General features: G+C 60.5%; 47 protein-coding genes (1 of these 47 running past the window's edge). 28 read left to right on the plus strand and 19 right to left on the minus strand.

What is annotated here, in order from left to right:
• The first annotated feature begins 170 nt into the window (after nucleotides 1-170).
• From AB5Z20_RS06085 to AB5Z20_RS06100, 4 genes are all read left to right on the plus strand, one after another.
• Entirely contained in the window at nucleotides 171-497 is a 327-nt protein-coding gene (locus AB5Z20_RS06085) for an HIRAN domain-containing protein (protein ID WP_368156671.1), read from the plus strand.
• A gap of 18 nt (nucleotides 498-515) precedes the next feature.
• On the plus strand, nucleotides 516-695 hold the full coding sequence (locus AB5Z20_RS06090; protein WP_368156672.1) for a hypothetical protein: 180 nt from the start codon (nucleotides 516-518) through the stop codon (nucleotides 693-695).
• A 66-nt stretch (nucleotides 696-761) separates the two neighbouring features.
• On the plus strand, nucleotides 762-1307 hold the full coding sequence (locus AB5Z20_RS06095; protein ID WP_368156673.1) for a metallophosphoesterase: 546 nt from the start codon (nucleotides 762-764) through the stop codon (nucleotides 1305-1307).
• Between the two features lie 150 nt (nucleotides 1308-1457).
• Nucleotides 1458-3215, plus strand: coding sequence for a DUF2130 domain-containing protein (locus tag AB5Z20_RS06100; protein WP_368156674.1), 1758 nt, complete (start codon nucleotides 1458-1460; stop codon nucleotides 3213-3215).
• A 79-nt stretch (nucleotides 3216-3294) separates the two neighbouring features.
• Here AB5Z20_RS06100 and AB5Z20_RS06105 read toward each other — a convergent pair whose 3' ends face one another.
• The 3 genes from AB5Z20_RS06105 to AB5Z20_RS06115 all read right to left on the minus strand — a co-directional run bounded on the left by AB5Z20_RS06105 (nucleotide 3295) and on the right by AB5Z20_RS06115 (nucleotide 8117).
• Nucleotides 3295-5976, minus strand: a complete 2682-nt coding sequence (locus AB5Z20_RS06105; protein ID WP_368156675.1) for a DEAD/DEAH box helicase — start codon at nucleotides 5974-5976, stop codon at nucleotides 3295-3297.
• 309 nt (nucleotides 5977-6285) lie between these two features.
• Nucleotides 6286-7125 carry a tRNA (guanosine(46)-N(7))-methyltransferase TrmB gene (locus tag AB5Z20_RS06110; protein WP_368156676.1) on the minus strand — a complete coding sequence of 280 codons (840 nt, stop codon included), beginning with the start codon at nucleotides 7123-7125 and terminating at the stop codon, nucleotides 6286-6288.
• 119 nt (nucleotides 7126-7244) lie between these two features.
• Nucleotides 7245-8117 (minus strand): hypothetical protein, encoded by an 873-nt coding sequence (locus AB5Z20_RS06115; protein ID WP_368156677.1) that lies wholly within the window; start codon nucleotides 8115-8117, stop codon nucleotides 7245-7247.
• Between the two features lie 267 nt (nucleotides 8118-8384).
• Between AB5Z20_RS06115 and AB5Z20_RS06120 the strand changes: the two genes are divergently transcribed.
• The 4 genes from AB5Z20_RS06120 (at nucleotide 8385) to AB5Z20_RS06135 (ending at nucleotide 12882) form a co-directional block, all read left to right on the plus strand.
• On the plus strand, nucleotides 8385-9101 hold the full coding sequence (locus tag AB5Z20_RS06120; protein ID WP_368156678.1) for a helix-turn-helix domain-containing protein: 717 nt from the start codon (nucleotides 8385-8387) through the stop codon (nucleotides 9099-9101).
• Nucleotides 9101-9997: a DUF4097 family beta strand repeat-containing protein gene (locus tag AB5Z20_RS06125; protein ID WP_368156679.1), complete on the plus strand. Its 897-nt coding sequence runs from the start codon at nucleotides 9101-9103 to the stop codon at nucleotides 9995-9997. The genes AB5Z20_RS06120 and AB5Z20_RS06125 overlap by 1 nt, the downstream gene beginning before the upstream one ends.
• Nucleotides 9998-10095: 98 nt before the next feature.
• The gene (locus AB5Z20_RS06130; protein ID WP_368156680.1) at nucleotides 10096-12003 is read left to right on the plus strand and encodes an elongator complex protein 3; all 1908 of its coding nucleotides are present in this window, start codon (nucleotides 10096-10098) and stop codon (nucleotides 12001-12003) included.
• Nucleotides 12004-12882 (plus strand): spermidine synthase, encoded by an 879-nt coding sequence (locus AB5Z20_RS06135; RefSeq protein ID WP_368156681.1) that lies wholly within the window; start codon nucleotides 12004-12006, stop codon nucleotides 12880-12882.
• 26 nt (nucleotides 12883-12908) lie between these two features.
• Here the strand turns inward: AB5Z20_RS06135 and AB5Z20_RS06140 are convergent, their stop codons facing one another.
• From AB5Z20_RS06140 to AB5Z20_RS06180, 9 genes are all read right to left on the minus strand, one after another.
• Nucleotides 12909-15353, minus strand: coding sequence for a DEAD/DEAH box helicase (locus AB5Z20_RS06140; protein WP_368156682.1), 2445 nt, complete (start codon nucleotides 15351-15353; stop codon nucleotides 12909-12911).
• Nucleotides 15354-15469: 116 nt separating this feature from the next.
• Nucleotides 15470-16774, minus strand: coding sequence for an ATP-binding protein (locus AB5Z20_RS06145; protein ID WP_368156683.1), 1305 nt, complete (start codon nucleotides 16772-16774; stop codon nucleotides 15470-15472).
• The gene (locus AB5Z20_RS06150; protein ID WP_368156684.1) at nucleotides 16767-18512 is read right to left on the minus strand and encodes a TerB N-terminal domain-containing protein; all 1746 of its coding nucleotides are present in this window, start codon (nucleotides 18510-18512) and stop codon (nucleotides 16767-16769) included. Before AB5Z20_RS06150 ends, AB5Z20_RS06145 begins: the two co-directional genes overlap by 8 nt.
• Nucleotides 18513-18600: 88 nt before the next feature.
• A complete protein-coding gene (locus tag AB5Z20_RS06155) occupies nucleotides 18601-19317 on the minus strand; it encodes a DUF554 domain-containing protein (RefSeq protein WP_368156685.1) in 717 nt (238 codons plus the stop codon).
• Between the two features lie 89 nt (nucleotides 19318-19406).
• Nucleotides 19407-20807 (minus strand): hypothetical protein, encoded by a 1401-nt coding sequence (locus AB5Z20_RS06160; protein WP_368156686.1) that lies wholly within the window; start codon nucleotides 20805-20807, stop codon nucleotides 19407-19409.
• A gap of 39 nt (nucleotides 20808-20846) precedes the next feature.
• Nucleotides 20847-21107, minus strand: coding sequence for a hypothetical protein (locus AB5Z20_RS06165; protein WP_368156687.1), 261 nt, complete (start codon nucleotides 21105-21107; stop codon nucleotides 20847-20849).
• Nucleotides 21088-21690 (minus strand): hypothetical protein, encoded by a 603-nt coding sequence (locus AB5Z20_RS06170; protein ID WP_368156688.1) that lies wholly within the window; start codon nucleotides 21688-21690, stop codon nucleotides 21088-21090. Before AB5Z20_RS06170 ends, AB5Z20_RS06165 begins: the two co-directional genes overlap by 20 nt.
• 87 nt (nucleotides 21691-21777) lie before the next feature.
• Nucleotides 21778-22287, minus strand: coding sequence for a hypothetical protein (locus tag AB5Z20_RS06175; protein WP_368156689.1), 510 nt, complete (start codon nucleotides 22285-22287; stop codon nucleotides 21778-21780).
• Complete coding sequence (locus AB5Z20_RS06180) at nucleotides 22284-22580, minus strand: hypothetical protein (protein ID WP_271748673.1); 297 nt, start codon at nucleotides 22578-22580, stop codon at nucleotides 22284-22286. Before AB5Z20_RS06180 ends, AB5Z20_RS06175 begins: the two co-directional genes overlap by 4 nt.
• Before the next feature lie 346 nt (nucleotides 22581-22926).
• On the opposite strand from AB5Z20_RS06180, the gene AB5Z20_RS06185 reads away from it, so the two are divergent.
• Genes AB5Z20_RS06185 through AB5Z20_RS06195 form a run of 3 tightly spaced genes read left to right on the plus strand, consistent with a single transcriptional unit; the run spans nucleotide 22927 to nucleotide 26552 of the window.
• Entirely contained in the window at nucleotides 22927-24528 is a 1602-nt protein-coding gene (locus AB5Z20_RS06185; RefSeq protein WP_343006575.1) for an FAD-binding oxidoreductase, read from the plus strand.
• A 2-nt stretch (nucleotides 24529-24530) separates the two neighbouring features.
• Nucleotides 24531-25346: an electron transfer flavoprotein subunit beta/FixA family protein gene (locus tag AB5Z20_RS06190; protein WP_343006574.1), complete on the plus strand. Its 816-nt coding sequence runs from the start codon at nucleotides 24531-24533 to the stop codon at nucleotides 25344-25346.
• Nucleotides 25347-26552 (plus strand): electron transfer flavoprotein subunit alpha, encoded by a 1206-nt coding sequence (locus tag AB5Z20_RS06195; protein WP_343006573.1) that lies wholly within the window; start codon nucleotides 25347-25349, stop codon nucleotides 26550-26552.
• On the opposite strand, the gene AB5Z20_RS06200 is transcribed toward AB5Z20_RS06195, so the two are convergent.
• Nucleotides 26549-27361, minus strand: a complete 813-nt coding sequence (locus tag AB5Z20_RS06200) for an HD domain-containing protein (RefSeq protein WP_343006572.1) — start codon at nucleotides 27359-27361, stop codon at nucleotides 26549-26551. The two genes, AB5Z20_RS06195 and AB5Z20_RS06200, sit on opposite strands and share 4 nt — an antisense overlap.
• 127 nt (nucleotides 27362-27488) lie before the next feature.
• Here AB5Z20_RS06200 and AB5Z20_RS06205 point away from each other — a divergent pair, with 127 nt between their 5' ends.
• The 4 genes from AB5Z20_RS06205 to AB5Z20_RS06220 all read left to right on the plus strand — a co-directional run bounded on the left by AB5Z20_RS06205 (nucleotide 27489) and on the right by AB5Z20_RS06220 (nucleotide 30993).
• On the plus strand, nucleotides 27489-28181 hold the full coding sequence (locus AB5Z20_RS06205; RefSeq protein WP_343006571.1) for an AzlC family ABC transporter permease: 693 nt from the start codon (nucleotides 27489-27491) through the stop codon (nucleotides 28179-28181).
• Nucleotides 28171-28494 carry an AzlD domain-containing protein gene (locus tag AB5Z20_RS06210; RefSeq protein WP_117821266.1) on the plus strand — a complete coding sequence of 108 codons (324 nt, stop codon included), beginning with the start codon at nucleotides 28171-28173 and terminating at the stop codon, nucleotides 28492-28494. Before AB5Z20_RS06205 ends, AB5Z20_RS06210 begins: the two co-directional genes overlap by 11 nt.
• Nucleotides 28495-28637: 143 nt before the next feature.
• Complete coding sequence (locus tag AB5Z20_RS06215; RefSeq protein ID WP_343006570.1) at nucleotides 28638-29660, plus strand: 2-keto-3-deoxygluconate permease; 1023 nt, start codon at nucleotides 28638-28640, stop codon at nucleotides 29658-29660.
• Between the two features lie 229 nt (nucleotides 29661-29889).
• Nucleotides 29890-30993 carry a GGDEF domain-containing protein gene (locus tag AB5Z20_RS06220; protein ID WP_368156690.1) on the plus strand — a complete coding sequence of 368 codons (1104 nt, stop codon included), beginning with the start codon at nucleotides 29890-29892 and terminating at the stop codon, nucleotides 30991-30993.
• 189 nt (nucleotides 30994-31182) lie between these two features.
• Here the strand turns inward: AB5Z20_RS06220 and AB5Z20_RS06225 are convergent, their stop codons facing one another.
• The 3 genes from AB5Z20_RS06225 to AB5Z20_RS06235 all read right to left on the minus strand — a co-directional run bounded on the left by AB5Z20_RS06225 (nucleotide 31183) and on the right by AB5Z20_RS06235 (nucleotide 35963).
• Complete coding sequence (locus tag AB5Z20_RS06225) at nucleotides 31183-31599, minus strand: EamA family transporter (RefSeq protein WP_368156704.1); 417 nt, start codon at nucleotides 31597-31599, stop codon at nucleotides 31183-31185.
• Entirely contained in the window at nucleotides 31557-32117 is a 561-nt protein-coding gene (locus AB5Z20_RS06230) for a DMT family transporter (RefSeq protein ID WP_368156691.1), read from the minus strand. The genes AB5Z20_RS06225 and AB5Z20_RS06230 overlap by 43 nt, the downstream gene beginning before the upstream one ends.
• Before the next feature lie 99 nt (nucleotides 32118-32216).
• Nucleotides 32217-35963 carry a phosphoribosylformylglycinamidine synthase gene (locus AB5Z20_RS06235; protein WP_368156692.1) on the minus strand — a complete coding sequence of 1249 codons (3747 nt, stop codon included), beginning with the start codon at nucleotides 35961-35963 and terminating at the stop codon, nucleotides 32217-32219.
• A gap of 184 nt (nucleotides 35964-36147) precedes the next feature.
• Between AB5Z20_RS06235 and AB5Z20_RS06240 the strand changes: the two genes are divergently transcribed.
• Entirely contained in the window at nucleotides 36148-37710 is a 1563-nt protein-coding gene (locus tag AB5Z20_RS06240) for a cation:proton antiporter domain-containing protein (protein WP_343006566.1), read from the plus strand.
• A gap of 271 nt (nucleotides 37711-37981) precedes the next feature.
• On the opposite strand, the gene AB5Z20_RS06245 is transcribed toward AB5Z20_RS06240, so the two are convergent.
• Complete coding sequence (locus AB5Z20_RS06245) at nucleotides 37982-39325, minus strand: homoserine dehydrogenase (RefSeq protein WP_368156693.1); 1344 nt, start codon at nucleotides 39323-39325, stop codon at nucleotides 37982-37984.
• Between the two features lie 252 nt (nucleotides 39326-39577).
• Between AB5Z20_RS06245 and AB5Z20_RS06250 the strand changes: the two genes are divergently transcribed.
• From AB5Z20_RS06250 to AB5Z20_RS06275, 6 genes are all read left to right on the plus strand, one after another.
• Nucleotides 39578-40744: an ABC transporter substrate-binding protein gene (locus tag AB5Z20_RS06250; RefSeq protein WP_368156694.1), complete on the plus strand. Its 1167-nt coding sequence runs from the start codon at nucleotides 39578-39580 to the stop codon at nucleotides 40742-40744.
• Nucleotides 40745-41013: 269 nt separating this feature from the next.
• Complete coding sequence (locus AB5Z20_RS06255) at nucleotides 41014-42201, plus strand: ABC transporter substrate-binding protein (protein WP_368156695.1); 1188 nt, start codon at nucleotides 41014-41016, stop codon at nucleotides 42199-42201.
• Nucleotides 42202-42340: 139 nt separating this feature from the next.
• Nucleotides 42341-43222: a branched-chain amino acid ABC transporter permease gene (locus tag AB5Z20_RS06260; RefSeq protein WP_022095035.1), complete on the plus strand. Its 882-nt coding sequence runs from the start codon at nucleotides 42341-42343 to the stop codon at nucleotides 43220-43222.
• A gap of 9 nt (nucleotides 43223-43231) precedes the next feature.
• Complete coding sequence (locus tag AB5Z20_RS06265; RefSeq protein WP_117758808.1) at nucleotides 43232-44311, plus strand: branched-chain amino acid ABC transporter permease; 1080 nt, start codon at nucleotides 43232-43234, stop codon at nucleotides 44309-44311.
• Nucleotides 44301-45161, plus strand: a complete 861-nt coding sequence (locus AB5Z20_RS06270; protein ID WP_349090966.1) for an ABC transporter ATP-binding protein — start codon at nucleotides 44301-44303, stop codon at nucleotides 45159-45161. Before AB5Z20_RS06265 ends, AB5Z20_RS06270 begins: the two co-directional genes overlap by 11 nt.
• Nucleotides 45162-45875 (plus strand): ABC transporter ATP-binding protein, encoded by a 714-nt coding sequence (locus AB5Z20_RS06275; RefSeq protein ID WP_006234438.1) that lies wholly within the window; start codon nucleotides 45162-45164, stop codon nucleotides 45873-45875.
• A gap of 235 nt (nucleotides 45876-46110) precedes the next feature.
• On the opposite strand, the gene AB5Z20_RS06280 is transcribed toward AB5Z20_RS06275, so the two are convergent.
• Nucleotides 46111-47697, minus strand: coding sequence for a zinc ribbon domain-containing protein (locus AB5Z20_RS06280; RefSeq protein WP_368156696.1), 1587 nt, complete (start codon nucleotides 47695-47697; stop codon nucleotides 46111-46113).
• Nucleotides 47698-47953: 256 nt separating this feature from the next.
• Between AB5Z20_RS06280 and AB5Z20_RS06285 the strand changes: the two genes are divergently transcribed.
• Entirely contained in the window at nucleotides 47954-48631 is a 678-nt protein-coding gene (locus tag AB5Z20_RS06285) for a copper homeostasis protein CutC (protein ID WP_368156697.1), read from the plus strand.
• Between the two features lie 3 nt (nucleotides 48632-48634).
• A complete protein-coding gene (locus AB5Z20_RS06290; RefSeq protein ID WP_368156698.1) occupies nucleotides 48635-49432 on the plus strand; it encodes a DUF4931 domain-containing protein in 798 nt (265 codons plus the stop codon).
• A gap of 30 nt (nucleotides 49433-49462) precedes the next feature.
• Here the strand turns inward: AB5Z20_RS06290 and AB5Z20_RS06295 are convergent, their stop codons facing one another.
• Nucleotides 49463-50461: a bile acid:sodium symporter family protein gene (locus tag AB5Z20_RS06295; RefSeq protein WP_368156699.1), complete on the minus strand. Its 999-nt coding sequence runs from the start codon at nucleotides 50459-50461 to the stop codon at nucleotides 49463-49465.
• A 276-nt stretch (nucleotides 50462-50737) separates the two neighbouring features.
• On the opposite strand from AB5Z20_RS06295, the gene recJ reads away from it, so the two are divergent.
• The 4 genes from recJ to fba form a co-directional block, all read left to right on the plus strand.
• Entirely contained in the window at nucleotides 50738-54025 is a 3288-nt protein-coding gene (recJ, locus tag AB5Z20_RS06300) for a single-stranded-DNA-specific exonuclease RecJ (protein WP_368156700.1), read from the plus strand.
• Between the two features lie 15 nt (nucleotides 54026-54040).
• Complete coding sequence (locus AB5Z20_RS06305; protein WP_368156701.1) at nucleotides 54041-56401, plus strand: bifunctional (p)ppGpp synthetase/guanosine-3',5'-bis(diphosphate) 3'-pyrophosphohydrolase; 2361 nt, start codon at nucleotides 54041-54043, stop codon at nucleotides 56399-56401.
• Nucleotides 56402-56485: 84 nt separating this feature from the next.
• Entirely contained in the window at nucleotides 56486-57169 is a 684-nt protein-coding gene (locus tag AB5Z20_RS06310) for an MBL fold metallo-hydrolase (RefSeq protein WP_368156702.1), read from the plus strand.
• A 194-nt stretch (nucleotides 57170-57363) separates the two neighbouring features.
• On the plus strand, nucleotides 57364-57671 hold the 5' end (the start) of the coding sequence (gene fba, locus AB5Z20_RS06315) for a class II fructose-1,6-bisphosphate aldolase (RefSeq protein WP_368156703.1). Its footprint extends 559 nt past the window's final position; 308 of the gene's 867 nt are visible here — the first part of the coding sequence; its start codon is at nucleotides 57364-57366; the stop codon falls past the right edge of the window.

Genomic DNA, 57671 nt, shown 5'->3' on the forward strand with positions numbered 1-57671 from the left:
GGGCCGCGGGGGCGTTCGGCTAACTGCGGGAACGGCCTATTCGCTCAATATGTTCGGTTGAGATCGGAAATCAACCAAAGACGCAGGCAGGATGAATTTGCGTCCGCACGAGTTCGTAGACTTCTCTGTAAGGTTAAACGCCGGGTATTCCGGCCGTTAGGGGAGTTGCCATGTACGAGCCTTCGCGTGTTCTTCTGTCGTTTCATATCGCGGGATTTCAGTATGCCGACGGTGCCTTGGTCCTGGGCGATCTTAAGGCGGGCGATAGGCTGACGCTGTGCGCCGAGCGCGATAATCCCCATGACCCTGAGGCGGTTGCGATCTACTACGGCAACACCAAGCTTGGCTATGTCCCGGGAAACGAGGTCGGCCCGCTGTCCTTGATGATGTATTACGGCCACGAGGACGTATTTGAGGCCCGCGTGCGGCAGGTCGCTCCCGAGCGCAGCCCGTGGCATCAGGTGCGCGTTGGCCTCTACGTGGTGGATGCCCGCTAGTCGGCAATGGAGGCGGCCATGTTTGATGACGACGACCAGTTCGATTTGACAGACGATCCGTTTGAGTGGGATCTGCTACTCGACGACGATGAGTTGGAGCAGGATCGTAAGAAGCGGCAGGACAAGAAAGCTCAGAGTGACGCTTCGAAAAAGAAAGACAAGCGCCGCCGCGGACTGTTCGGTGGGCTCTTTGGATGACCGCCGCATCGCTGCGTCTGTATACTTAGCACGAGTTGAACGCGTTGCGAAATGAGGGCATAGACGATGATGTGGTTTACCGCCGACCTGCACCTGGGCGATACGAATATCTTGCACGACATGGACCGGCCGTTTGGCTCGGTCGAGGAGATGAACCGCAAGGTCATCGATGTCATCAATGAGTGCGTGACTGCGGATGACCGTCTCTACATCCTGGGAGACTTTACCTATCGTTTGCCCCTAGCGGATGCCGTGCACCTGCGCGAGCGTATCGAATGCAAGAATGTGACGCTCATCCGCGGTAACCATGACGGCGACTGGGAAGATCCGGACGCGCCGCAGATTTGGGAAGACGTGCGCGATTACCTGGAGATTGCCCCTGGCTATGCCAAGGGCCATCGTCTGGTTATGAGCCACTACCCCATGCTCAGCTGGAACGGCAAGGCGCGTGGCGCCATCATGCTGCACGGGCATATCCACAGCAGGGGAGACCGCACCAACGCGCGCAACCGCGATCGCGAGCGCCCTATCTTTCGCTACGATGTCGGTCTCGATGCCAACGAGTACAAGCCCGTAAGCCGGGATCAAATCCTGGGCTTCTTTGGACTGTAATGCTCGAACCACCACACAAACCACCACAAAGGTGCCTGTCCCCTTTGTGGTGGTTCTGGCGCCGTTGCCATTATGGCGGCGGCGTCTTTTTTGTCCGTGCGGCGCGGTAGAGTGTAGGCGGTTGAAATTTGCGTCCATCGAGGAGCTGCTATGAACGAGATCAAGTGCCCGCATTGCGGCGAAGTCTTTAAGGTCGATGCGTCCGGCTATGCGGATATCGTCAAACAGGTGCGCGATGCCGAGTTCTCGCGCGACCTGGATGAGCGTGTGAAGGCAGTCCAGCGCGAGGGTGAGCAGGCGCTGGAGCTTGAGCGCTCGCGTTTGTCGGCTGCCTTGCAAAAGGTAGAGTCTCAGCGCAACGCTCAGCTTGCCGAGCAGAAGAACACTGCGGAGCAGAAGCTGGCACAAGAGGTTGCCAAGCGCGATGCCGAGCTTGCCGAGTTGCGTGTCAAGCTCGAGGGCGCTGCCGCGGAGCGCGAGAGTGCAAGCCAGCGTGCAGCTGTTGAGGCCCGTGCGGATGCGCAGAAGGAGAATGCCGAGCTTCAGCGCGAGATTGACAATTTGCGTGCGCAGCTGGGACGCAAGGATGACGAAGCCAAGCTTGCCGAGGCTTCGGCGCGCAATGCTGCTCAAAACGATTTAGCTGCACGTGATGCCCAGATTGCCGAGCTGCAGGCCAGGCTTGCCGCGGCGGACAAGACCCAGGAGATGGCGCTTGCCGCTGCTGCGGCCGAGTCACAGCGTGAGCTTGATGCCGCTCGCGGCGAGGCCGAGCGCGCGCTTGCTGACTACCGCGCGAAGGTACAAGAGAAGTTTTCCGCCGCAAAGGCTCAGTCTGAGCAGGAGGCCGAGGGCCTGCGCGCGCAGCTGCGCGAACAGGAGCTGACGGCCAAAATGAACCTATCGGAGGCGGTCGCTGCGGCGGAACGAGAGCGCGATGAGGCACGTGCCAAGCTCGCGAGCGAGCTGGCGGTGCGCGATTCTCGCGAGGAACAGGCCAAGGCGGCGCATGAGCTCGAGCTTGCGCAGGCCAAGCGCGCGAGCGATGACCTGATTCGCTATAAGGATGAAGAGATTGAGCGCCTTAAGGACATGAAGGTCCGCCTGTCCACCAAGATGGTGGGCGAGTCGCTCGAGCAGCACTGCGAGACCGAGTTTAACCGTCTGCGTATGACGGCGTTTCCTAACGCGTACTTCGAGAAAGATAACGATGCGTCCGAGGGCACCAAGGGCGACTTTATCTTCCGCGAGTGCGATGCGAGCGGCAACGAGGTCATTTCGATTATGTTCGAGATGAAAAACGAGAACGACGAGACCGCGACCAAGCATAAAAACGAAGACTTCTTTAAGAAACTCGATCATGATCGTCGCCAGAAAGGCTGTGAGTATGCGGTGCTCTGCACCCTGCTGGAGCCCGAGAGTGAGCTCTATAACGCGGGTATTGTCGACGTGAGTTACCGCTATGAAAAGATGTACGTGATCCGCCCGCAGTTCTTCATTCCCATGATTACGCTTCTTCGCAACGCCGCCATGGGTTCATTGCGCTATAAACAGGAGCTAGCGGAGTACAAGCAGCAGAACATCGATGTCACGAACTTCGAGGCCAAGATGGAGAAGTTCAAGAACGACTTTGGCCGCAACTACGAGATCGCGAGCCGCAAGTTCCAAACGGCGATCGATGAGATTGACAAGACGATTAGCCATCTGCAAAAAACCAAGGAGGCGTTGCTGTCCTCCGAGAACAATCTGCGCCTGGCCAACAAGAAAGCCGACGATCTTACCATTCGCAAGCTCACCTGGGGCAACAAGACCATGAAGGCGGCGTTTGACGAGGCGCGCGGGGCTGCGACGGAGACAAACGATGAGCCAGCCGAGGCGGATTCGTATGAAGTCGAGGATGCCGAGTGAGGCATAGCGTATAGTGCAAAAACGGGGCCGCTGGCTATATTGCCAACGGCCCCGTTCCGTTCCGTTTCAGCATGTTCGGCTAGTCCTCGAGCAGGTCCTCGATAAAGCCGACGCGGTAGTTTTTGAAGATGACCTCGCCGCCGTCTTGCGTGGCGTCCAGATCGACATCGCCCATGATGTCAAAGTCGTGGTCGCCATCCTCGTCGGCAAAGATCTGGTGCACGTGCCATACGTGCGCGGTCTTCTCGTCGGACTCGTCGATGGAAAACATCGCGGCGCTGCGGGCATTTCCGTCGGTGAGGATTTCCTCGTGCTGCTCATGGTAGGCATCGAGCGCCTTTTGCCAGCGGACCTCGCTCATGCCCCAGTCCTCGTCGAGCTCGCCCAGGTCGCGCACGTGTCCGCGGGCGGCAAGGGTTACGCGGCGGAAGAGCGCGTTGCGCACCAACAGTGTGCAGCCGCGACGGTCCGCAACGACCTCGTCGATGCCCTGCGGCGGTGCGGCGTCGAGTGCAGCGGGGTTGCCGGCGTTCTCCCACTCGTCCACCAGGCTCGAGTCGACCGAGCGCACCACAAAGCCGAGCCACGAAATGATGTCACGCAAGCGCTCATCGCGCTTCTCGATGGGTACGGTGCGGTCGAGCGAACGGTAGGCCTCGGCTAGGTAGCGCAGCAGAATGCCCTCGGAGCGGGCGATGCCGAGCTTTTGGATATAGCCCTTAAAGTCGCTCGCGCTCTCCAACATGTCGCGCAGGACGCTCTTGGGCGAGAGCTGATAGTCGTTGGCCCAGGGTACTTCCTGGCAGTACTTGTCAAAAGAGGCATCGAGCAAATCCTCGAGCGGCTTTTCGTAGGTGACATCCTGGATGCGCTCCAGGCGTTCCTCATATTCGACGCCGTCAGCCTTCATTTCGGCCATCGCGCGGTCGCGCGCGGCGCGCTCCTGTGCACGCAGCACCTGCTTGGGGTCCTCGAGCGTAGCCTCGACCATCGAGATCAGATCCATGGTATAGGTCTCACTCTCGGGGTCGAGCAGCTCCAGGGCGGCAAGCAAAAACGGCGAGAGCGGCTGATCGAGCGCAAAGTCCTCGGGCAGGTCGACCGTCAGCGCGTAGTCGATGTCCGGCGCGGCGTCAGCCGGAGCGTCAGGCGCGGGCGGCACCTCGGTGCGCACGACGACGCCGGAGTCGATGAGCGTGGCGAAGATCTCGTCGGCACGAACCTCGAGCTTTGCCTTTTCCTCGGGCGTTTGCAGGCTTGTCTCGATGAGGTCGTGTACGCGGGCTCGGGCATCGCCACCCTGCTCGACCACGCTAATCACCATGGAGTGCGTGATGCGAAGGCGCGGCTTGAGCGTTTCGGGCTGCGTCTCGATCAGACGCTCAAAGGTCTGCTTGTTCCAGGTGACAAAGCCCTCGGGGGCCTTTTTCTTTTTAATCTTACGGAGTTTTTTGGGGTCGTCGCCCGCTTTGGCCATAAGCTTGGCATTCTCGATCTCGTGCTCGGGTGCCTCGGCAATTACCATGCCCTCGGTATCAAAGCCAGAGCGACCGGCGCGACCGGCGATCTGATGGAACTCGCGGGCGCGCAGGCGACGCATCTTGTAGCCGTCGAACTTGGTGAGCGCGGTGAGCACCACAGTATGGATGGGTACGTTGATGCCGACGCCGAGTGTGTCGGTGCCGCAAATGACGGGCAACAGGCCCTGCTGCGCCAGGCGCTCGACCAGTAGGCGATAGCGCGGCAACATGCCAGCATGGTGCACGCCGACGCCGCAGCCGAGCAAGCGCTTGAGAATCTTGCCGAAGGCCGTCGAGAAGCTCGTGCCCTTGGCCGCCTCCTTGATGGCCTCGCGCTGCTCCTTGCTGGCAATGCCAAAGTTGGCGAGCGACTGTGCCGTCGCAAGGGCGGCATCCTGGCTAAAGTGCACGATATAGAGCGGGGCCTCTCCACGGCGCATGGCGAGCTCGACGGTGCCCTCGAGCGAGGTCGTCACGTAGTCGTAGCTCAGCGGCACGGGGCGCGGGGCATCGACGACTAAGTCGCAGGTAGCGCCGGTGTGTTCCTCGAGTGAGGCGGCGATGGCAGTGACATCGCCGAGCGTGGCGCTCATGAGCATGAATTGCGTGTGAGGCAGGGTGAGCAGCGGCACCTGCCAGGCCCAACCGCGATCGGGGTCGGCAAAGTAGTGGAACTCGTCCATGGCCACGCAGCCCACGTCGGCGCCCTCGCCCTCGCGCAGTGCATCGTTGGCAAGGATTTCGGCCGTGCAGCAGATGACGGGCGCCTTGGTATTGATATGCGTGTCGCCGGTGATCATGCCGACGTTATCGCGGCCGAGCACCTGTACCAGGTCGAAAAACTTCTCGCTGACCAGAGCCTTGATAGGTGCTGTGTAATAGCAACGCTTGCCCTGCGCCATGCCCATAAAGAGCATGCCCAGCGCGACGAGCGATTTACCCGATCCGGTCGGTGTGCCCAAAATGACGTGATCGCCGGCAGCCAGATCCATGAGGGCTTCTTCTTGGTGGTCCCACAGCTCAATGCCGCAATCGCTCGTCCATTCAAAGAAGCGCTCGAATGCCTGGTCGGGCGTGAGCCATGGTTCGGGCTCGCTGCCGTCCTCGGGCTCCCACCAGGTGGGGGAGAGCGCGCCGAGCGAGCCGAACTCGGCTTCGGTTCCCGTGCCTCCCGAGAATGAGCTGGCGGCGCCGGCGCCGGAGACGGTGCTGGCGGAAGTGTCTGTCGCGGTCTGTGCCATTTGGTTGCTTTCTCTCGCGTTTGTCCGCCATCCATTATGGCGTAGCGGCGGCGTGGGGCGCCAGCGCGAAAGAAAATGCAGGAAATGGGCGTTCTACTCAGCCGTTTGGTGCAGTTGCCAGCTAAGTGAGTAGACTTTTTGCAATATCGCGAGCACATGGCTTTTGCGCAAGGGTTCTACCTGAGGTTTTATGTTTCGCTATGCGGGCTGTGCTTGGCTATTGCAAAAAAGTCTACTCACTTAGGTTTGAGGGCCGTTCGCTGGCGCCTATTTGCGCTTGTTTGCCGACGCCGCGACCATCAGAAGCCCCTAGGACTCTTGTGGCAGGCGCTTCTTGCCTTTGCGGGCGCGGTTTTTAAAGTTCTCGACGGCCTCTTCCATGCCGAGAGGCACGTAGGTGAGCTCATCGAGGTTATCGGGCAGGTAGCAGGCAAGGCTTTGCTCCTGCGCGCGGCCCGCCGCGAGCTGTTCATCGCTAGGCTGCGCGCCGGGTGTGGCACAAATGCCATAGACGGCAGCGCCCATCTCGCGCGTGCGGCATTCATATTCGGTCTCGGGATGCTCGGGATGGTCTCGGCGGACGTTGTCGCTTACCCAAAGCGTGTCGTAGTCGGCCGCGGCAAACTGTCCCAGGGCGTAATCGCGCAATGGCTTGCTGTCGGTGCGCAGCGTGACGGTGGCGTTGGCTGCAAAGAGCGGGCGGTAGAGCATCAGATGGTCGACATGGACGAGTCGTTTTTTGGCGTACTTGGCCTTGGGCTGTGGCGTGGGAAAGTTAATGGTGATTGCATCGAGCTCGCCTGTGGCAAACAGCTGCGGCAGCGATGCGGCTCCTCGGGGCAGGACGAGCGCGTTGGACAGCTTCTGCTCGCAGATTTTCTGCGCGGCATAGGCGATGCAGATGGGCTCCTGGTCCATGCCGATAAAGAGCGTGTCGGGCTCGCGGTGGGCGCGCTCGACCAGATAGGTTCCTTTGCCACAGCCCAGATCCAGGTGAAGGTGCTCGAAGGGCTTGCCGCCTGCGGGCGCACAGGCCTCGCGCCAATCTCCGGCATAAGCCTCGGGGTTCGTCTCAATCGCATCGGCGTAGCGCTCCAGGCGCTCTTCGAGCACAAAGTTCTTAGGCGTGCGAACGTGGACGGCTCCCATGAGGCTCCTTGGTCATAAGTATGGAACGCATGGCTGCGCGTTCCGTCAATGGGTTGAAAAGAGGGTGGGCATAGTTTGCTCGAAAGATGCGGTGAGGCTCGGCGGCGAGTCGCCGATACCTACAGACGCTTGAGAATCACATAGCGGTTGAGCTCTCCGCTGCGACCGTCGGCATGGAAACGCTCAAGCTCGCGCACGGGGACCTCGCCGCTCTTGTAGAACGTACGCACGCCGCGCACCAGGTCGGTGATCTGCTGATCGTCAAAGTGATGACAATAGCGGTAGGCGTGGCGGTCGTTTTGCCAGCCAATGAGGTGGTCGCCGGCTTCAAACTGCGCGGAATCGTAACCCTCAAACGGTGGGGTGAGCTCGGCGCGGGCTTCGGCGCGAACGGCCTTGCGCGCCATGCGCTCGTCGTTCATAAACTCCCAAAAGCTGATGGCGATGATGCCGCCTGGGCGCGTCTGGCGCACCAGGGCGTCGAGCACGCGTACGCGGTACTCACACGACGGCACGTGGTGCATAAATCCAAAGCAGACCGAGATGTCGGCGAGCGGGGCATCGAAAAGCACGTCGGGTGTCTCAGCGGGGTTGAGCTTCATGAGGGCATCGAGCACATCGAGCTCCTGGAAGTGCAGGTTGGGAATGCGCAGGGCGTGACCGCGCGCATCGATAGCCAAATCCTGGCACGAGTCGACGCCATAGAACTCAAACGGGCAGCTGGCGTCTGCCGAGGGGTTTGCGCCATCGACGCCCTTGGCGGCAAGTGCGCCGCCGGCGGCAAAGTTCTCGAATCGCATGTTGCCGCAGGCAAGATCGAAGACGCGGACGGGATGCTCGATCGTGGCGATGTCGAGCTGCCCGAGCGCAATGTCCATGGTGCGCACCCAGCCGGGCCACGGGGCCTGGCGCGTATCGGAGAAGGAGGCGGAGTGCTCGCGATAGAACGTGTTGTTGAGCTGGATGAGCGATGAGGCGAAATCGCGGTTCACGGCGCGGGACTCCCTCCGTTGGCGGTGCGGAATAAACAGTACAACCATACTACCGTTAACGCCGCAACGGGGACAACCGAGCCGTGGGTCATTGCTTTGTTTGGACACATTTCCGCAGCTCATATGTGCCCGCAACCGCCGGTTGTCAAAAATCTCACTAGAATAGGTGGTATGCTTTTGGCGGTGGCGGATAGATTTTTAACTGTGCAAGGCGCCTTAAGAACAAAAACGGTCCGGCGGCACGGCTGGCATCACATAGGAGGAACCATGAATGTAGAAACTGCGCAGCGGCTCGCCGACCTTCGCCGCAGCAAAGGCTTTAGCCAAGAAGGGCTGGCACGAAAGCTGGGGCTGTCGCGCCAGGCGGTCAGTAAATGGGAGCGTGCGGAGAGCTCGCCCGATACCGAGAACCTGATCTCGCTCGCCAAGCTCTATGGCGTGAGCCTGGACGAGCTGCTCAATCCGAGCGATGAGATCGAGGACGATATCGAGTTTGAGAACGAGGACCGCGCCCGCCAGCGCGAGGCCGAGGCAGCAGAGCGCGCACGCACCCATGAGGCGGCGGCACGGGCTACCGAGGCGGCAACACAGGCGAGTGACGCCGCCGCCAAGGCGGCGCAAGCGGCAAGCTGGAGTGCGCAGGCCGCCAATGCCGCTACGGCGCAAGCGACGAGTGGCGGCGCAGCTGGCTCGACTCCGGTGAAGGGCCCGTTCCAGTCGTTCCCGTATTGGGCCGTGTGTTGGCTGCTGTTCTTTTTGCTGATGTTCCCGTTTGGTGCCAGCCCCTTTGCCGCGCTGATCTTCTTTACGATTCCCATCTATCACTGGGTGGCGCGTGCGCTCGATGGTGATTGGGCACGCGGGGATATTCAGGTTGGTCCGGCACCGGTGACAGCTAGGGCTCAGGATGTTTCCGCTTCGGTTGATGCTGGCGTGGCTACCGCGACTACCGCTGACCCGATCGCCAAAGAGGGTGATGAATGATGAAGCTTTCGCATGAATCCAAGGTACGCTTGGGCGTTGGCATCGGGGCGTTTGTGCTTATTATCGGGCTTGTATTTGGTGCCTCGCGGCTATTGGCTCATTCCAATATGGTGCGAACGACCGCTATTCTATCCGGCGATTTGTCTGATTTTGACGATATGTTTGACGACGATGATCTCTTGGATAGCGGTAACTATTCTGCTCGGCCTCAACAGCTTTCGTGTACGACCTTTGATGCTGATGAGTTTCGCTACCTCGATTTCGATATCAATGCGGCTACGGTGGACGTCAAGGTTGTTGATGGCAACAAGGCTCGCGTTATCGAGCGGGGACGCGTTGCCAATGGTATGGATGCCTCCAAGGCCGCGACGCAGAACATCGCATCCGTCGAGGACTCGACGCTCAAGGTTTCTCAGTTTGGAAGTGATGACGGTAAGGCAATTGACCGCTCGGTTACGGTTGAACTGCCGCGCCGTGTTGCCGAACATCTGAAGGGAATCAACGCGCACGTGGGCTCGGGTGATCTGCAGATTGCCGGTGTCACCTGTGATGGTTTCGACCTTTTCCTGGGTGCGGGAGATGTAGAGTTTGCGGGCAGCGTGACTGATGCGCTTAGTGCAGAGGTCGGGTCGGGCGATGTAACGTTCGAGCTCTACCAGGCCCCCGCGAAGTCGATGGACGTGAGTGTGGGCTCGGGCGATGTGGAGATGACGGTTCCGAACTCTACGGGCTTTAAGGCGAGCCTCACCTTGGGCAGCGGCGACTTCGAGAGCGATTTCCTTCCGCTTGACTACGACGGCGAGACCATTTTGAATCTTGAATTCGATAATGGCGATAAGTCCGCCACGTATCGTTTTGAGGTTGGTTCGGGCGACATGTCATTTGATTCAGAGTGACGGGCGGTTATCGAAGACCTATAAATCATAGCTGCGCTGTTTGATGGAGGTGCCGGAGCCGTGACGGGCTCCGGCGCCTTTGCCTTTACAATGGGGTCATGGAACAGATTATCTTGAACATACTCGATGCCCTGCGTCGCGGCGAGACCGTGGACGACAAGGCACTCGTCAAACTGATACATGCCGAGGCGCGCCGTGAGGGTGCCGACAAACGCGATTTGGCCAAGCGCCGTCTGCTGCCGTTCTACCAGCGGGTAAAACGTGAGGAGCCGGCTCGTTGGGCTGGGTGGAATGTCGATGCCGAGCTGGAACGTCGACTGCTGCAGGTGCTGCGTATGAAGCCTCGTCGCACGGCCTCGGGCGTGGCGACCATTACCGTCATCACCAAGCCCTGGCCGTGCTCGGGCGATTGCCTGTTTTGCCCCAACGATCTGCGCATGCCTAAAAGCTATCTGCATGCCGAGCCGGCGTGCGCCCGTGCGGAGCAAAACTGCTTCGACCCGTATCTGCAGGTGAGCGCTCGTCTGACCGCGCTTTCGCAGATGGGGCATGCGACCGACAAGATAGAGCTCATCGTGCTCGGTGGCACCTGGAGCGACTATCCGCAAGGGTATCAAACGTGGTTTATGTCGGAGCTTTTCCGTGCGCTCAATGACGATGCCGTCGCCGGCGTGGCGGCAAACCCCATGTTGGCGCGTCCGGGCATCAGTCGTGCCGAGGCGGGGCGCCTGCTCGATGACGCTCCCGCCGATGCCCTGCCGCCGGTGGTAACAGAGCGCCGCGAGCGCTATCGGGCTGCCGGCATTGCGACAGACGAGGCTGAGCTTGCTGCCGGCGTTGCCGACGAGCAGGGGCGTGTGGATGCTGTCGTTGGTGGCTATAACCGCGCGGTGCGTCGTCTGTACGGCCCTGGTACGCCATGGGGCGAGGCTGCCGAGTGGCAGACGGCAACGATGGAGGAGCTTGAGCGTCAGCAGCGCATCAACGAGACGGCGAAGCATCGCGTGGTGGGGCTCGTTATCGAGACGCGCCCCGATGCCGTAACGCCGCAGGCCCTCACGCTCATCCGCCGCCTGGGTTGCACCAAGATTCAGATGGGTATTCAGAGTCTCGACCAACATTTGCTCGATATCAACGAGCGTCGCATTTCGGTGGCGCAGATCGAGCGGGCGTTTTCGCTTGCGCGCTTGTTTGGCTTTAAGATCCACGCGCACTTTATGCTCAACTTGTTGGGCGCTACGCCCGAGGGGGACAAGCGCGACTACGAGCGCTTTATGACCGAGGGCGCTTTTATGCCCGACGAGGTCAAGGTCTACCCGTGCGCGCTCATCGAGGGCTCGCGTCTGGTGGGCCGCTATGAGCGCGGCGAGTGGCGCCCCTATACCGAGGAAGAGCTGCTCGATGTGTTGGCCGACGACATCGTGGTGACGCCGGCGTTCTGTCGCATCAGCCGTATGATTCGTGACTTTAGCTCCGACGACATTATGGTGGGCAACAAGAAGCCCAACCTGCGCCAGCTCGTTGAGAACCGCCTGGCTGCTCGGGGTGACGGTGCAACGGTACGTGAGATTCGCTATCGCGAGATCAGCACGGCGGGTGCCGACTTGGATGAGTTGACCCTTGACGAGGAAGTGGCGTACGAGACGCCGGTGACGCGCGAGCGCTTTTTGCAGTGGGTGACGCCGCGGGGCAAGATCGCGGGCTTTTTGCGCCTGTCGCTGCCCGACCATTCGTTTGTTGCCGCGCATGCGGACGAGTTGCCGACGACGCCGGACGAGGCGATGATTCGCGAGGTGCACGTGTATGGCATGGCGGCACGCGTGGGCGACCAGGGCCAGGCGGCGCAGCATCACGGGTTGGGGCGTTTGCTCGTAGAGCGTGCGTGCGAGATCGCCCGGGATGCCGGCTATGCGCGCATCAACGTGATCAGCGCGATTGGTACGCGCGAGTACTATCGCCATTTGGGTTTTTATGACCACGGACTCTACCTGCAAAAGGAGCTCTAGATGAACAAGCCGAGTGTTTCTGCTGGTGTCGTTGCCGGCGTTGCTCTGGGAGCCGCGGCGCTTGGTGCGGCCGCCGTCGCTGTTCGTGCTGCCTGTCTGCAGGTTGCGCGAACCCGCAATGGGTTGGCGCGTGTGAAACGCGTGCACGATGAGGGCGGCGATGAGATTCGCGTGTTGGTGCAAGGCGGCGTCTACCAAAGCGCAAGCTACATTGGCGAGCGTTGGGCAGAGCCCGTCTTTGCGTACTATCGTGCATTTGACGATGTGTTTGAGGCCGAGGACGCAATGCGTGATGCTTACGGGCATGGTATCGACCGTATGCTCATGCTGGGTGGCGGCGGGTTTGCCTATCCCAAGTTCGCTCTGATGTCGCACGAGAGCTTGCGCATGGACGTCATTGAGTACGATGCCGAGATTACGCGTCTGGCACGTCGTTGGTTCTATCTGGACGAACTGGAGCGCACGGTGGGCGACCGCTTGCGGGTGATTACCGCCGAGGCTCGCTCGTATCTGGGCGTGACGAGCGTGGGCCATCGTCGCTACGACGTGGTCGTGAGCGATTGCTTTGGCGGTGCCGAGCCCGTGCGCGAGCTGGCGACGGTTGAGGCGTTGCGTTTAGTGTGGGGCAGCCTAAATGTCGGCGGCGTCTACGTTGCCAATATCGTGAGCGCAAACGAGGGGAGCGACGTGACGTTCCTGCGCGACTGCGCTGCCACGGCACTCGAGGTATTCGCCCACGCCTGGGTGGTCCCATGTGGCGATGCGGAGTTCGGCGGCGAGGAAAACTACCTGCTCATCGCCAGCGACGGCGACTACGCCTTTGCCGAAGCCGTGCCCTTCGACGCCGACTTCCTTGGCACCGTCCTTCACGACAAGTAAATCTCCCCGTCCCAAAAAGACTGGTCTTAGGCGTGGTCGCGCCAGCTGAGGACGCGCTGCTTCATACCCTCGATGTCGAGTACGCCTTCGGCGAAGCCCTTGCGTACGAGCTCTTCGGGAACGTACTCGTCGTAGCGATCGAAATAAGGCACCTCGCCGGGATAGACGAGCTCGATGGGGTCGAAGTCCTTCTCGGCCTCGGCGGCGAGCACCTCAAAGAACGTCTCCTCGTCGGCCTTCATCTTAAACTGCATAAAGTACGGGCGTGATGGGTCGAGTCCGCGAAGGCCAAGCTCCGCGGCGCATTTAATCTTGAGCATACGTTCGAGCGCCAGAAAGGCGTAGCTGCCCAACCAAGGGAAGAGCACCCAGGTATCGCCGCCCAGGTTGATGAGCGGTTTAGTTCCCGCACCCGAAAGCATGGCCGTATGGCGAGCCTGCGCCAGACGGGCCCGCGCGTTACCCATAAGATACGGATATGCCGCATGCTCGTTGAGCGCTTGGCGCATACGCTCGAGCACATGCGTGTTGATGTCGCCGGGGCAGTCGCCAAAGTAGGCCGGCACCCGGCCCTTGACCTGCGTGGCAAAGACAGTGTGGCGCTTCCAGTCCACTTCCTCGACAATCCAGCAGTGTCCGGCGATGGCGATGCGCTCACCGGGCGGGGGCGGATTAACGATCGTGCCCAGCTCAGCCGATTCGCTCCGGACGGTAAACTCCTCGTTTTCCTGGAACACTGCGTAGAACTTAAAGTTGTTGATGATGCGCTCACCCGCGAGGCCCACGATGAGCCCACCGCCCTCGGTGACCTGGATGTGGTCGATCTTGATGAGGTGGCGCAGCAGTATGCGATAGTCATCGGCCGAGATGCGATGGAAATAGCTGAGTGTGAGCACGCGCTGGGCAAGCTCTGCCGGCGTGAGTTCGCCGGTGCTGGCAAGCGTCGACATAGTCTGGTGGTAGAGCAGGCTGTAGGGGAGTCGATCGAGCTCGGGCGGCTCGACCCACTTTTCCTCGCGATAGAGTTGTACGAGCGCGATGCCCTGCAGGAGCTTCCACGGAATGGTCTCGGGCATCATCGTGCGCGGCTCGGGCTCTTCCTCGCGCATGACAAACCACATCTCGGGCGGAAGTTCACGGCGGCCTGTGCGCCCCATGCGCTGCAAAAAGGAGCTGACGGTAAACGGTGCATCGATCTGGAACGCGCGCTCCAGACGACCGATATCAATGCCGAGCTCCAGCGTGGAGGTGGTGACGGTTGTCTGCGCCTGCTCCTCGTCGCGCATGAGCTCCTCGGCGGTCTCGCGTAGCGATGCCGAGAGGTTGCCATGATGGATAAGGAAGCGGTCGGGCTCGTGCCGGCTCTCGCAGTAGCTGCGCAGCATGGAGCATACGGCCTCTGCCTCCTCGCGCGAGTTGGCAAAGACCAGGCACTTGCGGCCGCGCGTGTGCTCAAAGATGTAGCCCATGCCGGGGTCGGCGTTGTCGGGTGCGGTGTCGGTGGGGTTGAGCAGTGCCTGTTCGGTTGCCTGCGGGATGTCGACTTCACCCTCGGGGGCTGAGGATGTGCGACGGTCTTTGGAAGCGGCCTTGCCCCGTGCCTGCTCGCGACGTTGGCGGCGCTCCTCCTGTGTGAGCTGTCCGCTGTGGCGCATGTCTTGGGCGCCGGCGGGCAGCGCCGCAGATGCCGCCGCCTCGATGCGCTCGCACGCGAGTACTTCGGCCTCTTGAGGACCCGAGCTCTCGAATCCTCGCTGCTGCGCCTGGGGGCCCGAGTTGTAGAAGTGCTCCATGGAGATGCGCCACACGCGGCGCGGTTCTTCAAAGCGGGGGATAACGCAGTCGCGCCCCGTTCCCTGTGAGAGAAAAGCACCCGTGCGCTCGGGGTCGCCGATGGTGGCCGAAAGGCCAATGCGTCGAGGCTGCACGCCGGCCATGCGCGAGAGCCGCTCGATAAGGCAGAGCGTTTGCCCGCCGCGGTCGCCGCGCATGAGCGAGTGGACCTCATCGATGACCACGTAGCGCAGGTCGCAAAACATGCGCGGGATTGCCATGTGCTTATGGATTAGGAGCGCTTCGAGTGACTCGGGCGTAATCTGCAAGATGCCGCTCGGTTTTTTGATGAGCTTAGCCTTATGCGACTGCGAGACATCGCCATGCCAGTGCCAGACAGGGATATCGGCCTCTTCGCAGAGGTCGTTGAGGCGGACGAACTGATCATTGATGAGCGCTTTGAGGGGGCCGATGTAGAGGGCGCCCACGCTTGCGGGCGGGTTCTCCCAAAACTCGGTCAGGATGGGAAAGAAGGCTGCCTCGGTTTTGCCGGAAGCTGTGGATGCCGTTAGGAGCACATTGTCTTGTGTGTTAAAGATGGCATCTGCCGCCGCAACCTGGATGGAGCGCAGACTCTCCCAATCGTGGGAGTAAATGAAATCCTGGATAAACGGGGCATATCGGTCAAAGGCTTTCACGGGGCCTCCTCTCAAAAACGAATCTCTCAACGCGGCTGGCAACGGCTTGCTGCATTACTGCTTCAACGCTTGCCCAGATAAAACCTGCCAAAATAAACCTGTTCCTTTTTGGTAGGTTAGATGGTGAATTCGGCGAAGTTGCGGTCGTCGTCTGCGGTGCCGGTGTCGTCTGTTGCAGCTGCCGGCGCCAGCGCGTCGCCACCGACGCTTTGCAGCAGCTCGGCCACATTTGCATCGGGGTTCTGACACAGGATATCGAGCAGCTCGATAAAGTCGCGGATGACCTCGCGGGGCGTCAGATGCGTGTCGGCCCCCACGCGGCCAAACTCAATCTTGAGGAAGTCCACCAAGTCGTTCTCGGTAAGCGTGGGCGTCCAGCCAAAGTAGCCGGCATGGATCTGCATGAGCTTCTCGATGAGCACCAGCAGCTCCTCGTAGGTGAGCGGCTGCAGGCGGATGATGGGCGCGAGCATATCTTTGAGATCATCGCGCGCAAAACGGCCCTGGGCGAGACGGCTCCGAAGGGCCTCGTAGGAAAAGACGCCGCGGCGGCGGTCCTCGATAGAGGTCGGCGTGCCACCCATGATCACGCCCAGGTACTGCGCTTTGCCCTGGAGCGTGTCGTTGTACATGGTCAGGATCTTCTCGTAGTTATATTGGCGCGTGATCGCGTTGGGAATCTTGTACAGATTCACGAGCTCGTCGATGAGCACCAGCATGCCCTTGTAGCCGCTGCAGACCAAAAAACGTGCGATGAGCTTGACGTAGTCGTACCAGTCATCGTCGCTGATGATGGTCGAGGAGCCTAGCTCGGCGCGCGCCTCACTCTTGGTGCAGTATTCGCCGCGAATCCATTTGGTCACCCGGCTCATAGTCTCTTCATCGCCCTCGGATACGGCCGTGCGATAACGGCGGAGCATGCGGACAAAGTCAAAGCCGTGGACCATCTCTTCGAGTGGAGCGAGTTGGGCATTAACGGCAGACTCGTCGGCGTCGGCACACGAGGCGACCCAGCGATCCAGGATAAGGTTGAGCGCGCCGCCCTCGGGGCGCGTCTTGGTCGATATGTTGCGGATGAGCTCGCGATAGGTGGCGAGGCCCTGGCCCTGGCCGCCCTGTAGGCGGCGCTCAGGGGAAAGGTCGGCATCGGCGACCACAAAGCCCTCGCCCATGGCATGCGTTCGGATGGTCTGGAGCAAAAAGCTCTTGCCGGCGCCGTAGCGACCGACTAGGAAACGGAAGCTTGCGCCGCCATCGGCGATGAGGCTCAGGTCGGTGAGCAGAGCACGGATCTCGACCTCTCGTCCCACGGTGATGTAGGGAAGGCCGATGCGCGGGACAACACCGCCCTTGAGCGAGTTGAGAATGACGGCGGCGACGCGCTTGGGCACGCGGGGTGCTGCGGGTGCGGTATCACTCATGGTCTAGGTATCCTCTCACGTCTGCTTCGTAGTCCTCGATAATTTGCGGTCCTTCTGAGCCAAATTCAATAACGGTGTCGCCCACCAGGTCAAAGAGCGCTTCGTTGATGCTGTCGACGAGCATGTCCTCACTCTTGCCCGACTGTGCCACCGCCGATGCCGTCTGCGCTGCGTTTTGCTCGAGTAGTGCTCGAAGATAGGCGTCTGCGGCGGAATCGAGTGCGGACGCGGTGTCGGCGGGCGTGGGCGCTGGTGCGAGGAGCGGGGCTACGACGCCAAACTGCTCGGTGGAGATGGTCGGCTCGCTAGCCTCGTCCTGCTGCATGGTCGTCGCGACTGGTTCGGCGATCGTGTCGGCCACGGGCTCGGCTTCCCGTCGCTCGGCAACTGCCACCTCGGTATCCGCAAGCGTGCCGTCCTCGCGCTCCTCGTCGATCAAAAGCGCCTCGCGCGTTTGTGCGGCGGCGCTCCGAATGTGCCCCAGCTGGCTCAGGTCGATATCGATCTTGACGGGCTGATGCGCGGCATCCCATGAAAGCCATGCCGTGATCTCGTCATCGATAATCTTAGCCAGATATTTGGGAACCTTTTCTTCCTTAAGGGGATGGCCGGGATCCAGTGCCAAGCGCAGGCGCTGATCACAAGCGCGCATCATCTCACCGAGCTTGCTGCTTTTTTGTCTGCTGCCGTGGATGCGCATACATTCCCAAAAGCCATTTTGGCAGCGGTAGATGTGAATGGGGTCTAGGCGATATTCGCAGTCCTCGTGGCGCTCGGGCGCAAAGAACACGGCCGAGGCAAACATGGTGTAGGGCATGGCCGTCTCCTCCCCAAACAAGCTCGCTACGATGCCGGTCTTTCGGTGCGTGTCATAGTAGCGAGCCATGCGGACATACACGGCGCATGCCACGTGGCGCAGGTCGCGATGGTGGGAACGGTCGAGCCGTGAGTTATTCAGGTTGTACGTCGAGAGTGCGTCGATGGCAGCCATGAGCCGCTCCTCATGCGCCTCATCGGGCGGAAGGGGAAGCGTGGGCTCGGAGGTCTTGCGACGCGCGGGCGGCAGGTCCGACGGCGCCGGCGCGGGTACAAGGTCTCGCGCTGCGCGGCGCAGCTCGATGAGGGCGTTGTCGAATACGACGGTTTTAGAGTCGCGAAGCAGCTTGGGATCGAGTTCATGGAACACGGCGTAGTCCTGCAGCCACACGCGTGCGAACCGGTCGATGCCGGGTTCAAAGGCGCGATAGGCATCCCAAAATGCCTTGATCTTGTCATAGCCGTCACGCGGATTATCTACGCCAATGCCGCAAATCAGCTCATAGAGATACAGAAAGGCAAAGGACGTAGACGTTTCCTCGACGGTTCCGCGACGCACTTGGGCGCGCCAGGTAAAGTAACCGCGCAACTGTCGATCGCTCATGGCATTGTAGGTGGGAAAGTACGACTTAAAGGTGCCGTTGTAGGGGCAGTCGTCCTCAAAATCGGCCATCAGCAGGCCCTGGCGGTAGAAAAGCTCGGCTTCCGAAAGCCAGCGACCCGCGCCGCCTTTGGGGTCATCCTGCCAGCGCGATATCTCGCGCATCTTGCGGTACTGGTCGGGGAGGAAATTCTGCATCTGACGACCGGTCTTGAGAATCGGCTCGTCAGCATAGATTTCGTTTGAGAAGCGGGCGGACTGATGGGTCCGGGCCTCGGCCATAATGCGCTCGATAAGCATCTTGACGTCCTGGTCGGCCACCGCCCTCTCCTCTCCCTATATGGTGTCGGTGACCTCATATCATAGCACAGCATCAAACAGGTGTTCGAGATATCACTATGCAGATAGTTTAGAACAGGAGGGCGTAGATGACCGCCACGACGACGGAGGGGAGCATGTTGGCCGTGCGGAAGGTCTGAGGCCGAATAAGGTTAACGCCAACACAGAAGATGAGCATGGAGCCCACAAGCGAAAGGCTGTTGAGGGCTGCGGTGGTCATGATAGGGGAGAGTGCGCCGGCAAAAAGCGTAATCGTGCCCTGGAATACGGCAACGGGCAGGGCTGAGAAGATGCAGCCGCGGCCAAGCGAGGCCGTCATGGTGCAGACGATGATGCAGTCCAGCGCGCCCTTCAGGGCAAGCGTGGACCAGTCGCCGAGCAGACCGTCCTGAATCGATCCTACGATGGCCATGGCACCGATACACACGGTGAGCGATGTCGAGACAAAGGCGTTGGTGAACTCGTTGTCGCCTTCGCTGCCGGTTTTGCGCTTGAGCCATTCGCCGAGGTTCTCGATGGCGGCTTCCAGGTTGATGGCCTCGCCGATGAGCGAACCAAGGGCAAATGAGACGATAAGCATGGTGGTGCCGGTGGTCGCCAACGTCTCTCCATCGATAACGAGCATCTTTTGCATGGTGCCGCCCAGGCCGATAAACAGAACGCACAGCCCCGACGCCTTCATGAGCGTGTCTTGGATGCGGGGCGTAATGAAGCGCCCACCCATGAGGCCCAGCAGACCGCCCGCGATCAAAAGCGCGACGTTGATGATCGTTCCTAAACCCGGCATGAACCCTCCTGTAATTGATGCCAACGCGGCAATCGTAACAGAACGGGGAGGGGAGCGCTCAGTATCCGAGCCAAGCGGCGGTTAGCGGTCTAGGATAGGACGGGGCTAAAGTCGAAGCGCAGCGTCATGAGGTGCTGCGGGGATTCGATGGCTGCGGCAATGATGTCGGCATCTCGTGCACGATCGAACCCTTCAAGTTCCATTTGATAGGGGAAGTCTTCTTGGATACCGATGCGACGAGGAACCAAAAGCTTGGTTCCGTCGAATTCTTCGGTTCGCGTTCCGTCTGCTGCAACGGAATAAAGGTGCAACTTGGCGGTCGTTGTGGCATCAAGTGCCGAGATAGCTTGGATGTCGTTCGATGCGCTCCTTGCTCCCACTGCTGTAAGTGCCGTAGGCGCGACGACTTCACCCGAAGGCAAAAAGACGAGCTCGACGGTATTGGGGAACGCGATGAGGATATTTTTGCGGCGGGGCGCATTGGCAGCGACTGGCTCAATGCTTGCGGCATCGACGGTTTCCGCGTGGTCGAGCGCGACCATCATGCAACAGTTGCCTTCGTCGACATCTGGGGGAGCGGCAAATTCCAGGCCGTCTTTCGGTTGGGGATCGCCTAGTTCGGTGGCGGTGTCGCCTGGCTTCTCGAGAGGGGCTGCGGCGTTGTCTTCTGATGATGCCTCGTCTGCATCGTCAACATGCGTCGGTGCGTCTGCGACCTCGTCTTTGGGGGATTTGTCATTATCGCTCGATATGGGAGCAGCAATCCCGACGGACCCCACTCCGTGCCATGTCATTTGGAGCAGCGCCGGATCGGCGAGAATGCGATGCACGCCTTGCGCCTGGGTGTCGATGTTGATGGGGGCGGGTTCTGATCCGCGCGTGAGGTTAAGCGAGCCCTTCTGTCCATTGCTTTGAGCTTCTTGGTCATCCGCGTCGCCAGCGTAGAACAGCAAAGGCGCATCTCCCGTTGCGATGGCTTCGGTGTCCGCCTTGGTCAGTCGCAGCGATGCCGTAAAGGAGATGATGGGCTGCGCGCCATCGACATTCGAGGGAACGCAGCCCAGGCATACACCCCCTTCTTCTTCATAGGCCGCGCTGTCGAAGACGACCTTCGCCCCGTTCGCCGAGTCATCGACCGAGTCAATATCGATGCGCAGCTCTAGGTCGCATGGGTCGCCATCGGCGTCGACTGCAGCCGATTTCCATGTGCAGATGGCATAACCTGTCTGGGGGCCGTTCTCCTTGTCCGGTCGCTTGATATCCACGACTATCGAGTCGACCGTATTGCGGTGAAGGCATCCCGAGGTTCGGACCGTGGCGCGTGCGAGCGAAAAACGTTGGCAGGCGACGATACCCGACGAATTCGCCACGGGGTTCAGAGCTTGCGGTAAGGAGTTTGCCGTGGCGGGCGTCGCCCAAGCGGCGAGAGGCATACCGCTCGCCAGTGCGCTGCAGAGCGCGGCAACGGGCAAAAGGTTTTTGGGTGCCATGGTTCTCCTATCTAATTCGCGTACTCCGGTCGTGCTTGGCTATTGGTTGCGTTTGATGTGCAGGCCAAGGCACGTCAGTCCTGCTCCCACCGTGGCGGCGCCTGTCGCAATGAGTTGCCGGGTGTCGCTCGTCTGAGCGAGCGGCTCGTGACGGCCGCCGCGATTAAGGCCCGAAAGGTCGACGGTCACTTCTGTGGCCGCCTGCGCTTGCTCTTGTTGAGCAAAGGCCATGGTGGGTGCGGACGCCAAGATGCCGACGATGGCGGCCAGTGCGATCGCCTTAGGACGTGGCGTGCGCACCGGGCTCGACCGTCCAGGTGATGCTTGCCACTTGATCTCCCGTACCGCCGGCGTGGTAGATGTCACGCGTGACGCGGGCGACGTGGCCGCTCACATTGAGCTTGATTTTGTCCGTTCCATCGGCAATGCCCTTGTACTTCATGTCGAAGCTTACGTCTTTGGAAAGATCGAGGCCCGTAGTTTGAGTCGCCGAGCTGGCGTCCTTTTCTGCCTTATCGGGGCCAACCTTAAAATCGATGGAGTTCTGGGCCGAGCCCGTTTTTGCGTCTGCAACGATTGTCCAGTCGTTCTTGGCCGTGACCTTCATGTTAGTGACGTGGATGCCATATGCCGAGAGGTTGTCGATGGTAATCGTCTTGTCGGAGGGTCCTACAAGCGTTCCGTCGGCTTGGGCGGCAAAGGGGATGACCGTCGGCGCCTTAAACGAAACATTGCTAATGTCGGCCTTCACTGTCACATCGGTGGTTCCAACGCGCACCTCTGCCATGGCCGCCGTTGGCGCGGCGCCCATCGCAAGTGCGAGCGTAAGCCCTGCGCCCACGGCGAGTGCCCTGGCTCCGCTCAGGTTCATGGGTGTGTTCATAATCGATCCTTTCTGCTCGTCACGGACTGTTTCCGTGATGGTTGGACGAATGGGGGCAGGGTGCTGCCCCTGCGAGCGCGTCGGCCACTAGCTTTCTGCCTGGGCCACCCGCACTTTGACGCGCGTCGGATTGCCGTGGGTGTCGTAGGTCTTGGCATCGAGTGCCTGAATCTCGATATATGCCTCGCCTTCTTGGATATCGCCGGCGGGGCAGGTCTCAACCGTCTTGCCGGCTTCGACCACACCAGACTCATAGATGGTCTCGTCGTTTTGGATCACGCGGAAGCGCTGGGGAAACTTGTTGTCTTGGACGTTTTGCACGTTGACGCGCAACTTGCCGCCTTTCTGCAACTGTGCGACCGGCGCGACCGAGATCGTCATCATGTTGTCGCGGACGATGGCGTCGAGCTCATTCTGGATTTCTTGGCGCGATTTACCCTCTGCCGTCGTGACCGAGGCGCCCGCTTCGGGCACGGGCTGCGACTGCCAGGCGTATAGCCCTACGGCGATGAGGGCGCAGACGATAGCCAGGCAGACAACGACGAGTTTCTTGCGACACCCCAGTCCTGCAAGGCGGGACGGCTTCTTCGCACTCATGCGGCGTCCTTGGTGGTGTAGACGCGTGCGAATGTGGACGGGTCCGCTCCAAAGAGCATGTGGAGCATCAGGCGGCGCGAGTAGATGAGCTCGTCGAAGTCGTGAGGAAGCTCGATGTTGTGGATACGCGCGATGTGGTGGGCGAGCGCCGAGAACGACTCGGGGTCGCAGATAACATCGGTGGTGACGTGGTAGACCGCCGTATCGGGGAACGCCTCTTCGTCGAAAGGCAGGAGATAGGGATCGTCGTCGACCTCGATGGCGACGCCGTACTGGGGCCAGTAATATGCCATGGGAACCTCCCTGCTTCTGGGGCCAAAACTTCCATTGGTTTTGGCTGTCGATGCCGACCGTATCAGTCACTACTTGACCAATTTCTGACCAAATGCTTGACGGATTGACATCTCCGCAGGTAAAAGATGGTAAAAATTACTTCAACTTTTTTCGAGCGACAATTGCGTGGTCGCTGGCGGTAAAGCGACATGTGTCAAAAGCATCGTCTGCCGAGGAAACCTTGCCGCTCGCCGAATTGCACGAACGTAAAAATCGCCAATTATGGAGACGGTCTCGAACACGTCGACGAAACGATGCGGTAACATCTCCCTGCAAACACTGTAGTTAGCTAAAGGGGGAGTTCGCGTGTCGGCAACCATCAAACCCTTCACCGACGAGTTCGAAGAGTATGGCCGCGATGAGTCTCGCACATCGGGCGAGGCCTCGAGCATCTCGTTTCCGACAACGGAGGACGAGGTACGCGCCATTTTGAAAAAGCTCCATGCCGAGCGTGTCCCGGTGACGGTTCAGGGCGCCCGGACCGGTCTTGCCGCCGGCGCCGTGCCCCATGGCGGTCACATTCTCAATACTTCCCGCATGAATCGCTACCTAGGCATTCGCCGCGATGAGAAGGGCCGCTTTCTTTTGCGTGTGGCGCCCGGCGTCGTGCTGTCTGAGCTGCGCAAGCAACTGGGCAAGAAAGTTCTGCCGACTGCCGGCTGGGACCAGGCATCGCTTGAGGTCTACGAGGAATTCCAGGAAGCTTCCGAGCAATTCTTTCCTACCGATCCCACCGAGGCATCTGCCTGCCTGGGCGGTATGGCGGCATGCAACGCTTCCGGTGCCCGTAGCTACGCTTACGGCCCCATGCGCCCTCACGTCACGGGCCTTCATGTCGCGCTGACCGATGGCGACCTGCTCGAGCTTCACCGTGGCGAGGTTTTTGCACAGGGTCGTCGCCTTTCGCTCGTCACGGTGCAGGGCCGCACGCTCGAGCTCGACCTTCCCGACTACACTATGCCCAAGACCAAAAATGCTTCGGGCTATTTCGTTGCTGACGATATGGATGCCATCGATCTGTTTATCGGTGCGTGTGGCACGCTCGGCGTCATCACCGAGCTCGAGATTGCCCTACAGGCGGCGCCTGCGGTCGTTTGGGGCGTGAGCTGCTTCTTTGACAACGAAGACAAGGCCGTGTCCTTCACCGATTCCGTGCGTCCCGTCCTGTCCCACGCGGCTGCCATCGAATATTTCGATGCGGGCGCCCTGGATATCCTGCGTCGTCAGCGTGAGCAGTCGACTGCGTTCGCCTCGCTGCCGGCGCTCGACAAAGACGCCAAGGTCTGTGTCTACGTGGAGCTCGACTGCGACGACGAAGCCCAGGCGACTGAGGAGCTGTATCACTTGGGGTGGGTGCTAGAGCTTGCGGGCGGCAGCGACGATGCGACATGGGTCGCGCGCACCGAGGTCGATCGCGAGTGCCAGCGATTCTTCCGCCATGCGGTGCCCGAGAGCGTCAACATGCTCATCGATGAGCGTCGCCGCACGGATCCCACCATCACCAAACTGGGTTCGGACATGTCGGTGCCCAACGCGCGCTTGGCCGATGTCATCGACCTTTATCGCAGCACGTTGGCCGAAAGTGGGCTTGAATCTGCCGCCTGGGGGCACATCGGTAACAACCATCTGCATGTGAATATTCTGCCGCGCGATGCGCAGGATCACCGCCGCGGCGGAGAACTCTTTGCCCAGTGGGCTTCCGAGGTCACGGCCATGGGCGGCGCCGTCTCCGCCGAACACGGTGTCGGCAAGATCAAGGCGGGCTTCTTGGAGACGATGTACGGTCACGAGGCCATGGTCGAGTCGGCGCGGCTCAAGCTCCAGCTCGATCCTGCCGGGCAGCTGGGTCGCGGTAACCTGTTTTCGGAGAAGCTCTTGGATGAGCTCGTCCAGAAAGGGGGCGCGTGAAGATGAGCGATTTCCATATGGTGGTGTGCGTCAAGGCGGTGCCGGGAAGCACCGAGGTCAAGATGGACCCCAAGACCAATACGATTGTTCGCGATGGCAAGCAGGCGGTCATTAACCCGTTCGATGCGAGCGCTTTGGAATGCGCGCTGGCGCTGAAGGACGACTTTATCGGCTTTGGCATGGATGTGCGCGTAACGGTGGTGTCGATGGGCATCCCCGCGACCGAATCGCTATTGCGCGACTGCATCGCCCGAGGCGCCGATGACGCACTGCTGCTAACCGATCGCGCCTTTGCAGGTGCCGATACCCTGGCAACCACCTATGCCCTCAAGTGCGGCATCGAGGCACTCGACGAGGACTTCGACCTGCTCATCTGCGGCAAGATGGCGGTGGACGGCGATACGGCCCAGATTGGTCCCGAGCTTGCCGGTGCCTTTGAGATTCCCTGCGTGACCGACGTGAGCTGCGTGCAGAGCGCGGGCTTTACGACCTGTGGTTCACTGGCGCTTGTTCACGGCTGCGATGCCGGCGAGGAGACGGTCTATCTTGAGATGCCGTGCGCGATGACGACCGCCAAGGAGATTGGCCAACTGCGTATGCCGAGCATTGCCGGTATTCGTGCAGCCGAGGAGGCGGACGTGCGCGTGGTCAACGCTGCCGACGTGAACGCCGACCCCGCGCGCTGCGGCCTTGCCGGCTCGCCGACACAGGTCATGCGATCGTTTGTGCCCGACCGCGACCAAACGTGCGAGACCGTTGACGGAACGGCGTCCGAGCAGGCGGCAAAACTTGCCAAGATCATCGAGGGGATGGCATAGATGAGCGGACTGATTATCGATAGCGAAGCCTGTATCGGCTGCGGTCGCTGCGTTCGCGCCTGTGCCTCGGGCGGCATCGTAGTGGAAGGCGAGCGGCCCAACCGTTGCGCCCGCGTAACCGACGGCTGCATCCTATGCGGTGGGTGCGTCGATGCCTGCCCCGTCAACGCCATCTCGATCGAGCGTGACGAGGCCGCTGGCGCGGTGGACCTTGATGCATATCGAGATATCTGGGTATTCGTTCAGACCGACGAGCACGATACGGTGACTCCCGTTGCCTATGAGCTCATGGGCAAGGGCCGCGAGCTTGCCGATGCTCGTGGATGCCGTCTGGTGGCATTGGCCGGCATGAGCCCCGAGAGCTCGCTCAAGGACCTGGAGCATCTGGTTTGCGCCGGCGCGGACGATGTTCTGGTCTGTCGTGACGAGCGCCTGCGTCAGAACGACGTGGAGGTCTACGCGTGTCTCATCTGCGATTTGGTAGCCGAGCGTAAGCCCGAAGCCATTCTGTACGGTGCGACCGCCTTTGGCCGCGAGCTGGCGCCTGGCGTTGCCGTGCGCCTGCAGACGGGCCTTACGGCCGACTGCACCGTGCTTTCGATGGATACGGAGACGGGGCTGCTGCAACAGACGCGTCCGGCGTTTGGCGGCAACTTGATGGCCACCATTATCTGTCCCAATCATCGTCCCCAGATGGCAACGGTGCGTCCCGGCATCTTTAAAGCGTCCGACTTTGACTACGGCCGCTCCGGCACGATCACCCAGATATCACTTGCGGATGATGCTAAGGCTCGTGTCGAGATCTCGATTCCCGCCGAGGAGTGGGGGCAGCAGGCATCAATTGCCGATGCCGAGCGCCTGGTCGTGGTGGGTCGCGGCATTGGTTCTAAGAAAAACCTGCCGCTGATGCGAAGGCTCGCTGAGGCTCTGGGAGCCGAGCTTGGCTGCACGCGACCTGTCGTGGAGGCCGGCTGGTTGGAGTATCGCCATCAGATTGGCCAGACGGGCGTATCGGTTTCGCCCAAGCTTCTCGTGAGTATCGGTGTTTCGGGCGCCATCCAGCATCTTGCCGGCATCGGTGGGGCGGAGTGCATTATCGCCATCAACGAGGACCCGGATGCCCCCATCTTTGGTGCTGCCCAGTACAAGGTTGTCGGTGATGCCGTCGAGGTCGTCGAGGAGCTGCTGGCCCAGCTTGAGCGCTAGGCGCGCGCCAGCCAGTCGCGTATCTCGTTCTTTAGGCGCTCCCAGGTCGCTTGCGTGGCGGGATCGGTAAAGGGGTGCGTAATGCCAAAGGGTGCGTCGAGCAGGCGGTAGATATCGCCCTGCTCGCGCGCTAGCGCGCGGCTCGCTGGATAGACGAGCTCAAACATAAAGCAGATGAGTCCCACCAGGTAGTCTGCGGGCTCGTTGCGTTCATCGCGTGCGACGCAGCGGCGCTCGTCAAAGGCGGCGAGAGCCGGTGTCGAGAACCGGCTGGCGAGAAATGCGTCCTCATCAACCTTGAGGATAGTGTCGACGGTGCTGTCGGCGATGGTGCGCATAATGTCGATCTTGTCGCCATCGCGCACGATATCGCAGAAGCGCCGTGTACGCTCGTCGAGTTGTGCCGGCAGGCGAAAGTCGCTGTGATAGGCGATGCTCGCGCGGATGAGCTCATCTTCTGCCGGATCATCGATAAAGTCGCGGATGCTCGTTACGGCGGGCGCATCGGCGGGGTTCTCGCCAAAGAGGACCCCGACGCCCAACGCTGCGTGGCTCATACTCTCGGCGTCCTTAAAGGTGTCCCAGCGCCGCAACTGTTCAAAGCGTCCCATATCGTGTAACAGGCCGCAAAGCCAGGCCAGGTCAATATCCTCTGTCGACCAGCTCTGCTCGCGCGCCACGGCATCGCATGCCTCGGCAACGTGGTACGTATGCTCGATTTTGAGCGCGATACGTGGATTGGCGGCATCGTAAGCATCGGTATAGCGTTTGAAGGCCGCGGTCGCCCGGCCCCGATCGATAGCTGTCATAATGACTTCCTAAAAAGCTGTGTCTTTCGATCCGGTGGCAATTGTAGGTGAACTCGGTTGCCACCGGGCGATGATTCTGCCGCGTCGTTGAATGCGGCTCGGAAATCTTGTCGGGACGAGGAACGCTATGGTGCTCAAAATCGTTAAAACCGTCTGGCCGGTGATGCTTACCTATGTTGCGATAGGCGCGCCGTGCGGAATGATTATGGCGCAGACGGGGATGGAGCCCTGGATGGTTTTTGCTCTGAGCAGCACGTTCGTGACGGGCAGCGGCCAGTTTATGGTCTGCAACCTGTGGCTGGCAGGTGTGCCTGCGGCATCGATTGTCGCAAGTGTGGCCGCAATCTCCTCGCGCTTTGCACTTTATTCGGCATCAATCGCGCCCCATCTGAGGGGTGCCTCGAAGCGTCAGACGCTGGCTGTTGCCGCGACGCTTACCGAGGAGGCATATGGCATCTCGCTTGCCAAGTTGGTTGAAGGGGAGGATTGGGGCCCGCGCGAGTCCTTTGCGCTCAACGCGATCCTCATCGCGACATGGGGCGTTTCGTGCACGATGGGCGCCGTTGTAGGCGCCGTTGTCGATGTCCCCACCGCTATTGCTGGCTTTGTCTGCACCTCGCTCTTTATCTGCCTGCTCTTTTCGCAGCGACTGTCGCGCGGCAATGTCGTGGCTGCCGTTATGGCTGCGGTGTCTGTCGCCATATGCAAGTTCTTGGGGTGGACGAATATCGCCGTGCCGGCAAGCGTGCTCGTCGGTGTTGCCGCGGCGCTTGCGTGCGATGCTTTCGCCGAAGGAAGGGGCGCTCGCGATGCCCGTTAATGAGTTTTTGGTCCTGTGGCTGTCGTCATGGGCGGCTATCGCGTTTTTCCGCATTGCCCCGGCGTTTGCCTTGCGCGGGAGAACGCTGTCGCCCCGCGTTACCGAGGCCTTGGGTTATATTCCGCCCGCCGCCTTTGCGGCGCTGGTCGCTAACGATTTGATAAGCCCTGGCGCTTTCGACGCCGGCTTGTGGCAGGGCTTGATTCCCTGGATTGCGGCTGCCGGTGTCGTGGCGGTGGCAATCAAGACAAAGTCGATGTTGTGGTGCTGCGTCTCGGGCATCGTGTTCTATATCGTTTTGAGCCTTGTATAAAAGCAAGGGCGCGTTTAGCGTCCCGGCCCAACGAATCGAATTTCTCACCGAGCCGGTCTGCTTCTTCTGGTACCATGGTCAAACTTTACTGTAGCAAAGCGTGACGTGGGCTTTTGTTCTGCGTCAGCGGAAATGGGGGTTTCATGGCACAGGAAGCGACCGCCAACGAGCAAAAGAAATTCAAGGTACCGCGTATCCCGGGCGACATCATGATCTATCCCATGATTGTTGGCCTTTTGCTCAACACTTTCTGTCCGCAGGTCTTTGAGATCGGCGGCTTCTTTACGGCTGCCTGCCGTGGCGGCTCCAATACCATCGTCGCTGCGATCCTGCTCTTCGTGGGTGCCGGCATCAGCTTTAAGTCCACGCCGGGCGCTATCAAGACCGGCATCGTCGTACTGATCCCCAAGCTTGTTGTTGCGGCCGCCCTTGGCTTGGGTGTGGCATATTTCTTTAACGACAACTTCCTGGGCCTGAGCTCCGTGTCTGTCATCGGCGGCATTACGTTTTGCAACATGGCGCTCTATACGGGCATCATGGGCGAGTTTGGCGACGAGTCCGAGCAGGGCGCCGTCGGTATCCTGTTCTTTACGGCCGGCCCCGCCGTCACCATGATCATCCTCGGTGTCTCGGGTCTCGCCAACATCCCCGTCGGCACCATCATCGGATCCATCCTGCCGCTTGTTATCGGCATGGTTCTGGGCAACCTCTTCCCGTTCATCAAGAACCTGCTGGTCCCCGGCGCCAATCCCGCGATCGCTGTCATCGGTTTTCAGCTCGGTGCATCCATGAGCCTTTCGAGCTTTATCGCCGGCGGTATTTCGGGCATCCTGCTGGGCCTCATCACGCTCTTTATCGTCGGTCCCATCACCTTTGCGTTCGAGCGCCTGTGCGGTGGTAACGGTAAGGCGGCCGTTGCCTGCTCCACTATCGCCGGCACGGCCATGACCACGCCGGTCGCCCTCGCCGAGGTCGCACCGCGCTACGCCGAGCTTGCGCCCACCGCGTACGCTCAGATCGCCACCGCCGTTATCATCACGGCAATCATGGCTCCGATTCTGACCGGCTGGGTCGACAAGAAGTTTTGCCACGGCAAAGAGGACCTGTCGGTCGAAGGCGTCGAGGCTATTGAGGAGGCCGTCGCGACCGACATCGACGGCGAGTAATCGTCGACGCGAGTCAATCAAGCCGGCGTGTGCAATTCGCGCCGTTTGAGCGCCCGAACGAAAGCTGTCTTGCAGTGACGTTCGGGCGCTCTGCTATTATTCCCCTTACCCCTGCGGAGTAGGGGGTGTTTATTGTCCAGACACGAATCGGGCGATTCTGACCACTTGGATATTGAAGGGATGGCGTCTAGTGGTTAAGGCACTCAAAATTGAGATATTCCTGCTATGCATGATTGTTCTTATCGGGCTTGCCGCACGAAGCCGCCGCTCCTTGTTCTCGAGCACCCAACAGCTTCTGTTTAGCATGCTGGGCTACACGTCTGCTGCCTACATTTTCTTCGATATGATCTGGACGCTCTCGGACGGCGTGAGCACTCCTGTAGGCATCACGGCCAACTGGATTTCCAACGCGGTCTCGTTTTCGCTGTTCGCCATCGCGTGCCTCATTTGGTTTTTCTATTCCGAGACAGTGCAGGGCTCTCGCCTTTTGACCGCGCGCTATAGGGTGGCGCTCGTGACGTTGCCAACCGTATTGGTGGTCGTGCTGGCATTTACCAGCTACTGGACGCACGCTATGTTCTATATCGATACACAGGGCGTATATCGTCGCGGAGCGCTTTATATGATTCAACCTATCGTTAGCTACTGCTACATCATATATACGTCTTTGCATGCCTTTATTCAGACTCGAAAAGTCGAAAGTCTGCAAAAGAAGGCCATTTATCGCACCCTCGCCTTTTTTGCGGTTCCCGCTCTGGTGGGCGGTACCTTCCAGGTTTTGTTTTCGGTACCGGGCCTTTGCGTCGGTATAACGCTGAGTATCCTGCTGCTCTACATCATCTACCAGGAGCAGCTGATCTCGACCGACCCGTTGACTGGCCTTAACAATCGCAACCGTTTTGAGACCTATATGCTGTCGCTCTTCTCAAATGTGGATCAGGCCGAAGATGTGTATCTGCTTATGATGGACGCCGACGGCTTTAAACAGATTAACGACCGGTATGGACATGTGGAGGGCGACCATGCTCTCCAGGTCATATCTGCTACGCTCAAAGAGGTCTGCTCGGCGTCTGGTGGTTTTATCGCACGTTATGGCGGCGATGAGTTCGTGGTGCTCCAGAAGGCAGCGGCGGAACAGGACATCATAGACCTGTGTTCGGCGATTAACGACGAGCTCGCTCGTGCCGAGGTGCCGTATCTGTTGCGGATGTCCATCGGCTATGCACGGGTCGGTGATGGTGTCGATACCTGGCAAGACTTGCTTCGCGCTGCCGATGCGGAGCTCTACCGCGTCAAGGCCGAGAAAAAGAAAGCCGGCGTCCAGATACGCTAGAAAAAGGGCGCACGACCGTTGCGATGGTCGTGCGCCCTTTTTGCGTTTGCGGGGGCCACCGGCCATAACGCCCAGGCGCGGTACGGCAAGACGAGCGTCTGCCGCCGCGGCTCGGTACGAAATCAACGAGAGCCAGTGCACTCCATTAAGCTGAAGTGTGCGAACGCCCTCTCTAAAAAGGTGAGCTCGCTAGGCTTTTTTGGGTTTGTTGACGATGATGATGCCACCGCAGACCAACAGCAGGGCAACGATGACGGTAACGGGGCTCGTGCCAGCGTCCTCGCCGAGCAGCAGCGCGCTCAGCAGCACACCAAAGACGGGGTTCATAAAACCAAAGACCGAGACGCGGCTGACGGGGTTGACGGCAAGCAGGCGCGACCACAGCGAGTAGGCGACCGCGGAGATAAGCGCCATGTAGATGATGAGCGCGATGGCGGGGGCAATCGCCGTGGGGGAGAGCGCGCCACCCATCAAAAAGCCGATGGCGGTAAGGACCAGGCCGCCGACCAAGAACTGCCACCCGGCAAGCAAGACGCCGTCGTGCTCACGCGAGAAGATGCCGATCAGGCAGGTCGAAAGGGCACCCGCGACGGTGGAGGCCAGGATAAAGCCCTCGCCGTCGAGCGCAAAGCCAAAGGTGCCGTCCGCGCCCGAAAGGTTGACGAGCCGACACCGGCAAAGCCCAGCACGCAGCCAAGCACCTTGGCCGCATCGAGCTTTTCGGTGCGAAACGCCAGGGCGGCAAAGAGGATGGCTAGGAAGTTGGCGCTGGCCTCGATGATGGAGCTCGACATGGCGCTTGCACGGGAGAGACCAAGGTAGAAAAAGAAGTACTGGCCGATGGTCTGGAAGAGCGACAAGATGCAGATGGGCTTGATATCACGCGCTTGCGGAACGAGCGGGCGGCGCTGGGCCACGCTCATGCCAACAATGACCAGCATGCCGGCAAGCGTGAAGCGCAGACCCGCGAAGAGCAGCTGAGAGGCGCTGTCGTGCGCGGGAATGCCAAAGAGGCCGTAGCCGATCTTGATGCAGGGGAAGGCGGAGCCCCAGAGCGCGCAGCAAACGAGACAGCCCAGGATGAGTCCGGGCAGGGTGGCGAGATACGGCTTGCGGCTTTCCATGATGTCCTTCCTACATGCGCGAAGCAAAAAAGAACCCGCCACCTGATGTGTCGGTGGCGGGCGTTGTTACCCGAAGGGATTGTACCCGATGGGAAAGGTTTAGGCGAAGTAGGCTACGCCGCTCTCAAAGATCGGCATGAACTTGTCGCCGGGGACATGCTCGGGCACGTTGCGGTACAGGTTGTCGCCGCGACGCTCGGCATGGCCCATCTTGCCCAGGACGCGGCCGTCGGGGCTCGTGATGCCCTCGATGGCGAGTGCGGAGCCGTTGGGGTTGACGGAAAGATCCATGCTGGGCTTGCCGTCCTCGCCCACGTACTGCGTGGCGACCTGGCCGTTAGCGATAAGCTGGGCGAGTACCTCGTCGTTGGCGACAAAGCGGCCCTCGCCGTGGCTGATGGCGACGGTGTAGGGGTCGTCGAGGCTACACTGCGACAGCCACGGGGACAGGTTGGACGAGATGCGGGTGCGCACCAGGCGGCTCTGATGGCGACCGATGGTGTTGAACGTCAGCGTGGGCGCATCGGGCGTGGCGTCGACGATGTCACCGTAGGGCACCAGGCCGAGCTTGATCAGGGCCTGGAAGCCGTTGCAGATGCCCAGCATCAGGCCATCGCGGGCCTTGAGCAGGTCACGGACTGCCTCGGTGACCTCGGGAGCGCGGAAGAACGCCGTGATGAACTTGGCGGAGCCGTCGGGCTCGTCGCCGCCCGAGAAGCCGCCGGGGATCATGACAATCTGGCTTGCACGGATGCGGCGGGCAAGCTCGTGGGTGCTCTCGGCGACGGCCTCGGGCGTGAGGTTGTTGATCACGAAGGTGTCAGCCTCGGCGCCGGCGGCGCGGAAGGCGCGGGCGCTGTCGTACTCGCAGTTGTTGCCGGGGAACACGGGGATGACCACGCGCGGGCGGGCGATCTTGGCGCCGCCGTACACGTGGATGTCCCTGGCGCGGAAGTCGATGGTCTCGACCTCGGCGGTCTCGCCGGCGCTGCGGTAGGCGAAGACGCTCTCGATGCCGCTCTCCCAGGTCTCCTGAAGCTCGGTGAGCTCGATGACCTCGGAGCCAGTATCGATGACGTAACCCTCAACGGTGGTGCCCAGGGGCTCGACGACAACGCCGTCGGCGACCTTGGGCAGCTCGGCATCCTCGGCGAGCTCGACGATAAAGCTGCCGTAGAGCGGGGTGAAGAGGCTCTCCACGTCCACATCCTCGGCAAGCTCGATACCGATCTGGTTGCCGACGCACATCTTAAAGAGGCTCTCGGCGCCGCAGCCGTAGCCGGGCGTGGAGACGGCCAGGGCGTCGCCGGTAGCGGTGAGCGCCTCGACGGCGTCAAACGCGGCGAGCAGCTGCTGGGCATCGGGGCGGTAGTCCTCGCCATAGGTGGCGGGGGCGATGCGCACGACGCGATGCGTCAGGCCCTTGAACTCGGGCGAGACGGCACGGGCGGCACGGCCCACGGCAACAGCGAAGCTGATTAGGGTCGGCGGAACGTTGAGCTCGCCGGTCTCGTCCTCAAACGAGCCGCTCATGGAGTCCTTGCCACCGATGGCGCCGGCACCCAGGTCGACCTGGGCCATGAGGGCGCCCAGGACGGCTGCCGTGGGCTTGCCCCAGCGCTCGGCCTCGGTGCGCAGACGCTCGAAGTACTCCTGGAAGGAGAGATAGGCGCGCTTGTGCTCAAAGCCGGCAGCCACGAGCTTGGCGATGGACTCGACCACGGACAGGTAGGCGCCGGCAAACTGGTCGGCTTCCATCAGGTAGGGGTTGAAGCCCCATGCCATGGCGCTTGCCGTGGTGGTCTCGCCGTCCACGGGGAACTTGGCGACCATGGCAGAGCTCGGGGTGAGCTGCGTCTTGCCGCCAAAGGGCATGAGCACGGTCGCGGCGCCGATGGTGGAGTCGAAGCGCTCGGAAAGGCCCTTGTTGGAGGCGACGTTGAGGTCGGTGACAAGCGAGGTCATGCGCTCGGCAAGCGTGGTACCGGCCCAGCTGGGCTGCCATACGCTGCGGGCGCACACGTGAGCGACCTGGTGCTTGGGCGCACCGTTGGAGTTGAGGAACTCGCGGGACAGATCGACGATGGCGACGCCGTTCCAGGCCATGCGCATGCGCGGCTCGGCGGTAACCTCGGCGATAACGGTCGCCTCCAGGTTTTCCTCGGCGGCGTAACCCATGAACTCATCGACGTCACCATCGGCGACGGCGCAAGCCATGCGCTCCTGGGACTCGGAGATGGCGAGCTCGGTGCCGTCCAGGCCGTCGTACTTTTTGGTCACGGTGTCCAGGTCCACGTACAGGCCGTCGGCAAGTTCGCCTACGGCGACCGAGACGCCGCCGGCGCCAAAGTCGTTGCAGCGCTTGATCAGGCGGCAGGCGTCGCCGCGGCGGAAGAGGCGCTGCAGCTTGCGCTCGACTGGGGCGTTGCCCTTCTGGACCTCGGCGCCCGAGGTCTCGATGGACTCGGTGTTCTGGGTCTTGGAGGAGCCGGTGGCACCGCCGATGCCGTCACGGCCGGTGCGGCCGCCCAGCAGGATGATCTTGTCGGTGGGGGCGGGGCACTCGCGGCGCACGTGGTTTGCCGGGGTAGCGCCCACGACGGCGCCGACCTCCATGCGCTTGGCCACGTAGCCGGGGTGATAGAGCTCGTTGACCTGGCCGGTGGCAAGGCCGATCTGGTTGCCGTAGCTGGAGTAGCCGGCGGCAGCGGTGGTTACGAGCTTGCGCTGCGGCAGCTTGCCCTCGAGCGTCTCGGACACGGGGACGGTGGGGTCGCCGGCGCCGGTGACACGCATGGCCTGGTACACGTAGCTGCGGCCCGAGAGCGGGTCGCGGATGGCGCCGCCCACGCAGGTGGCGGCACCGCCGAAGGGCTCGATCTCGGTCGGGTGGTTGTGGGTCTCGTTCTTAAACAGGAACAGCCAGTCCTGGTCCTCGCCGTCGACATCGACCTTCACCTTGACGGTGCAGGCGTTGATCTCCTCGGACTCATCGACATCGGTCATTACGCCGGTCTTCTTAAGGTACTTAGCGCCGATGGTGCCCATGTCCATGAGGCAGACGGGCTTGGCGTCGCGGCCGAGTTCGTGGCGCATCTCTATGTAGCGGTCGAAGGCCTGCTGCACCACGGCGTCGTCGATCGTCACGTCGTCCAGGACGGTGCCGAAGGTGGTGTGGCGGCAGTGGTCGGACCAATAGGTGTCGATCACGCGGATCTCGGTGATGGTGGGGTCGCGATCCTCATCGCGGAAGTACTGCTGGCAGAAGGCGATGTCTGCCTCGTCCATGGCAAGGCCGCGATCGGCGATAAAGGCGGCGAGGCCGGCCTCATCGAGCTCGCGGAAGCCGTCGAGCACCTCGACGGGCTGGGGCTCGGGGGTCTCCATGTACAGCGTCTCGGGCAGGTCGAGTGAGGCGATGCGCGCCTCGACGGGGTTCACCACGTAGTGCTTGATGGCCTCGATGGCGGCTTCGTCCAGAGCGCCCGAGATCATATAGACCTTGGCGGAGCGCACGGCGGGGCGCTCGCCCTGGCTGATGAGCTGAACGCACTCACTGGCGGAGTCGGCGCGCTGGTCAAACTGGCCAGGCAGGAATTCGACGGCAAAGACGGCGCCATCGCTTGCGGGGAGCTCGTCGTAGGTCACATCGACCTGGGGCTCGCTAAAGACGGTCGGCACGCAGGAGCGGAAAAGCTCCTCGTCGATGCCCTCGACGTCGTAGCGGTTGATGATCCTCAGGGCCTCGATGCCCTTGATGCCGAGAATCTCGGTCAGCTCGCCCTTGAGCTGCTGAGCCTCGACGTCGAACCCGGGTTTCTTCTCCACGTAGATACGAGAGACCATTGGTTCCTGCCTTCCTGATCGGTTGGGCGTACGGTACGGTATGCGGCAGCGGTCGGTTTGCGGGGCCTGCCCTGCGGTCGCCTTGAGCCACATGTTTGTAAACCTCACTATGATACGACAGCTCGTGGCGCGTTGCGGACGGCGAGGGTGCTACAGTGAAGCGCAAACAAGAGAAAGGCATCACATGGCATTTGTTTCGCTCGCCATCATCGCGCTCGTGGCCTTTGCAAGCCCCTTCATCGCCTCGGCGATTCCCGGAAAACCCGTTCCCGAGACGGTCTTTTTGCTCGTGCTCGGTGCGGTGCTGGGACCTCATATGCTCGGCGTCATCCATGTAGATGCCGAGGTTTCGCTCGTGTCAGAGCTCGGCCTGGCCTTTTTGTTCCTGCTTGCCGGCTTTGAGATCGACCCTAAGAACATTACGGGTGTGGAGGGGCGCTACGGCTTGGCGACGTGGGCCGTCACGTTTGGTATCGCCTGGCTTGCCGTGCGCTTTACGCCGTGGTTCTCGGTCAGCCATTTCGACGGTATCGCCGTGACGCTCGCCTTGACCTCGACGGCGCTTGGAGCGCTCATGCCCATCTTGCGCGAGCGGTCGCTTGCCGGAACGCGCGTCGGTGATTCGATTCTCGCCTATGGTACGTGGGGCGAGCTCGGCCCCGTGCTCGCCATGTCGGTACTGCTGTCTGCCCGTACGGGCATCGAGACGCTGCTGATCTTGGGCTTATTTGCCGCCGTGTGTGTACTGCTTGCCGTGGTCCCCGGCCGTTCCAAACGCATCGGCAGCCGGTTTTTCGCCTTTATTCAGGAGCGCGCCGACACCACGTCGCAGACCTTCGTGCGCCTGACGGTGCTTATTTTGGTCACGCTCGTGGCGTTTTCCGCTATTTTTAGCCTCGATATCGTGTTGGGCGCTTTTGCCGCCGGCTTTGTCCTGCGCTACATCATCCCCGAGGGCAACCATACGCTCGAGACCAAGCTCGATGGCCTGGCCTATGGCTTTTTGATTCCGGTGTTCTTTACCGTATCGGGCGCGAAGATCGATCTGACGGCCGTGGCGTCGCGCCCGGGCTTGCTCGTGGGCTTTATCGTGGCGCTGCTGATTATTCGCGCGGTGCCCATTCTCATCTCTATGAGCATTTGTCCCGTGACGCGCGATGTGTCGGCGTATGGTCGCATTACGGTGGCCCTGTACTGCACCACGGCGCTGCCGATCATCGTTGCCGTGACAAGCGTTGCCGTCAACGCGGGCGCGCTGTCGCAAGACATTGCGTCGGTCATGGTTGCCGCCGGTGCCATCACGGTGTTCTTGATGCCATTGCTCGCGCAGCTCTTCTACCGCGTGGTCGACGCCGCACCGGTCGCCGCCGTGGCAGAAGTTGCCGAGCATCCATCCGATGCGCTCGACATTCTGCGCGCCCATCACGATTTGGCGAGTCTGCTCGCACGCGAGCACGAGCTGCTGACCTCGCATGGACATGGTCGTGTATTCGAGGGCCTGCCTACGCTCGATACGATTGCCGAGCGTCTTTCCGCCGAGGCAGCGAGCGGCCACATCGATGCCCGCATCGTGGACGCGGCGCACCTGCTTGCCGATAAGACCTATGGAGACGAGGTCGACCCGTCCAAGCTGACTCCGCGTGAGCGCCGCCGCCTGGAGCGCGCCAAGCTCGCCGTGCACGAATACCGCCGCCGCATGCTGGAGCTCTACGCGCGCGATGAAGCCCAGGACGACGACGGCAGGTAGCCAACGCCGCTGCGGAAAATGCATCCCGGAATCGGCGTTCAAAACGGGGCGCGCTTTCCGCGAGAGGCTCGTTGCGGAAAGTGCGTCCCAGAATCGGCGTTCAAAACGGGGCGCACTTTCCGAAGCATGGCCCTGAGGGAAGCTGCGTCCCGGTCTGAGCCGGAATTCTGGGACACGGCTTCTACTTCAAACAGAAGAAGGCGCGCTGCCTGCGGTTGATGCAGGCAGCGCGCCTTTTGCGTTGAGCTCCGTTGAGGTTCGAAGTAGTGGACTAGTTGGCCATGACGCCTTCGGTCCAGGCCTCGACGTCCTCGATGCGCAGGACGTTGGCGACCTCGGCCACGCAGTCGACGCTGGCAAGCTCGGCGGCGGCAGCCTGGATGTCCTTCTCGAGCGCGCGGTGCGTCAGGAAGATAACCGAGCAGGTATCGCTAGCGCCCGACTTGCCGTCCTCGACCTGGTTGATGAGCGAGATCGAGATGTTGTGCTTGGCAAAGATATCGACCGTCTCGGACAGGGCGCCCACGCGGTCGGCGACCTTCAGGCGCACATAGTACTTGGTCTGGAGTTCGTCCATGGGCTTAAAGGCGAGGTTGTGGCCATAGGGCTCAATCTCGGGCAGCGGAGCCACGCCGCGGCTGATCTGCTCGGAGAGCGACAGGATATCGCCCACGACGGCGCTCGCGGTGGGGAAGGAGCCTGCGCCGGCACCGTAGAACATGGTCTCGCCCACGGCATCGCCTACCACGTAGACGGCGTTCATGGCGCCGTTGACCTTGGCGAGCATGTGATCGGCGGGGATCAGCGTGGGGTGCACGCGGACGTCGACGCCGGCGTCGGTGTTGCGGGCGATGCCGAGCAGCTTAATGGTGTAGCCGAGCTCGCGGGCCTGGGCGATGTCCTCGGCGCCGATGGTACGGATACCCTGCTGGTACACATCATCGGTGGTCACGCGGGTACCAAAGCCGATGGAGGCGAGGATCGCCGTCTTGCTGGCGGCGTCGAAGCCGTCGACGTCGGCGGACGGGTCGGCCTCGGCATAGCCCTTGGCCTGGGCGTCGGCGAGCACGTCGGCGTAATCGGCGCCCTCGGCGTCCATGCGCGACAGGATGTAGTTGGTGGTGCCGTTGAGAATGCCGGCGATGGTCAGGATCTTGTTGCCCACCAAGTCGTGCTCGAGCGTGCTCACGATGGGGATGCCGCCGCCGCAGCTGGCCTCGCACTTAATCTGCACGCCGCATGCGCGCGCCTTCTCGGCGAGCGTCTCGACATGACGGCCCAGCAGGGCCTTGTTGGCAGAGACGACGTGCTTGCCGTTCTCGAAGGCGGTGGTAAAGATCTCGGTCGCGGGGTGCTCGCCGCCGATCAGCTCGACGACGATGTCGACGGCGGGGTCGGTGACGACGTCGTGCCAGTCGCTCGTAAAGGCCTCACGCTCAATACCGGCTGCCTCGGCCTGCTCCCAAGCAAGCGCGCAGGCGCGGGTCAGCTTAAGGTCGATGCCGTAGGCTGCCAGGTACTCATCGTGGTGGCTCTTGATCAGACGGGCCACGCCGCCGCCGACGGTTCCCAGACCGATGAGGCCGACGTTCACGGTGCGCAGGGGTTTGCTCATAGATAGCTCCTTCGTGCATCTTATGGATGGATTAACCGCTTAAAGGTTGAGTGCATTCTAGCGTGAACCGAGGGCGCGTGCTCGCCAGGCAACAGGAGTCGCACAAAACGGCACCCCCGAAACGCTGCGGAAACATTGGAAACATGCTCGCTACAAACGAAACTCCGTAACAAACTGTCAACGTTTGCGCCATAAGGTTTGCCCCGTACCGCAAGACGGCCGCACCGCGGCCAGCGAAAAAAGGGGGACACCATGTTCAACATCAACAGCACGCTCAGCCGTAGGAACTTTCTCGCCGGCGCCGCGGCGCTCGGCACCGCCGCCGCACTCGCTGGTTGCTCGTCGGGTGGCTCGGATGGCGGCTCCGCCGATGACGGCAAGACCTTCAAGATCGGTGTCATCGGCCCTCTGACCGGCGCCGCGGCAACCTATGGCGTTTCGGCCGAGAAGGGTGCCAAGCTCGCCGCCAAGGATTTCTCGACCAAGGACCTCAAACTCTCGCTTAAGTCCGAGGATGACGTCGCCGACGGCGAGAAGGCTATCAACGCCTTCAATACCCTGTGCGACTGGGGCATGCAGGCGCTCGTCGGCCCCGTCACGACCGGTGCCGCCGTCGCCGTCTCGGGCGAGATCGCCGACGATATGCTCATGGTCACGCCTTCGGCCTCGTCGCTCGACGTCACCAAGGATAAGACCACGGTCTTCCAGGTTTGCTTCACCGATCCCACCATGGGCGCCAGCGCCGCGAAGTTCTTGGCCGAGAAGTACGCGGATGCCAAGATCGCCCTGTTCTACAACTCCGGCGATACGTATAGCTCGGGCGTTGCCGACGCCTTTGCCGAGCAGGCCAAGGCGTCCAAGCTCGATATCGTCGATACCGAGACCTTTAAGGACGACTCTTCCACGAGCTTTACCAACCAACTCACCAAGGCCAAGGAGGCCGGCGCCACGCTTATCTTTGCCCCGATCTATTACACGCCGGCGTCCGTTTTGCTCAAGAACGCCAAGGACATGGGCTACGACATGACGCTCATGGGTACCGACGGCATGGATGGCTTGCTCTCTGTGGAAGGCTTCGATACCTCTCTTGCCGAGGGGGTACTGCTCATGACCCCGTTCTCTGCCGACGATGAGAAGAACGCCGACTTCGTCAAGGCCTATAAGGATGCCTACGACGAGACGCCTAACCAGTTTGCCGCCGACGCCTACGATTGTGTCCACGCCATCGCCGAGGCCATCGACAAGGCGGGCATCGATATTACGGCCGATGGTGCTGACATTGCCGACGATCTTGCCCGTGCCATGCGCAAGATCAAGATTGAGGGCCTGACGGGCGAGCTCACATGGAACGATGAGGGCCAAGTCGAAAAGCCCGCTACGGCCTATGTGATTCAGGATGGCAAGTACATCGCCGCCTAAGTGCATATAACGACACCGGTGGGGCCGTTTTATTCAGGGCAAGGACGCCTGTAACAGAACGGAAACATTACTTTCACACAATAAAGTGGCTAAACTGCATAAACCGATAGGAATACGCAGAATTATGGATAAATGGGCAAAACAAAAGAAAAGTTGAAATAATCGCCACTTTTCTCAACTAAAGCGTCTACTATTTTGCGAACGCCGAACACGGCGAAGGATGGCCTGTCGGGTAACCGAAACCCGACGAGATTTGAGAGGAGAGCCGCATGTCGAGCCTCACCGGTAAGTCATTGAACCCTGTTATGAATCGCAGGAGCGTTATCGCGAGCGCAGCAGGTCTGGGGGCGATGTCCATTCTAGCTGGCTGCTCCTCCAACGGCGGCGACAGCGGTTCCGCTTCGAGCGACGCTTCGTTTAAGATCGGCACCATCGGCCCGCTGACCGGCGCCAACGCGTCCTACGGTAAGTCCGTTACCCAGGGCGTCGAGCTTGGCTGCAAGGATTTCTCGACCAAGGAGCTGCCGCTTGCCAGTAAGGCCGAGGATGACCAGGCCGATGGCGAGAAGGCCGTCAACGCCTTCAACACCCTGCTCGACTGGGGCATGCAGGCCCTCGTCGGTCCGACCACCACGGGTGCGTCGGTTGCCGTTGCCGCCGAGTGCGGTAACGACCCCAAGACGTTCATGATCACCCCGTCCGCGTCCTCCGAGGACGTCACCGACGGCAAGGATTGCGTCTTCCAGGTTTGCTTCACCGACCCCAACCAGGGCGTCAACGCTGCCAAGTTCCTGGCGCAGAAATATGCGGACGAGAAGTTCGTGCTGTTCTATAACTCCGGCGACGCTTATTCTTCGGGCATCGCAGATTCCTTTAAGGCCCAGGCCGCTGAATCCAAGCTCGAGGTTGTTGACGAGGAGACCTTTAAGGACGACTCCGCCACGAGCTTTACCAACCAGCTGACCAAGGCCAAGCAGGCCGGCGCCACCATGATCTTTGCGCCGATCTACTACACGCCGGCGTCCGTCCTGCTCAAGAACGCCAAGGACATGGGCTACGACGTCAAGATGATGGGCTGCGACGGCATGGACGGCATCCTGGGCGTTGAGGGCTTCGATACCTCTCTTGCCGAGGGTCTGCTGCTCATGACCCCGTTCTCTGCCGACGACGAGAAGAACGCCGACTTCGTCAACGCTTACAAGGATAAGTACGGCGATACCCCCGACCAGTTTGCCGCCGACGCCTACGACGGCGTGCACGCGGTGGCCGAGGCCCTCAAGGAGGCCGGTCTTGGAGTCGACGCCGATCCGACCGAGGCCGCCGAGAAGCTGTCCAAGGCTATGCTCAAGATTACCGTTGACGGTCTGACCGGCAAGCTCACCTGGAATGATAAGGGCCAGGTCCAGAAGGAGCCCACGGCTTACGTCATCACCGACGGCAAGTACGTACAGGCCTAATTGGCCGCCTTACATAGAGCGGTTTTGATCCCAAGCAGGGGAGGTTTTGGCCTTCCCTGCTTGCTTGGTATCTAGGGACGATGTAACGTCCCTGTTTCATACATCAACTGGAAACCTATTCGAAAGGGGGATGTGGAACATGACGGTCTTTATCCAATACCTGGTCAACGGCCTGTCCATGGGCAGCGTCTACGCCATCATCGCGTTGGGCTACACCATGGTCTACGGTATCGCCAAGATGCTCAACTTTGCTCACGGCGACGTCATCATGGTCGGTGCCTATGTCTCGTTCTGCGCCACGTCGTATCTCGGCCTCCCGGGCTGGGCATCTGTAGTTCTCTCTTGTGTGGCCTGTACCGTTCTCGGTGTTCTCATTGAGGGTCTGGCCTATAAGCCGCTGCGTCAGGCGGGTCCGCTGGCCGTTCTAATCACGGCTATCGGCGTGTCTTACTTCCTGCAGAACGCCGCGCAGCTTCTGTGGGGCGCCACGCCCAAGAACTTCACTTCGCTCGTCACCTTCCAGGTGCCGGAGTTCTTGGCCAAGTTCAACGTAAGCGCCGTCTCACTCGTCACCATCGTCGCCTGCCTGGTTATCATGGCCGGCCTGATGTTCTTTACAGGTAAGACCAAGATGGGCAAAGCCATGCGCGCCGTGTCCGAGGACAAGGCCGCCGCTCAGCTCATGGGCATCAACGTCAACCGCACCATCTCGATGACGTTTGCCATCGGCTCTGCCCTTGCCGCCATCGCCGGCGTGCTCCTGTGCTCCTACTCGCCGGTGCTGCAGCCTACGACGGGTGCCATGCCTGGCATCAAGGCCTTCGACGCCGCCGTCTTCGGTGGCATCGGCTCCATCCCCGGCGCCTTTGTCGGTGGCATTCTCATCGGCATCATCGAGGCGATGGCGCAGGCCTACATTTCCACGAGTCTTGCCAACTCCATCGTCTTTGGTGTTTTGATCATCGTCCTGCTCGTCAAGCCTGCCGGCCTCTTGGGCAAGTACGTCCCCGAGAAGGTGTAGGTGAGCGTTATGAAGTTTCTTAAAGATAAGCAGACGCGTCACGACTTTGTCACGTACGCCATGTGTATCGTGGCCTTCGCCATCGTGTTCTTTATGCAGTCCAACCATATGATCCCGCGCATGATCGCCGGTCAGCTGGTTCCCATCACGGCCTACATCGTCATGGCCATTTCCCTCAACCTTGTCGTCGGCATCGCGGGCGACCTGTCGCTGGGCCATGCGGGCTTTATGAGTGTCGGTGCCTACACGGGCATCGTCACCGCGGTCGCCCTCGAGAGCGCCGTTCCCTCCGATCCGGTGCGCCTTATCATCAGCATCGTGGTCGGCGCTATCGCTGCCGCCATCCTGGGCTTCTTGATCGGTATCCCGGTCCTGCGCCTGAGCGGCGACTATCTGGCCATCGTGACCCTGGCTTTTGGCGAGATCATCAAAGAGATCGTCACCTGCCTTATTGTGGGCGTCGACTCCCGCGGCCTGCACGTGATCTTTAACATCACGGGCAACTCTACGATCGACGACCTGCATCTGCTCGAGGACGGCACCGCCATCATCAAGGGCGCGCAGGGCGCATCGGGCGTGTCGACCTATTCGACCTTCCTCGCCGGTGCCATCCTGGTCATGGTCGCACTCGTGATCGTGCTCAACCTGGTTCGCAGCCGTACCGGCCGTGCCATCATGGCCGTGCGCGATAACAAGATTGCTGCCGAGTCCGTAGGCATCTCCGTCACCGAGTACCGCATGATCGCCTTCGTGGTTTCCGCTGCCCTCGCCGGTGCTGCCGGAGCTCTCTTCGGCGGTAACTTCTCGCAGCTCTCCGCCACCAAGTTCGACTTCAATACGTCCATCCTCATCCTGGTGTTCGTGGTCCTGGGCGGCCTGGGCAATATGCGCGGCTCCGTTATCGCCGCGGCGCTGCTCACGGTGCTCCCCGAGCTGCTCCGTCAGTTCTCGGACTACCGCATGCTCATCTACGCCATCGTGTTGATTCTGGTCATGATCTTTACCAACAACCCGCAGCTCAAGGCGTTCTTCGGTCGCGTCAAGGACCGCTTTGCTTCCAAGAAGGAGGTGGCAGCCGATGCCCAGTAAGTTTGAGTTCAAGAAGGGCAAGATGGTCCCGTATCCTTCTGGAGCCATCGTTCCCGACCGCGACCTGGGCGAGCGCCCTGCACTCGAGTGCATCCACCTGGGCATTGAGTTCGGTGGCCTTAAGGCAGTCGACGACTTTAGCCTGACTATCGGCAAGACCGAGATCGCCGGTCTGATCGGCCCCAACGGTGCCGGTAAGACCACGGTCTTCAACTTGCTCACCAAGGTGTATCAGCCCACGCACGGCACCATCCTGCTCGACGGCGAGGATACCTCGGGCAAGTCGGTCTATCAGGTCAACCGCATGGGTATTGCCCGTACCTTCCAGAACATTCGCCTGTTCAACACCATGACGGTGGAGGATAACGTTAAGGTCGGCCTGCACAACCAGGAGCGCTACTCCGGCTTTGAGGGCGTGCTGCGCCTGCCGACGTATTGGAAGCACGAGAAGGCCGCGCACGAGCGCGCCATGGAGCTGCTGTCCATCTTTGATATGAAGCATCTGGCAAACGAGCAGGCTGGCTCGCTGCCTTACGGCGCCCAGCGTCGTCTGGAGATCGTTCGCGCGCTTGCCACCAACCCCAAACTGCTGCTGCTCGACGAGCCTGCCGCCGGCATGAACCCGTCCGAGACCGCGGAACTCATGGAGAACATCGTTAAGATTCGCGACACCTTCGGCATTGCCATCATGCTTATCGAGCACGACATGTCGCTCGTTATGAATATCTGCGAGGGTATCTGCGTGCTCAACTTTGGCAAGGTCATCGCCAAGGGCACGGCCGAGGAAATCCAGAACAACGACGCCGTTATCGAGGCATATCTGGGCAAGCAGGATAAGGGGGAGAACTAAATGGCAGAGCCGATGCTTTCCGTCTACAACATCAACGTCTGGTACGGCGCCATCCACGCCATCAAGGACATCTCCTTTAACGTCAACGAGGGCGAGATCGTTGCTCTGATCGGTGCGAACGGTGCTGGTAAGTCCACAACGCTCAAGACTGTCTCGGGCCTGCTGCGTTCCAAGACCGGCTCCATCAAGTTTATGGGCGAAGACATTACCCATACGCCTGCCGACAAGCTGGTGGGCAAGGGCCTGGCTCAGGTCCCCGAGGGCCGTCGCGCCTTTTTGCAGATGACGGTCGAGGAGAACCTGGAGATGGGCGCTTATACGCAGCCCAAGTCCACGGTTGCTCCGGGCCTTGAGCGCGTTTACGAGCAGTTCCCGCGCCTGAAGGAGCGCCGTCGCCAGGTCGCCGGCACCCTTTCGGGCGGCGAGCAGCAGATGCTCGTTATGGGCCGCGCCCTTATGAGCAACCCCAAGCTGCTCATGCTCGACGAGCCTTCCATGGGCCTGGCGCCGATTCTGATTGAGCAGATCTTCCAGATTGTCGAGGACCTGCACAAGGCCGGCACCACGGTGCTTCTGGTTGAGCAGAACGCGCAGATGGCGCTCTCGATCGCCACGCGCGGTTACGTGCTCGAGACCGGTAAGATCACCATGACCGGCACGGGCCAAGAGCTCCTGCACGACGACAACGTCCGCAAGGCTTACCTCGGAGGCTAGCCAATCCAACAAAAGGGGCGCTGACTATCCCGGTCAGCGCCCCTTTTTTAAGTTGCGGTGAAATAGGGACTAATTTGGGGTTCCAGACGCCAAAACAGTCCCTATTCCACCGCAACTTCATTGGGGCGTGCGACGATGACCTTCCCAAATTTGCACCCCTGCACCAAGCCAAGGCCCCGTTCTGGAGTGTTTCGGAACGGGGCCTTGGCGGTTGGGGTCTACTGGGTTTTGTTCGCTAGTCTACCTTTTGTCCGCATGTGGGGCAGAACTGGGCTTCGGGTACGAGCGGGGTCCCGCAGTGACGGCAGAAGCGGGCAGGCTCGCTTGGAGCTGCCGGCATCGTCGGTGCCGCGGGTGCCACGGCGTTCTGCTGGGCGTGCTTCTGACGACGACGCTGCTTACGCTGAGGTTTAGGCGCTGCGGCTACTGCACCGTTCGCGGCCTTCGCGCGCTTCTTGCGGATGCAAAGAATAACGATCGCGCCACCGATGATGAGGACGATCGCCACGCCACCGCCAATAACAAACGGCAGGTGAGTCTGGACAAAGTACAGCACATCCTCGGGCAGGGAATGGGGGATATTGGACTTATAGATGTTCACGTGAAGTGTTGAAGAATCATCTTCGTCGTAATAATCAGTCCAAATCTCGCGATCGCCATTCATGAAAGTAGAGCTGCAGCAATGAGAATCAAACTCGCTCTTGGCCCCGGTTTTTGCATCGACTAGGCATGCCGAAGACTTGTCATCGTCTGAGTACGTCCCAAGCAAGATGCCGCCATCATGCGAGATGCCGCCGAGATATCCATCGCCGAAGGGAAAAGCGATCGAGCTAATTATCTCGTCACTATTTAAATCGTAAACACTAAGATTCGCATCCTCTTCATTGAGATAGTAATAGCCGTCATCCTCATCAAAAAGATCATTCGATCCTTTCTTTGTATAGAGGGCATAAAACTCCGCCGAAGGGTTTGAATAAAGCCATTCAGGAGCGTGGTCATCATCGTTGAAAACAACGCTCATATTTCCATCGCGGTCCGCTTTTATTAATGCGGTGTCGCTCTGAAGATAAATATCGTCCGAGTAAGAGCTGGTGACGATATGGTCGATGTCCGAAGACCTATCATCTTTTTTCACGTTAACCGTTTTCAATTCCGTTGACCCTGTATCGCAATTGAAAACCCTAAGAGAAACAACGCCTTTCTCAGTATCGTATGGCAAGAAATAGAGACGGCTCATATCGTCTGAATAGTAGAAATAAGAGTCATCTTTATCAGATTGATATGTTTGAATTAGCTTGTCAGACTTAAGGTCATAGATTTCGATTTTTTTAAGCTCAGATTCATAGTCATAGTGCTCGACGGCTGCTCTTTTACCGTCATCGGAGACAGTTACTCCGGTGTAGGCATATTTCGCCGAATTGATGGGATGGACTGTCTGGGTTTGGTTTTCAGGAGAGAATACGACCACATTGCTTCCGTCAATCCAATAGAGTTGATCGATGCCCGTGCGGTATGCGGAATCAAGACTTTTATCTGGGATAGCAATGGGGCTTGAACTGCCGTCGTTGAAATTGATGAGAGTAATCCTCTTTAAGTTGGAATCATCATCGTAATCGTACAGATAGCCGAACATTGAATCGCCGCTCTTACCGATGTGAGAATAGGCGCCACTGGTCTTAAAGCTATATGACTTCTCCAGTTCAGGCGTCGGTACGCTGCCGCCGGCTAATGCTGCAGGAGGGGATGCGAGCGGAGACAGGGCTGCGATCAGGCCGATGGCGACTGCTGCAATCCTTCCGCTCCTTTGGATGCTCTTAAACATGGCAATCCTTTCCTCTGGATATGAATGTCGATACTGCCATGGTTAATCGGGATTCCGAAATCTTGTTGCGCAACATTCACCATCGGCAACATTTTTCGGCCAGTCGCGCCGTTCCCAAGGAATCATTCTAAGTTGCGGTGAAATAGGGACTAAATGAAGGCTCCAGAGGCCAAAACAGTCCCTATTCCACCGCAACTTCATGGGGATGTGTGACAATGCCCGTCGGAAAACATCTGCTGTCTTTGGGGGCCTATCTATGCTGTACGAGTTTTGTGCCGAGAACTTTGAGCGGGTGCCGGCGGCCATCGAGGCCGGTGCGGGGCGCATTGAGCTGTGTGACAACCTCGCCGTCGGTGGCATCACGCCTTCCGCCGGCGTTATTAGCGCTACAGTCAGCTATGCTCACGAGCATGACGCGCGAGTGATGTGCATGATTCGTCCGCGTGGTGGCGACTTTCATTACAACCAGGACGAGCTACGCATGATGGAAATGGACCTGGGCCTTGCTGTGAGCGCCGGCGTTGACGGCCTGGTCTTTGGCTGCTGCAAGCCCTGTGCCGGCGGCTGGGCGCTCGACGAACTCACCCTCGGCGCCCTCGTTATGGCTACGGGCTGCGCGACCGAGGAGTGCAAGCGCGAGTCCCTTGACATCACCTTCCACATGGCATTTGACCAGCTCTCGCCCGAGGCTCAGCTCGATGCGATTGATACACTTGCCGACTGCGGCGTTACGCGCATCCTCACGCATGGCGGTGCGGCCGGTACGTCGATCGAGGACAATTTCGATCACCTGGCTCGTTTAATCGAGTATGCGGGCGATCGTTTGACCATCCTTCCCGGCGGCGGCATCACTACGGCAAATCGCGACGCGGTCGCGGCGGCGCTCGGCGTCTCCGAGCTCCATGGCACCAAGATCGTGCCGCTGGAGGTATAACCCGTGGCGCTGGTATTTGACGTTCAGCAGGCGAGCGGCAAGCCCGACGACAACCGCCGCCCCGGTACCGCGTGCCCCTTTTGCGACACGGAGGGGCTCGCCAACATCATCCAGCGCGATGGTGACTGCATCTGGCTCGAGAATAAGTTCAAGACCTTGCGGGCCACCCGTCAGACCGTATTGATCGAGTCGGCCAATCACGACGCCGACCTGGTGACCTATGAACCAGATGAGCTGCATCATGTGATGAGGTTTGCCCTGGGCTGTTGGCAGCAGATGATTGATTCCCAACAGTACTACAGTGTGCTCATGTACAAGAACAAAGGCCCGCTTTCGGGCGGCAGCCTCGTCCACCCACACATGCAGATTGTGGGTTTGGAGCAGGAAGACGGCTATGCTTCGCTGACTTCCGCCAATTTCGAAGGCATCAATGTCTGGCAGCAGGGGAGAATCTCGGTCAATATCTCAACCGAGCCGATCATGGGATTCTTTGAGGTCAACGTCTCGGCTCCACAGGGAATCGCCGCCAGCGACGACGCCCGCGACCAAGCCGAAGCGGACCTGTTTGCCGATGCGATTCAGGTGGCCCTGCGCTATATCCTGCACGAGCACCATGGCGGTCGCGCGGAGTCGTACAACTTGTTCTTCTACCACATGGACGGCCGGACCATTGCCAAGGCGCTGCCACGTTGGGTGGTATCACCCTACTTTGTTGGCTATCGACTGGCCCAGGTCAATGCCGAGACCACGCTCGATATCGATGCTGAGCGCCTACGCGCGCATCTGGAAACGCTCGTATAGCAAGGCTAACTCCCGCGCAATGCGGACAGTCTAGCGTGCCATCGCGTCGCGCCCGGCCTTGACTCGCTTGCGCTGTTTGGCGCGCTCCTTGCTGGTTAGGCGCTCAAAGAGATGCCCGATAATCGAGGCCAGCACCTGCTGAAACAGCGTTCCGCACATGACGGGGAACACGACTTCGCCCGGAAAGTACTGCGTGGCGATGACGGCACCCGAAGAGATGTTACGCATGCCGCAGGTAAAGCACATGGTAGTCGTCTCGCTATACGGCAGATGCAGCGTACGGGCGACCAGAAAACCGACGACAAAGCCGCTGATGGCGAAGACCAAAATAAAGAGGGCGACTTCCAGGCGCACCGTGTTCATGTGCAGCACGTACTCGCTCATGGCGGTGGAGTTGGACGCGATGACCCCCATCATCATGAACTTGCAGGCGGGCGAAAGCGTGGGGGAGAGCTTCTCGTGTCCCCATCCACGCGTGAGCTCGTTGATCACGATGCCGAGCACGGCGGGGATGGCGATCATAAAGGCCATGTCCTGCATCATGCTCGGCACATCGATCGAGACGGTGGCGCCCAGCAGGAGCTTGAGCGTAAGAGGAATCGTTAGAGGTGAGATGACCGAGGACGTCAGGATGATGGTGAGCGCGAGCGGGCCGTTGCCGCCGAACATACTAATCCACATAAAGGCAGTGACTGCCACGGGTATGCTGTACTCGAGCACGATGCCGCAGACAAGGTTGGGGTTGGAACCAAAGAACAGCGAGCCCATGGCATACGCCGCGATGGGGATGAGCACAGCCGAGACAATTAACGCCAAAATCAAATGCAGGGGACGGCGGAACACCTCAGCCACCTGGTGAAAGGTGTTGCTGAGCGCACCTTGGAAGGTCATAAAGGCAAACAAGGTGGGAACGATGGGCTTGAGAACGCCGATCTGCTGAGGAAAGAGCACGCCGAGCGCCACACAAATCGGAACGATGATCTGCATGTGCCCCGCGAGAAACTTGCCCAGTCCAACCCATTGCTTCATATGCTCTTGCGACTCCCTTTGCTCGTGAATCCGTTTTGAATGGATATGCTAGACGCTCGCATGCGTCCGTGTGGCTGAAACGCTCGAATATTTCGAGGGTATTACCGTCATCGTTTACCGAAACCGCGGCGTGCTGCGGCGATTTGCGTCCGCGCTGCACGGTATAATAAATCCGTTCAACAGATCTGCCTGCCGAAGCGGGCATACACAGAGGACTCATCGCTATGAACCGTGAGAGGTATCGCGGCGACCTGCCCCTATCGGGGGTGGGCGCCTATGTCATCGCTTAAGACGACGCATCGCTGGGCGGTCGCTCAGCAAAACCCCGAGCTCGAAAAGGAGCTTTCGGCTGGCCTGGGCATACCCGGGCTGGTGGCGCGCATTATGGTTGCGCACGGCATTGCATCCATCGAGGAAGGCCAGCTGTTTTTGACGCCTTCGCTCGATCGCGACTGGGCCGACCCGCTCATTATCCCGGGCATGTCGGTCGTTGCCGACCGTGTCGAGCGTGCTGTTCGCAACCACGAGCGCATCGCGGTCTTTGGCGATTTTGACGTTGACGGTATTACGTCGACCTGCCTGTTGACCGAGGCGCTGCGCACGTTTGGCGCCGGTGTCACGCCGTTTATTCCGCATCGCTTTGACGAGGGCTACGGTCTTTCGCGAGCGGCGCTCGACCGCGTTAACGAGCTCGCTCGCCCCCAGCTGATCGTGACCGTCGATAACGGCATTGCCGCCAAGGAAGAGGTCTCCTATCTGGAGAGCCTGGGGATCGATTTGGTGGTCACGGACCATCACGAGCCCTCCGATCAGGTGCCGCAGGGCGTGCCCCTGACCGACCCTAAGCTCGAGGACGAGGGTCCTTCGCGTGAGCTTGCCGGTGCCGGCGTGGCGCTCAAGCTGGTACAGGTCTTGGGCGAGCGCCTGGGCAAGCCGTCGTATTGGCGCTCGCTGATCGAGGTCGCGGCGCTGGGTACCGTGTCCGACATGATGCCGCTGACGCCCGAGAACCGCGCGCTAGTCGCCGAGGGCATCCAGCAGATGCGCGTGACCGCCCGCCCCGGCTATATCGCGCTGGCCGCGCTCGCCAAGGCCGACCTTTCTACCATTACGGCCGATGGTCTGTCATTTTCGCTCATTCCTCGTTTGAATGCCGCCGGCCGCATGGCCGATCCCAAGCTGGCACTCGACCTGCTGCTTGCCCACGATCCTATCGAGGCAAGCGCGCTTGCCGCCGAGCTCGAGGAAATCAATCGCCAGCGCCGCGAGATCGAGGCGGAGCTCACACGCGATGCCATGGCAAAGGTCGAGGAGACCTATGATGGCGGTCGCGCAATCGTCGTGGGTGGCGAGGGCTGGCACGAGGGCGTCAAGGGTATCGTAGCTAGCCGCCTGACCAACCGTTATCACGTGCCGGCGCTGCTGTTCTCGATCGAAGACGGTATCGCGCGCGGTTCGGGTCGCTCGGTGGGCAAGGTCAACCTGTTCGACGCCGTAGAGCGCTGCTCCGATCTGCTGATTCGTCGCGGCGGGCATGCGGGTGCGGTGGGCGTGACCATCGAGGCGTCCAAGCTCGACGAGTTCCGTCGTCGCCTTTCCGCCGTGCTGTCCGAGCTTCCCGCCGAGGACTTTGAGGACACCGACGAGGTTGCCGCCACCGTTGACCTCTCCGAGCTAAATATCGAGACCATCGAGCAGATCTCCCGTCTTGAGCCGTTTGGCCAGGGCAACAAGGTGCCGCTTCTGGCTGCCGAGGGTGTGACAATGTGCGATCGCGCCGTGGTGGGCAAAACCGGTGAGCACATGCGCTTCGTGGCGACCGATGGCGCCGCGAGTGTGCCGGCCATTATGTTCCGCGTGCCGCAGATCGATAAGCTTATCAATTGCGATAGCGCCGTCGATTTGGTGTTCGAGGCCGTGGCCGAGCATTGGCAAGGTCGCGTAAAGCCCAAGCTCATGATTAAGGATGTCTTGGTCCGCGATACCACGGCGCCCAGCGTTGACGACCCGGCATGTGAGCTTCGCCGCGGCGTGGAGCCTGCGGACGCCGGTCTTCGTCTGGAGTCCCGCAAGCGCCAAACGCTCGCCCAGCTTTCCTATACCGAGCTGACGCGCTCGCTTATCCATAGCTTTATCGGCTCGAACCAGCCGCACCGCGCGCAGGTCGAGGCGCTCGATGCCCTGGCCGATCACCAGAGTGTCTTGGCCGTTATGGGAACGGGGCGCGGCAAGTCTCTTATCTTCCATGTGCATGCCGCGCGCGAGGCGGTCCTTCGCGGGCGTGCGAGCATCTTTGTCTATCCGCTGCGCGCGCTCGTTGCCGACCAGGCCTATCACCTCTCGTCGACGATGGCCGCGCTCGGCATTGGCGTCGGCGTGCTGACCGGCGAGACCGTGGAGGCGGCGCGCGATGACGTGTTTGCCGGCCTGGCTTCGGGCCGCACCGGCATCGTGCTCACGACGCCCGAGTTCCTGTCCATTCACCGCGACCGCTTTGCGCGTTCGGGGCGCATCGGTTTTGTCGTTATCGATGAGGCGCATCATGCCGGTCTTGCCAAGGGCGGCGACCGCAGCGCCTATCTCGACATGCCCGATATCCTCAAGGCCCTGGGCGACCCGGTCGTTCTGGCCGCGACTGCCACCGCAACGGCTCCGGTTGTGGCTGAGCTCGCCCGCGTGCTGCCGATTACTCGCACGGTGGTCGACGAGACGGTGCGCGAGAACTTGCAGCTCGAGGATGACCGAGATCTTGCGAGCCGCGAGAACCGCCTGGTGTCAATCGTGGCGACAGGGGAGAAGACCGTCATCTACGTCAACTCGCGCGACCAGTCCGTGGCGCTTGCTAAGACGCTGCGCAAGCGGGTGCCCGATTGCGCGACCCGCATCGCGTTCTATAACGCGGGGCTTGCGCGCTCCGATCGTCGCCGTGTTGAGGAAGCGTTTCGTGACGGAAGCCTCAGCTGCATCGTTTCGACCTCTGCCTTTGGTGAGGGCGTCAACCTGCCCGATATTCGCCATGTCGTGCTCTACCACATGCCGTTTGGCAGCATTGAATTCAACCAGATGAGCGGACGCGCCGGTCGCGACGGCCAACCTGCCGTGATTCACTTGCTCTATTCGTCGCGTGACGCTCGCATTAACGAGCGCCTGCTCGACTGCTACGCGCCCGAGCGTGACGAGCTCGTCACGCTCTATCGAGCGCTGCAGACTATGTGGCGCTCCAACCGCGGCAAGACCGGAGACGACTCGTTTAGCGCGAGCGATATCGACATCGCGCAGATGTGCCTTGCCATCGATGCCCGCACGCCGGTCGACGAGCGCTCGGTGGAAAGCGGCCTGGGAATCTTCGAAGAGCTTGGTTTCTGTCGCGTTTCGGGGTTTGACGACACCCGTCGCATCGCGATGGCAGAAAACCCGGGCCGTGTGCAATTGAGCAGGTCAATTCGCTATTTGGAGGGCTTGCGCTCGCGCATGGAGTTCTCGGCTTTCCGGAGCTGGGCGCTTGATTCGTGCGCTTCTGATATGCTAGCCAAAGTTAACCGCCCGATCGTACCGCGGGCCTAGGGGAAGGGGACCTCGATGGATGCCGCAGCCCGTACCGCCCATGATTCCACCCTCCAGCCGTTTTCGGAGATGGAGCACTATAAGCATGCCGATGAGCTGCCGCCCGAGATTATGGCGGACAGCTACGACAAGCTGGAGCGCCTGTGCCTCAAATATATGAATGAGGACGACTTTTCTAAGGTGGAGCAGGCCTATTGCTTTGCTGCCGAGAAGCACTGCAACCAAAAGCGCCGCTCGGGCGAGATGTACATTAACCATCCCGTCGAGGTGGCCATCATTTTGGCCGATCTCAAGATGGACTGCGATGTGGTGTGCGCCGCGCTGCTGCACGATACCGTCGAGGATACCGAGACCTCGCTTGCCGATGTTTCCGGCCTGTTTGGCGATACGGTGGCCGAGCTCGTCGATGGCGTGACCAAGCTCACCAACATCGAAGTCGACAGCATGGACGAGAAGCAGGCGCTTACGCTGCGCAAGATGTTCCTCGCCATGTCTAAGGACATCCGCGTCATTATCGTTAAGCTTGCCGACCGCCTGCACAACATGCGTACCCTTGCGGCCCTTCGCGAGGACCGTCGCCTGTTTAAGGCCCGCGAGACCATGGACGTGTATGCGCCCCTGGCCGACCGTCTGGGCATGAGCTCCATTAAATGGGAGCTCGAGGACCTGTCTTTCTTCTACCTGGAGCCCGATGCCTACCAGCGCATCGCGCGCATGGTGGCGGAGTCGCGCGAGGTTCGCGAACGCTATCTGGCCGAGACCATCAAGACGCTCACCGACGAGCTCAACCGCATTGGCCTGGAGGGCTTCCAGATCAATGGCCGCTCCAAGCACTATTGGTCCATCTACCAAAAGATGAAGCGCAAGGGCAAGGAGTTCTCCGAGATCTACGATTTGGTGGCGCTGCGCGTTATTACCCATTCGGTGCGCGATTGCTACTCCACGCTCGGCGCGGTGCACACACTATGGCACCCCATGCCCGGTCGCTTTAAAGACTATATCGCCATGCCCAAGGTCAATAACTACCAGTCGCTCCATACGACGGTTATCGGCCCCACGGCCCGCCCGCTCGAGATTCAGATTCGAACCTACGAGATGCATGAGCAGGCCGAGTACGGCATTGCCGCCCACTGGCTCTATAAGAAGTCGGGCGGATCGTCTGCGTCTAAGACCAATGATGCCCAGCGTCTAGACGACCAGATTAACTGGCTCAAACATTCGCTCGATTGGGCTGCGTCTGATGAGATTACGGACGCCAAGGAATATCTGCATTCGCTGAAGGTCGATCTGTTCGACCAGGAAATTTTTGTCTTTACACCCAAGGGCGAGGTCATGGCGCTTCGTGCCGGCTCCACGCCGCTCGACTTTGCCTACGCCGTTCACACCGAGGTGGGCAACCACTGCGTCGGTGCTAAGATCAACGGTGCGGTGGCCCCGCTTACGCACGAGATCAAGACGGGCGACCGCGTTGAAATCCTGACCAACAAGAGTTCCAAGCCGTCGCGTGATTGGCTCAAGATCGTTAAGACACCTTCCGCCAAGTCAAAGATCCGCCGCTATTTTGCCGCCGCGACCAAGGACGACGACGCTGCTGCCGGCCGCGATATACTGGCCAAGGACCTGCGCAAGCGCGGGTATGGCATCTCTACGCCGCGATCCACGCGTGCGCTCAACGCCGTGGCGGAGCAGTTTAACTACAAGCAGCTCGAGGACCTGTTTGCCGCCGTCGGCGCCGGCAAGGTTGCCCCGCGCGCTGTGGGTAACAAGGTCGAGCAAATCTTGGACCCCAAGCCCGAGGAGCAGCTCACCAAGACTGAAGCCATCGCCGAGGTTGTCAAGCAGCCTGCCCGCGGCTCCAACCGCAAGCCGCAAAAGCGCGGCAAGAGCGCCAGCAACGGCATTATCGTCAAGGGCGAGAGCAACAGCGGACTGCTGGTCCGTCTGGCGCATTGCTGCAATCCGGTGACGGGCGACGATATCGTCGGCTTCATCACGCGCGGCCGCGGCGTTTCGGTGCATCGCGCCAACTGCCCCAACGTCAAGGGTCTTATGGAGCATCCCGAGCGCATGATCGAAGTGGAGTGGGACGGCGCTGCCGACACCCTCTTCCAGGTCGAGATCGTGGTCGAGTGCCTGGACCGCATGGGTCTGCTCAAGGATGTCACCATTGCCATTGGCGATGCGGGCGGCAATATCCTTTCTGCCGCCACCTCGACCAACCGCGAGGGTATTGCAACCCTGCGCTTTATGGTCGAGATCTCGGACGCGAGTGGCCTGGATCCGCTGCTGGCCTCTATCAGCAGCGTTGACTCGGTCTACGACGCGCGCCGCCTGATGCCCGGCGAGGGTGGAGCCCAACTTAAGCGCCGCGTTTAGTCGCGACGAACGTGCCACATTATCGATATTCGCTACACTCGAGGCATCGTTTGATGCCTCGAGTTCTATAGAGAGGAGAGGGACATGAGTGCTGTGTCCTTGGATGTAACTCCCAAGGGAACGGTCGAGATCGAGACACTCGTAAACGGTCCCATTCAGACCAATAGCTATGCTGTTATTTCGGACAATGAGTGCGTGATTGTCGACCCCGCATGGGAAGGCGAGCGCTTGGTAGAGCATATTCGAGCCAAACATCCCGGCGTACGCATGCTTGGCGCCGTATGCACTCACGGCCATGCCGATCATGTTGGTGGTGTTGCCGGCGTGCGAACCACCGTTGGCGAGGGTTGTCAGTATGAGCTGTGTGCTAAGGATGTGGCGGTGCCGCATGCGAACATCGAGGAACAGCGAGCTATGTGGGGCATTGAGACGCCCGACCCCGGGGAGCCGACGCGCCTGCTCGCCGAGGGCGATGCTATCGAGGTTGGCGATATCTGCCTGCAGGTGATCGAGACACCAGGGCATACGCCGGGCGGGATCGTCTTGTTCGCCGCCACCGAGCAGGGAAGCATCGCCTTTGTTGGCGACACCCTGTTCCCGGGCAGCCACGGCCGCACCGATCTTGCCGGTGGCGACGAGGCGGCGATTCTGCGCTCGCTCTCCAAGCTCGCCCGGCTTCTCCCGCCCGATACCGTTTGCCTAACCGGGCATGGCGATTCGACCACCATGGCACGCGAGCTCATGCAGAACCCTTTCATGCAGGTGTAGCTTTACAGTCGGCTTCTAAAGCACGAGAAGCGTCCAAACGTCAAGCTATTTTTCCCCAACGGGTCAATTTCGTAGGGCAAACGGTCAAAAAAGTCTGTTTGGACGATATTCGTGAACAAACGAACGTTTATGCTCGGGTGCGCCGTGGTAAAATCACAGGCGTTATCGGAGCAACCTTACAGGAGGTTTCTTTTATGCTCGTCAACGCAGCAGACATGCTCAAGAAGGCCGAAGTCGGCAAGTACGGTCTCGGTGCCTTCAACACCAACAACCTCGAGTGGACCTTGGCTATTCTCCAGGCCGCCGAGGAGGCCAAGTCTCCGCTGATCCTTCAGTGCACCGCTGGTGCCGCTAAGTGGATGGGCGGTTTCAAGGTCTGCGCCGACATGGTCAAGGCTGCCGTCGAGGCCACGGGCGTTACCGTTCCCGTCGCCCTTCACCTCGATCACGGTTCTTACGAGGACTGCTTCAAGTGCATCGAGGCCGGCTTCACGTCCATCAT

Source organism: Collinsella aerofaciens, from assembly GCF_040910245.1.
Taxonomy (GTDB): Bacteria; Actinomycetota; Coriobacteriia; order Coriobacteriales; family Coriobacteriaceae; genus Collinsella.

Bases quoted from the DNA above. Each gene is read 5' to 3' on its own strand.
- AB5Z20_RS06085 (WP_368156671.1), top strand. From the start codon at position 171: ATGTACGAGCCTTCGCGTGTTCTTCTGTCGTTTCATATCGCGGGATTT.
- AB5Z20_RS06090 (WP_368156672.1), top strand. From the start codon at position 516: ATGTTTGATGACGACGACCAGTTCGATTTGACAGACGATCCGTTTGAG.
- AB5Z20_RS06095 (WP_368156673.1), top strand. From the start codon at position 762: ATGATGTGGTTTACCGCCGACCTGCACCTGGGCGATACGAATATCTTG.
- AB5Z20_RS06100 (WP_368156674.1), top strand. From the start codon at position 1,458: ATGAACGAGATCAAGTGCCCGCATTGCGGCGAAGTCTTTAAGGTCGAT.
- AB5Z20_RS06105 (WP_368156675.1), bottom strand. From the start codon at position 5,976: ATGGCACAGACCGCGACAGACACTTCCGCCAGCACCGTCTCCGGCGCC.
- AB5Z20_RS06110 (WP_368156676.1), bottom strand. From the start codon at position 7,125: ATGGGAGCCGTCCACGTTCGCACGCCTAAGAACTTTGTGCTCGAAGAG.
- AB5Z20_RS06120 (WP_368156678.1), top strand. From the start codon at position 8,385: ATGAATGTAGAAACTGCGCAGCGGCTCGCCGACCTTCGCCGCAGCAAA.
- AB5Z20_RS06125 (WP_368156679.1), top strand. From the start codon at position 9,101: ATGAAGCTTTCGCATGAATCCAAGGTACGCTTGGGCGTTGGCATCGGG.
- AB5Z20_RS06130 (WP_368156680.1), top strand. From the start codon at position 10,096: ATGGAACAGATTATCTTGAACATACTCGATGCCCTGCGTCGCGGCGAG.
- AB5Z20_RS06135 (WP_368156681.1), top strand. From the start codon at position 12,004: ATGAACAAGCCGAGTGTTTCTGCTGGTGTCGTTGCCGGCGTTGCTCTG.
- AB5Z20_RS06145 (WP_368156683.1), bottom strand. From the start codon at position 16,774: ATGAGTGATACCGCACCCGCAGCACCCCGCGTGCCCAAGCGCGTCGCC.
- AB5Z20_RS06155 (WP_368156685.1), bottom strand. From the start codon at position 19,317: ATGCCGGGTTTAGGAACGATCATCAACGTCGCGCTTTTGATCGCGGGC.
- AB5Z20_RS06160 (WP_368156686.1), bottom strand. From the start codon at position 20,807: ATGGCACCCAAAAACCTTTTGCCCGTTGCCGCGCTCTGCAGCGCACTG.
- AB5Z20_RS06170 (WP_368156688.1), bottom strand. From the start codon at position 21,690: ATGAACACACCCATGAACCTGAGCGGAGCCAGGGCACTCGCCGTGGGC.
- AB5Z20_RS06175 (WP_368156689.1), bottom strand. From the start codon at position 22,287: ATGAGTGCGAAGAAGCCGTCCCGCCTTGCAGGACTGGGGTGTCGCAAG.
- AB5Z20_RS06180 (WP_271748673.1), bottom strand. From the start codon at position 22,580: ATGGCATATTACTGGCCCCAGTACGGCGTCGCCATCGAGGTCGACGAC.
- AB5Z20_RS06190 (WP_343006574.1), top strand. From the start codon at position 24,531: ATGAGCGATTTCCATATGGTGGTGTGCGTCAAGGCGGTGCCGGGAAGC.
- AB5Z20_RS06195 (WP_343006573.1), top strand. From the start codon at position 25,347: ATGAGCGGACTGATTATCGATAGCGAAGCCTGTATCGGCTGCGGTCGC.
- AB5Z20_RS06200 (WP_343006572.1), bottom strand. From the start codon at position 27,361: ATGACAGCTATCGATCGGGGCCGGGCGACCGCGGCCTTCAAACGCTAT.
- AB5Z20_RS06205 (WP_343006571.1), top strand. From the start codon at position 27,489: ATGGTGCTCAAAATCGTTAAAACCGTCTGGCCGGTGATGCTTACCTAT.
- AB5Z20_RS06210 (WP_117821266.1), top strand. From the start codon at position 28,171: ATGCCCGTTAATGAGTTTTTGGTCCTGTGGCTGTCGTCATGGGCGGCT.
- AB5Z20_RS06215 (WP_343006570.1), top strand. From the start codon at position 28,638: ATGGCACAGGAAGCGACCGCCAACGAGCAAAAGAAATTCAAGGTACCG.
- AB5Z20_RS06220 (WP_368156690.1), top strand. From the start codon at position 29,890: ATGATTGTTCTTATCGGGCTTGCCGCACGAAGCCGCCGCTCCTTGTTC.
- AB5Z20_RS06230 (WP_368156691.1), bottom strand. From the start codon at position 32,117: ATGGAAAGCCGCAAGCCGTATCTCGCCACCCTGCCCGGACTCATCCTG.
- AB5Z20_RS06235 (WP_368156692.1), bottom strand. From the start codon at position 35,963: ATGGTCTCTCGTATCTACGTGGAGAAGAAACCCGGGTTCGACGTCGAG.
- AB5Z20_RS06240 (WP_343006566.1), top strand. From the start codon at position 36,148: ATGGCATTTGTTTCGCTCGCCATCATCGCGCTCGTGGCCTTTGCAAGC.
- AB5Z20_RS06245 (WP_368156693.1), bottom strand. From the start codon at position 39,325: ATGAGCAAACCCCTGCGCACCGTGAACGTCGGCCTCATCGGTCTGGGA.
- AB5Z20_RS06250 (WP_368156694.1), top strand. From the start codon at position 39,578: ATGTTCAACATCAACAGCACGCTCAGCCGTAGGAACTTTCTCGCCGGC.
- AB5Z20_RS06255 (WP_368156695.1), top strand. From the start codon at position 41,014: ATGTCGAGCCTCACCGGTAAGTCATTGAACCCTGTTATGAATCGCAGG.
- AB5Z20_RS06260 (WP_022095035.1), top strand. From the start codon at position 42,341: ATGACGGTCTTTATCCAATACCTGGTCAACGGCCTGTCCATGGGCAGC.
- AB5Z20_RS06265 (WP_117758808.1), top strand. From the start codon at position 43,232: ATGAAGTTTCTTAAAGATAAGCAGACGCGTCACGACTTTGTCACGTAC.
- AB5Z20_RS06270 (WP_349090966.1), top strand. From the start codon at position 44,301: ATGCCCAGTAAGTTTGAGTTCAAGAAGGGCAAGATGGTCCCGTATCCT.
- AB5Z20_RS06275 (WP_006234438.1), top strand. From the start codon at position 45,162: ATGGCAGAGCCGATGCTTTCCGTCTACAACATCAACGTCTGGTACGGC.
- AB5Z20_RS06280 (WP_368156696.1), bottom strand. From the start codon at position 47,697: ATGTTTAAGAGCATCCAAAGGAGCGGAAGGATTGCAGCAGTCGCCATC.
- AB5Z20_RS06285 (WP_368156697.1), top strand. From the start codon at position 47,954: ATGCTGTACGAGTTTTGTGCCGAGAACTTTGAGCGGGTGCCGGCGGCC.
- AB5Z20_RS06295 (WP_368156699.1), bottom strand. From the start codon at position 50,461: ATGAAGCAATGGGTTGGACTGGGCAAGTTTCTCGCGGGGCACATGCAG.
- recJ (WP_368156700.1), top strand. From the start codon at position 50,738: ATGTCATCGCTTAAGACGACGCATCGCTGGGCGGTCGCTCAGCAAAAC.
- AB5Z20_RS06305 (WP_368156701.1), top strand. From the start codon at position 54,041: ATGGATGCCGCAGCCCGTACCGCCCATGATTCCACCCTCCAGCCGTTT.
- AB5Z20_RS06310 (WP_368156702.1), top strand. From the start codon at position 56,486: ATGAGTGCTGTGTCCTTGGATGTAACTCCCAAGGGAACGGTCGAGATC.